49 protein-coding genes and 1 pseudogene (2 of these 50 cut by a window edge) are annotated in these 57,671 nt (G+C 62.4%); 31 read left to right on the top strand and 19 right to left on the bottom strand.

Annotated features, from left to right (window positions below; translation table 11 throughout):
* Positions 1-493, bottom strand: a pseudogene (locus J3P88_RS15240) (PDC sensor domain-containing protein); its annotated part reaches 701 nt to the left of the window's first position; the annotation flags it as partial.
* Positions 494-965: 472 nt separating this feature from the next.
* Between J3P88_RS15240 and J3P88_RS15245 the strand changes: the two are divergent.
* The 4 genes from J3P88_RS15245 (at position 966) to J3P88_RS15260 (ending at position 6,691) form a co-directional block, all read left to right on the top strand.
* On the top strand, positions 966-2,414 hold the full coding sequence (locus J3P88_RS15245; protein ID WP_434576252.1) for an APC family permease: 1,449 nt from the start codon (positions 966-968) through the stop codon (positions 2,412-2,414).
* 85 nt (positions 2,415-2,499) lie between these two features.
* The gene (locus tag J3P88_RS15250; protein WP_434576254.1) at positions 2,500-3,921 is read left to right on the top strand and encodes an aldehyde dehydrogenase family protein; all 1,422 of its coding nucleotides are present in this window, start codon (positions 2,500-2,502) and stop codon (positions 3,919-3,921) included.
* Positions 3,922-3,932: 11 nt separating this feature from the next.
* Positions 3,933-5,282 (top strand): aminotransferase class III-fold pyridoxal phosphate-dependent enzyme, encoded by a 1,350-nt coding sequence (locus tag J3P88_RS15255; protein WP_434576255.1) that lies wholly within the window; start codon positions 3,933-3,935, stop codon positions 5,280-5,282.
* Between the two features lie 83 nt (positions 5,283-5,365).
* On the top strand, positions 5,366-6,691 hold the full coding sequence (locus tag J3P88_RS15260) for a hypothetical protein (RefSeq protein ID WP_434576257.1): 1,326 nt from the start codon (positions 5,366-5,368) through the stop codon (positions 6,689-6,691).
* Positions 6,692-6,847: 156 nt separating this feature from the next.
* On the opposite strand, the gene J3P88_RS15265 is transcribed toward J3P88_RS15260, so the two are convergent.
* The gene (locus J3P88_RS15265; RefSeq protein ID WP_434576259.1) at positions 6,848-7,600 is read right to left on the bottom strand and encodes an IclR family transcriptional regulator; all 753 of its coding nucleotides are present in this window, start codon (positions 7,598-7,600) and stop codon (positions 6,848-6,850) included.
* A 272-nt stretch (positions 7,601-7,872) separates the two neighbouring features.
* Between J3P88_RS15265 and J3P88_RS15270 the strand changes: the two genes are divergently transcribed.
* From J3P88_RS15270 to J3P88_RS15340, 15 genes are all read left to right on the top strand, one after another.
* On the top strand, positions 7,873-9,414 hold the full coding sequence (locus J3P88_RS15270; protein WP_434576260.1) for an acetolactate synthase large subunit: 1,542 nt from the start codon (positions 7,873-7,875) through the stop codon (positions 9,412-9,414).
* A 10-nt stretch (positions 9,415-9,424) separates the two neighbouring features.
* Positions 9,425-10,915, top strand: coding sequence for an aldehyde dehydrogenase family protein (locus J3P88_RS15275; protein WP_434576262.1), 1,491 nt, complete (start codon positions 9,425-9,427; stop codon positions 10,913-10,915).
* A 26-nt stretch (positions 10,916-10,941) separates the two neighbouring features.
* Positions 10,942-11,736, top strand: a complete 795-nt coding sequence (locus J3P88_RS15280; protein ID WP_186705869.1) for an SDR family NAD(P)-dependent oxidoreductase — start codon at positions 10,942-10,944, stop codon at positions 11,734-11,736.
* Positions 11,737-11,748: 12 nt separating this feature from the next.
* On the top strand, positions 11,749-12,789 hold the full coding sequence (locus J3P88_RS15285) for a VPS10 domain-containing protein (protein WP_434576264.1): 1,041 nt from the start codon (positions 11,749-11,751) through the stop codon (positions 12,787-12,789).
* 11 nt (positions 12,790-12,800) lie between these two features.
* A complete protein-coding gene (locus tag J3P88_RS15290; RefSeq protein WP_053122009.1) occupies positions 12,801-13,250 on the top strand; it encodes a VOC family protein in 450 nt (149 codons plus the stop codon).
* 14 nt (positions 13,251-13,264) lie between these two features.
* Entirely contained in the window at positions 13,265-13,867 is a 603-nt protein-coding gene (locus J3P88_RS15295; RefSeq protein WP_434576266.1) for an amino acid synthesis family protein, read from the top strand.
* A 27-nt stretch (positions 13,868-13,894) separates the two neighbouring features.
* A complete protein-coding gene (locus J3P88_RS15300; protein ID WP_434576268.1) occupies positions 13,895-14,758 on the top strand; it encodes an alpha/beta fold hydrolase in 864 nt (287 codons plus the stop codon).
* Between the two features lie 2 nt (positions 14,759-14,760).
* Positions 14,761-16,368: a bifunctional 3-(3-hydroxy-phenyl)propionate/3-hydroxycinnamic acid hydroxylase gene (locus J3P88_RS15305; RefSeq protein WP_434576270.1), complete on the top strand. Its 1,608-nt coding sequence runs from the start codon at positions 14,761-14,763 to the stop codon at positions 16,366-16,368.
* Entirely contained in the window at positions 16,365-17,126 is a 762-nt protein-coding gene (locus J3P88_RS15310) for a 2-keto-4-pentenoate hydratase (protein WP_434576271.1), read from the top strand. The genes J3P88_RS15305 and J3P88_RS15310 overlap by 4 nt, the downstream gene beginning before the upstream one ends.
* A gap of 208 nt (positions 17,127-17,334) precedes the next feature.
* A complete protein-coding gene (locus J3P88_RS15315) occupies positions 17,335-18,276 on the top strand; it encodes a helix-turn-helix domain-containing protein (protein WP_434576273.1) in 942 nt (313 codons plus the stop codon).
* 227 nt (positions 18,277-18,503) lie between these two features.
* On the top strand, positions 18,504-19,172 hold the full coding sequence (locus J3P88_RS15320; RefSeq protein WP_434576275.1) for a GntR family transcriptional regulator: 669 nt from the start codon (positions 18,504-18,506) through the stop codon (positions 19,170-19,172).
* Positions 19,173-19,251: 79 nt separating this feature from the next.
* A complete protein-coding gene (locus tag J3P88_RS15325; RefSeq protein WP_207962209.1) occupies positions 19,252-20,058 on the top strand; it encodes an ABC transporter substrate-binding protein in 807 nt (268 codons plus the stop codon).
* Between the two features lie 12 nt (positions 20,059-20,070).
* Positions 20,071-20,847, top strand: a complete 777-nt coding sequence (locus tag J3P88_RS15330; protein WP_434576277.1) for an amino acid ABC transporter permease — start codon at positions 20,071-20,073, stop codon at positions 20,845-20,847.
* 2 nt (positions 20,848-20,849) lie between these two features.
* The gene (locus J3P88_RS15335; RefSeq protein ID WP_053184086.1) at positions 20,850-21,629 is read left to right on the top strand and encodes an amino acid ABC transporter ATP-binding protein; all 780 of its coding nucleotides are present in this window, start codon (positions 20,850-20,852) and stop codon (positions 21,627-21,629) included.
* Positions 21,630-21,671: 42 nt separating this feature from the next.
* Complete coding sequence (locus J3P88_RS15340; protein WP_434576279.1) at positions 21,672-23,282, top strand: gamma-glutamyltransferase family protein; 1,611 nt, start codon at positions 21,672-21,674, stop codon at positions 23,280-23,282.
* Between the two features lie 20 nt (positions 23,283-23,302).
* Here J3P88_RS15340 and J3P88_RS15345 read toward each other — a convergent pair whose 3' ends face one another.
* From J3P88_RS15345 to J3P88_RS15355, 3 genes are all read right to left on the bottom strand, one after another.
* Positions 23,303-24,319, bottom strand: coding sequence for an NADP-dependent oxidoreductase (locus tag J3P88_RS15345; protein WP_434576281.1), 1,017 nt, complete (start codon positions 24,317-24,319; stop codon positions 23,303-23,305).
* An 89-nt stretch (positions 24,320-24,408) separates the two neighbouring features.
* Entirely contained in the window at positions 24,409-25,197 is a 789-nt protein-coding gene (locus J3P88_RS15350) for an SDR family NAD(P)-dependent oxidoreductase (protein ID WP_434576282.1), read from the bottom strand.
* A 69-nt stretch (positions 25,198-25,266) separates the two neighbouring features.
* Positions 25,267-26,361 carry an alkene reductase gene (locus J3P88_RS15355; RefSeq protein WP_434576284.1) on the bottom strand — a complete coding sequence of 365 codons (1,095 nt, stop codon included), beginning with the start codon at positions 26,359-26,361 and terminating at the stop codon, positions 25,267-25,269.
* 166 nt (positions 26,362-26,527) lie between these two features.
* On the opposite strand from J3P88_RS15355, the gene J3P88_RS15360 reads away from it, so the two are divergent.
* Positions 26,528-27,133, top strand: a complete 606-nt coding sequence (locus J3P88_RS15360; RefSeq protein WP_186705884.1) for a TetR/AcrR family transcriptional regulator — start codon at positions 26,528-26,530, stop codon at positions 27,131-27,133.
* A 179-nt stretch (positions 27,134-27,312) separates the two neighbouring features.
* Here the strand turns inward: J3P88_RS15360 and J3P88_RS15365 are convergent, their stop codons facing one another.
* From J3P88_RS15365 to J3P88_RS15390, 6 genes are all read right to left on the bottom strand, one after another.
* Positions 27,313-28,305, bottom strand: a complete 993-nt coding sequence (locus J3P88_RS15365) for a LacI family DNA-binding transcriptional regulator (RefSeq protein WP_186705885.1) — start codon at positions 28,303-28,305, stop codon at positions 27,313-27,315.
* A gap of 75 nt (positions 28,306-28,380) precedes the next feature.
* Entirely contained in the window at positions 28,381-29,883 is a 1,503-nt protein-coding gene (locus J3P88_RS15370; protein ID WP_434576287.1) for a glycoside hydrolase family 32 protein, read from the bottom strand.
* A complete protein-coding gene (locus tag J3P88_RS15375) occupies positions 29,880-31,019 on the bottom strand; it encodes an ABC transporter ATP-binding protein (RefSeq protein WP_434576288.1) in 1,140 nt (379 codons plus the stop codon). The genes J3P88_RS15370 and J3P88_RS15375 overlap by 4 nt, the downstream gene beginning before the upstream one ends.
* Before the next feature lie 31 nt (positions 31,020-31,050).
* Positions 31,051-31,893 (bottom strand): carbohydrate ABC transporter permease, encoded by an 843-nt coding sequence (locus tag J3P88_RS15380; protein ID WP_186705888.1) that lies wholly within the window; start codon positions 31,891-31,893, stop codon positions 31,051-31,053.
* Entirely contained in the window at positions 31,890-32,852 is a 963-nt protein-coding gene (locus J3P88_RS15385) for a carbohydrate ABC transporter permease (protein WP_434576291.1), read from the bottom strand. The genes J3P88_RS15380 and J3P88_RS15385 overlap by 4 nt, the downstream gene beginning before the upstream one ends.
* A 21-nt stretch (positions 32,853-32,873) precedes the next feature.
* The gene (locus J3P88_RS15390; RefSeq protein WP_434576293.1) at positions 32,874-34,148 is read right to left on the bottom strand and encodes an ABC transporter substrate-binding protein; all 1,275 of its coding nucleotides are present in this window, start codon (positions 34,146-34,148) and stop codon (positions 32,874-32,876) included.
* 170 nt (positions 34,149-34,318) lie between these two features.
* On the opposite strand from J3P88_RS15390, the gene J3P88_RS15395 reads away from it, so the two are divergent.
* On the top strand, positions 34,319-35,866 hold the full coding sequence (locus J3P88_RS15395; RefSeq protein WP_186705891.1) for a carbohydrate porin: 1,548 nt from the start codon (positions 34,319-34,321) through the stop codon (positions 35,864-35,866).
* 1,415 nt (positions 35,867-37,281) lie between these two features.
* Here the strand turns inward: J3P88_RS15395 and kdgR are convergent.
* Positions 37,282-38,064, bottom strand: coding sequence for a DNA-binding transcriptional regulator KdgR (gene kdgR, locus J3P88_RS15400; protein ID WP_434576295.1), 783 nt, complete (start codon positions 38,062-38,064; stop codon positions 37,282-37,284).
* A 154-nt stretch (positions 38,065-38,218) separates the two neighbouring features.
* Here kdgR and J3P88_RS15405 point away from each other — a divergent pair, with 154 nt between their 5' ends.
* The 6 genes from J3P88_RS15405 to uxuA all read left to right on the top strand — a co-directional run bounded on the left by J3P88_RS15405 (position 38,219) and on the right by uxuA (position 45,573).
* The gene (locus J3P88_RS15405) at positions 38,219-39,220 is read left to right on the top strand and encodes a sugar kinase (RefSeq protein WP_434576297.1); all 1,002 of its coding nucleotides are present in this window, start codon (positions 38,219-38,221) and stop codon (positions 39,218-39,220) included.
* 3 nt (positions 39,221-39,223) lie between these two features.
* Complete coding sequence (gene manD, locus J3P88_RS15410) at positions 39,224-40,435, top strand: D-mannonate dehydratase ManD (protein ID WP_434576299.1); 1,212 nt, start codon at positions 39,224-39,226, stop codon at positions 40,433-40,435.
* Positions 40,436-40,491: 56 nt separating this feature from the next.
* Positions 40,492-41,523 (top strand): Zn-dependent oxidoreductase, encoded by a 1,032-nt coding sequence (locus tag J3P88_RS15415; RefSeq protein WP_186705895.1) that lies wholly within the window; start codon positions 40,492-40,494, stop codon positions 41,521-41,523.
* Positions 41,524-41,601: 78 nt separating this feature from the next.
* Positions 41,602-42,894 (top strand): MFS transporter, encoded by a 1,293-nt coding sequence (locus tag J3P88_RS15420; RefSeq protein WP_186705896.1) that lies wholly within the window; start codon positions 41,602-41,604, stop codon positions 42,892-42,894.
* A gap of 17 nt (positions 42,895-42,911) precedes the next feature.
* The gene (locus J3P88_RS15425; RefSeq protein ID WP_434576301.1) at positions 42,912-44,369 is read left to right on the top strand and encodes a mannitol dehydrogenase family protein; all 1,458 of its coding nucleotides are present in this window, start codon (positions 42,912-42,914) and stop codon (positions 44,367-44,369) included.
* Between the two features lie 16 nt (positions 44,370-44,385).
* A complete protein-coding gene (gene uxuA / locus J3P88_RS15430; RefSeq protein ID WP_434576303.1) occupies positions 44,386-45,573 on the top strand; it encodes a mannonate dehydratase in 1,188 nt (395 codons plus the stop codon).
* Positions 45,574-45,847: 274 nt separating this feature from the next.
* On the opposite strand, the gene J3P88_RS15435 is transcribed toward uxuA, so the two are convergent.
* Both J3P88_RS15435 and J3P88_RS15440 read right to left on the bottom strand, forming a co-directional pair.
* A complete protein-coding gene (locus tag J3P88_RS15435) occupies positions 45,848-46,129 on the bottom strand; it encodes a fructose-bisphosphate aldolase (protein ID WP_434576304.1) in 282 nt (93 codons plus the stop codon).
* A gap of 617 nt (positions 46,130-46,746) precedes the next feature.
* The gene (locus J3P88_RS15440) at positions 46,747-47,652 is read right to left on the bottom strand and encodes a LysR substrate-binding domain-containing protein (protein WP_434576306.1); all 906 of its coding nucleotides are present in this window, start codon (positions 47,650-47,652) and stop codon (positions 46,747-46,749) included.
* 106 nt (positions 47,653-47,758) lie between these two features.
* On the opposite strand from J3P88_RS15440, the gene J3P88_RS15445 reads away from it, so the two are divergent.
* Positions 47,759-48,367: a LysE family translocator gene (locus J3P88_RS15445; RefSeq protein WP_434576308.1), complete on the top strand. Its 609-nt coding sequence runs from the start codon at positions 47,759-47,761 to the stop codon at positions 48,365-48,367.
* Between the two features lie 9 nt (positions 48,368-48,376).
* Here J3P88_RS15445 and J3P88_RS15450 read toward each other — a convergent pair whose 3' ends face one another.
* The 4 genes from J3P88_RS15450 to xylA all read right to left on the bottom strand — a co-directional run bounded on the left by J3P88_RS15450 (position 48,377) and on the right by xylA (position 53,729).
* Positions 48,377-49,513 carry a sugar ABC transporter permease gene (locus tag J3P88_RS15450; protein ID WP_186705902.1) on the bottom strand — a complete coding sequence of 379 codons (1,137 nt, stop codon included), beginning with the start codon at positions 49,511-49,513 and terminating at the stop codon, positions 48,377-48,379.
* Positions 49,514-51,070, bottom strand: coding sequence for a D-xylose ABC transporter ATP-binding protein (gene xylG / locus J3P88_RS15455; protein WP_186705903.1), 1,557 nt, complete (start codon positions 51,068-51,070; stop codon positions 49,514-49,516). It abuts the gene before it with no gap.
* A 194-nt stretch (positions 51,071-51,264) separates the two neighbouring features.
* Positions 51,265-52,266 (bottom strand): D-xylose ABC transporter substrate-binding protein, encoded by a 1,002-nt coding sequence (gene xylF / locus J3P88_RS15460; RefSeq protein WP_053119915.1) that lies wholly within the window; start codon positions 52,264-52,266, stop codon positions 51,265-51,267.
* A gap of 146 nt (positions 52,267-52,412) precedes the next feature.
* Positions 52,413-53,729: a xylose isomerase gene (gene xylA, locus J3P88_RS15465; protein ID WP_434576311.1), complete on the bottom strand. Its 1,317-nt coding sequence runs from the start codon at positions 53,727-53,729 to the stop codon at positions 52,413-52,415.
* Between the two features lie 155 nt (positions 53,730-53,884).
* Between xylA and J3P88_RS15470 the strand changes: the two genes are divergently transcribed.
* The 3 genes from J3P88_RS15470 to J3P88_RS15480 all read left to right on the top strand — a co-directional run bounded on the left by J3P88_RS15470 (position 53,885) and on the right by J3P88_RS15480 (position 57,663).
* A complete protein-coding gene (locus J3P88_RS15470; RefSeq protein ID WP_434576312.1) occupies positions 53,885-55,072 on the top strand; it encodes a XylR family transcriptional regulator in 1,188 nt (395 codons plus the stop codon).
* Between the two features lie 965 nt (positions 55,073-56,037).
* The gene (locus tag J3P88_RS15475; protein ID WP_434576314.1) at positions 56,038-57,165 is read left to right on the top strand and encodes a saccharopine dehydrogenase NADP-binding domain-containing protein; all 1,128 of its coding nucleotides are present in this window, start codon (positions 56,038-56,040) and stop codon (positions 57,163-57,165) included.
* A gap of 3 nt (positions 57,166-57,168) precedes the next feature.
* Positions 57,169-57,663: a DUF2269 family protein gene (locus tag J3P88_RS15480; RefSeq protein WP_434576315.1), complete on the top strand. Its 495-nt coding sequence runs from the start codon at positions 57,169-57,171 to the stop codon at positions 57,661-57,663.
* On the opposite strand, the gene J3P88_RS15485 is transcribed toward J3P88_RS15480, so the two are convergent.
* Positions 57,660-57,671, bottom strand: partial view of a thiol-disulfide oxidoreductase DCC family protein gene (locus J3P88_RS15485; RefSeq protein WP_434576317.1) — the 3' end only. 474 nt of this gene lie beyond the right edge of the window; 12 of the gene's 486 nt are visible here — the last part of the coding sequence; the start codon falls outside the window, past its right edge — the gene reads right to left on this strand; its stop codon occupies positions 57,660-57,662. The two genes, J3P88_RS15480 and J3P88_RS15485, sit on opposite strands and share 4 nt — an antisense overlap.

The raw sequence follows: 57,671 nt of genomic DNA on the forward strand, positions 1-57,671 counted from the left end.
CGGGTTGGCTTTGCGACCAGTACAGGGCAAAGCGACCTATTTCATTGCCGGCCAGATCCCGTTGGCCGGTGAAGCCGGCATCTTCACCGACCAGCGCGTCGGGAAGCAGCACCACGTAGAAGCCCAGCACTTTTTCGCGGTTCTGGAGAGCCTGGCGGGTCGCGGCGATCAAGTCCCGACGCAGTTGCCCCGGTGTCAGTCGCCCGTTCCACGCCTGGGCGCGCAGTTGCAGGACTTGCTGGGCAAAACCTTCCCCATAGATCGCCGTTTCGCTGAAAAACCGTTCCACCCGCTGACCGTGTGCCAAGCCCTGTGCCTGCAAACCTTCCAGGGCCGAGCGCCCCAGCAGTTGACTGCTTTGCTGCTTGAGCAACGTTGCGCTTTGCTGGCTCTGATACAGCGAGGCAGCGGTCAGTGCGCCGACGACGGCCAGCAGGCACAGGCCGCTCAGGAGCGTGATCCGCCATTGGATAGAGAGACGAGTGAAGGACATGCTGAGGTTTTCCTGCGCGGGGGATTTTTATTGTTCTGTGCCCAGCACGGTTTGAGCGGTGGGCGAGGTTATCTTGCGGCAGGAGGCACTTTCCCGTTATCCCGAATCGGCAGCGGTTGTGCGCCGGCAAAGGGCAATGCGACTCCGCCAAGAAAACACAAAACCTGTGGCGAGGGAGCTTGCTCCCGCTGGACTGCGCAGCAGGCCCAGAAAAGACGGGCCGCTTCGTGACCCAGCGGGAGCAAGCTCCCTCGCCACAGGGATGTCGTTGGTCCTAAGTGAATAGGGTTACAGCTGGGTTGACCTGTTTTGGGGCAGCGCTTCGGATGCTGCCGTTTTGGGATAGCGAAGGGTTTTGGTCAGGGCCTAGCATCGAATCCAGCGTGCAAGCAGAGCAATCAGCTTTTGGAAGTCGGCGAAGCTGGCGTCTGCGATCCAGCAACAACTGCCTCATACAATAAGGTCAAGAACAATGAGCGTATCTTTCCCGATCAGCAGCTCGACGGAGTTGAAACGCGGTGCCCTGGGTGTCGGCTTCATCATCTTCTTCGTGATTTCGGCGGCGAGCCCCTTGAGTGTCATCGCTGGTGGCTTCCCCATTGGCATCATGCTAGGCAACGGCGCCGGCACACCGGCGTTGCTGCTCCTGGCGCTGTTGGTGTTGTTGGCATTTTCGGCGGGCTACACCGCCATGTCCCGGCACATGACCAATGCCGGTGGTTTTTATGCGTTCACCTCTCGCGGCCTGGGGGGCTTGGCCGGAGGCGCGGCAGGGGTGCTGGCGATGTTTGCCTATAACATCCTGCAGATCGGCCTGTACGGCATGTTCGGCGGCGTGGTCAGCGGCACGATGGCCAGCGTCTTTGGCCTGGACTTGCCGTGGTGGACCTATTCGCTCCTGGCGATGGCGAGCATTGCGATTCTCGGCTATCGCAAGATCGACCTGTCGGCCCGGGTGCTGTCGGTGGTGGTCATTGCCGAATACCTGGCGATCCTGACGCTGGATTTCGCCATCCTCAAGACCGGTGGCGACAGCGGCATCAACCTCGATTCGTTCGATCGCAGCCATGTGTTCAGCGGTACGCCATCCATCGGCTTGCTGTTCTGCTTCGCGGCGTTCATTGGCTTCGAGGCCACCACCATCTACGGCGAGGAGGCCAGGAATCCGCACCGTACGATTCCCATCGCCACCTATAGCTCGGTGCTGTTGATCGGTGGTTTCTATGCCTTGTCGGTCTGGGCCATGGTGATTGGCGTAGGGGCGGACAAGATCGTGCCGACCCTGCAAGCGCTGCAGGATCCCACCACGTTCATCTACGGCATGTCCGACCACTTTGTCGGTCCGCACCTGACCCAGGTCATCCGCGTGCTGTTCATGGTCAGCATCTACGCCGGGCTGCTGGCGTTCCACAATGCCGCGGCCCGTTACTTCTATGCCATCGGGCGTGACGGTTTGCTGCACAGCCGCTTGGGCACCACCCATCGCGTGCATCAAAGCCCGCACATGGGCTCGGTCCTGCAAAGCCTGATCGCCGCGGTGGTGGTGCTGATCTTCGCCGCGCTGGATGCCGATCCGATCCTGCAACTGTTCGCCTGGTTTTCCAACCTGGCCACGCTGTGCGTGATCCTGCTCATGGCCCTGACCTCGGCGGCGGTATTGGTTTATTTCCGCGCGCACCCGGAGTTGAAGCTGGGGCTCTGGCGCGGTCGGATTCTTCCGGGCTTCTCGTGCCTGGCCTTGTTGGCGGTCCTGGCCCTTGCGGTGATTCATTTCGACGTGCTCACCGGCGCCAGCCAGCTTTTGTCCTACGGACTTTGTGCGGTGATTCCCGTCGCGCTGATCGTCGGCGTGTACCTCGCCGCCCGATTGCGCAAGGCCTCGCCCGAGCGGTTCATGGCGTTGGGCAGCCACAAGCTCTAGGGCACCGCGCGACCCCATCAATCTATCCAGACAATAAATCCGCTGCCGTTCGGGACGGTCCGGCAGCGCGCGAAAGGAAGGTGTCATGCACGATTATCAAATGCTCATCGATGGAACTCGGGTCGACGGCGAGAACGGCCACTTCGATGTGCTCAATCCAGCCACCGCCACGGTGTTCGCCCAGTGTCCGGCCGGTTCCCTGACCCAACTGGACCTTGCCGTCGAGGCGGCGCAAGCGGCCTTTGTCGAGTGGCGCCACAGCACCCATGAAGATCGCCGCCAACGCCTGTTGGACATCGCCGCAGACATCGAGCAGGACGCCGAGTCGTTGGCCCGGCTGATTGTCCTGGAGCAGGGAAAACCGCTGGAGCTGGCGTTTTCTGAAGTGATGGGGGCGGTGGCCTGGACGCGCTACGCCGCCGAGCAGCAGATCCCTGTGGAATTGGTGGAAGAAACCCCGAGCCAGCGCATTGAGCTGCACCGCAAGCCGTTGGGCGTCGTCGCGTCGATCACGCCCTGGAACTGGCCGTTCATGATCGCCGTCTGGCACATCATGCCAGCGTTGCGGGCCGGCAACTGTGTGATCAGCAAACCGTCAAGCCTGACGCCCCTGAGCACCCTGCGCTTGGTGGAGATCATCGCGCGCCATGTGCCTCGCGGCGTGATCAATAGCGTGACCGGCGAACAAGGTTTTGGCAGCGCGATCACGGCCCATGCCGGTATCCAGAAAATCGTCTTCACCGGTTCGACCGCCACCGGCCAAAGCGTGATGCGCGGTGCCGCCGGCAACCTCAAGCGCCTGACCCTGGAACTGGGCGGTAACGACGCGGCCATCGTGCTGCCCGGAACCCCGGTGGAGGCGGTGGCCGAAGACATTTTCCAGGCGGCCTTCCTGAACATGGGCCAGACCTGCGCGGCCCTCAAGCGTTTGTACATCCACCAATCCCAGTACGAAGCCTTTGCCCAGGCCCTGGCCCGGATCGCCCAGCGTCAGGTGGTGGGTGACGGCTTGGCGCCTGGGGTCACGTTTGGCCCGGTGCAGAACCTCGAACAGTTGAAGCTGGTTGAGGAGCTGGTGGCCGATGCCCGCGCCCATGGAGCGCGGGTGTTGTGCGGCGGTGCCCGTCTGGACCGCCCGGGCTTTTTCTACCCGCCGACGTTGGTCGCCGATGTGACCGACGGGCAGCGCCTGGTGGACGAGGAACAGTTCGGCCCGGTGTTGCCGCTGATCGCCTACCAGGATGTCGAGGACGTCCTGCGTCGCGCCAATGCCGGCGACATGGGCCTGGGTGGATCGGTCTGGGGCCGCGACAGCGAGCAGGCCCAGGCACTGGCCAGTCGCCTGGAATGCGGCATGGCCTGGGTCAACTGCCATGCGCAGATCCAGCCGAATACGCCGTTTGGCGGCAGCAAGATGTCCGGGTTCGGCGTCGAGTTCGGCCTTGAAGGGTTGCTGGAGTTTACCGGCCAGCAACTGCTGTACGTACGCAAGCGTGAAACAGAATGAGGACTGCAACCATGTACGAGCACTACAAGACAGCACAGAAGAAGTTCTGGCACCCGATGAGTTCTTCGGCGCCCGCCAACCGCTCCAAGACGTTGATCATCGCCCGGGGCGACGGCAACTACATCACCGATATCGAGGGGCATCGCATGCTCGACGGTGTCGGCGGCCTGTGGAACGTCAACGTGGGCCATAACCGGCCTTCGGTGAAGGCGGCCATCGCCGCGCAGATGGACGAACTGGCTTATTACCAGACCTTCGACGGCATTGCCCATCCACGGGTGTTCGACCTGGCCGAGCGGCTGACGTCGATGTTCGCCCAGGAAAACATGGCGCGGGTGCTGTTCAGTTCCGGTGGTTCCGATGCGGTCGAGACGGCCCTGAAAATGGCCCGCCAATACTGGATCGCCAGCGGCGAGCCAGGGCGCACGCGTTTCCTGTCGTTGCGCAATGGCTACCATGGCGTGCACATGGGCGGCACCTCAGTGGGTGGCAACGGCGTGTATCACTACAACCATGGGCCGCTGTTGGCCGGCTGTCATCTGCTCGATACGCCGTGGTTGTACCGCAACCCCTGGGACTGCCGCGATCCAGAGGAGTTGACCACTCACTGCATTCGCCAGTTGGAAGACCAGATCGCGCTGCTCGGCCCGCAGACCATTGCCGCGTTGATTGCCGAACCGGTGCAAGGCGCCGGTGGCGTGATCGTGCCGCCGGCGCATTACTGGAAGCGGCTGCGGGAAGTCTGCGACCGCCACGGCATCCTGTTGATCGCCGATGAGGTGGTCACCGGGTTCGGCCGCACCGGCTGCATGCTCGGCAGCCGGGGCTGGGGCGTCGCGCCCGACGTGCTGTGCCTGGCCAAGGGCATCACCGCCGGTTACATCCCCATGGGCGCCACGGTCTTCAACCAGCGCATCGTCGATGCCATCGAAAACGGTCCTGGTTTCAGCAACGTGATCATGCACGGCTACACCTACAGCGGACACCCGACGGCGTGTGCGGCGGCCCTGGCGGTGCTGGACATCGTCGAGGCCGAGGACTTGCCGGGCAACGCCGGGAAAGTCGGTGCCCAGTTGCTGGAGCAATTGCAGCCGCTGACCGAACGTTACGCGGTGGTGGGCGAAGTGCGCGGCAAGGGCTTGATGATCGCCGTGGACCTGGTGGCGGACAAGGTCACCCGCGAGCCGCTTGACCCCGCTAACGGCCTGGCCTCGCGCATCGCCGAGCAAGCGCGTCGGGCCGGCGTATTGGTGCGCCCGATTGGCAACAAGATCGTGATGTCGCCGCCGCTGACCCTCACCAGCGACGAGGCCGCCCTGATGGTCGGTGCGTTGGACGGTGCGCTCGCCGACTGCCGCTGATCTGTAAGCCGGCGCGGTATGCCGTGCCGGCTCCCTGAATATAAAAACAGCCTTCAAAAGGCGCAGCACAAGGAGCTCCAGCCATGCGGAACCTATCGCGTATGGAAATTTTCGGCAGTGGCCTGGCCTGTACGCTGGCGCTTTGCGCCGGGAATCAGGTCCAGGCCTATGAGTTGTATGCCGATGACGACACGCATTTCAACGCCGACCTGCTGGCAGTGTTCGGCCATTTCAACAGTCGCAAGAACTACGACGGCAGGCCCGGCGGTTCAACCTGGCGCGAAGGTTTCATCAAGTATGGCGTCAGCGGCGACCAGGGCCTGGCCGGCCATGGCACCGCCTACGGTGCGTTCAGCCTGGTCAGTTCCGCCACCTGGGGCGATGGCGACGCGGCCGGCAATTCGCTGGGCAGCGAACGCACGACGAAGATCGAAGACGCGTACCTGGGGTGGCGCTCCGCCGACCTGTTCCCCGTGCTGGGGCAGGACGGTGTCGATATCTCCGGCGGGCGGCAGGTGGTCAAGCTGGGCAGGGGCTTTTTGATCAACGATGACGGGCCGAACCTGGGCAAAGGGCCTGCCGACGGTCGCTTGAATCGCGGTGGCGCCTATTACCTGGCGGCCCGGCACGCGTTCGATCAGACTGCCGTGTTGCGCCTGGGCGGGCAGGAGGGGCTGCATGGCAGCGTGGTGTGGCTCAAGTCCGACAACCGCGCCCAGGCCGAAACCGAACTGGCCGCCGGCACGCTGGACTACACCGCCAAGGCCGGGACCTTGGGGTTGACCTGGATCCACGGCCTGGATATGAACGACCGGTGGGCCAGCGATTTCCAGCGGCAACGCAAGGGCATGGACGTCTACAGTATTCGCGGTGAAGGCGACGCCGGCATTGAAAATGCGAGCCTGGCGTTCGAATACGCTTGGCAAGACAAGGACGCCGGCCCGCAGAACGCCTGGTACGCCGAGGCCGGCTACACCTTTGCCGATCTCGCCTGGGCCCCCAAGCTGACGTACCGCTACACCCGCTATTCACAGAAGTGGGATTCGCTGTTCACCGGGCAGAGCACCGGTTATGGCACCTGGTTCCAGGGCGAAGTCGCGGGTAATTATGCCGGGCCCTTCAACAGCAACACGGGCATTCATCATGTCGGCCTGACAGCCAAGCCGTTGGAGAACCTGACCCTCGGTGCGCTGTACTTCGACTACAACACCGTGCGTAAAGACAACGCGCTGAACCTGGATGCCCGCGAGTTGGACCTGTACGTCGAATGGGCGGTGAACGAGCATTTGATCGTCACGCCGCTGATCGGCCTCTACAAGCCGGATCGGGACGCAACGACGGGGGGCAATCAAGTGAGCGGCAATGGCACCAACGTCTACAGCCAGGTGACGGTGGCTGTGCCGTTCTGAGGCCAGGGCTGTTCGATAAACCCTGTGGCGAGGGAGCTTGCTCCCGCTGGGTCGCGCAGCGGCCCCTCTCTTTTGGGCCTGCTGCGCAGTCCAGCGGGAGCAAGCTCCCTCGCCACAGGGACAGTGTTTCTCTTGAATGAGCAGTGCCCCTGCTTTCTAGCAGATGGCAGGCGGATTCTGCATCCGCTCGGCAATTCGCCGGGTCGTGTCCATCACCATTTCAATCACGGTTTCCTGGCGCAGCAGCTTGAAGCTGTCGGTGCTGCCGACGGCCGACAGGCTGCCCACCACGTCGTCGAGTTCGGGGTTGACGATCGGCGCCGCGATACCGGTGAGCCCCAGGTTGAGTTCGTCGTGGGTCATGCAATAGCCGTCCTTGCGGATCTTTTTCGCGGCCTTGGAAAAGCTTGCCCAGTCATAGCTGCCGTGGGGGTCGTTGGCCAGGTGCTCTTCGAACAGGCGTTGCAGGCGTCGACCCTTCTGGAAAGCGATCAACACCTTGGATTGCGCACCGCGAAAGAACGGCAGCGGCTGGCCGCGGCCGAATGAGAACTGGTAGGTGTCGCTGGGTTCGGCGATGTAGGTGTTGATGATGCGGCCGTCGTAGAAAACGCTGGCAAACACCGCCAGGCCAGTGGCATCGGACAGCTCGTGCATCAACTCGCGGCCGGCCACGAGGATCGGGTCGTACTGCCGCATCATCCAGTCCAGCTCAATGATGCGTGGCCCCAGGCCGTAGCTGCCGGCATCCACCCGAACCAGCAGGCCGGCATCGCACAAATCCTTGACGTAGCGGTACACGGTCGCTCGTGACAGGCCCATGCGCTCGGCGATGGTATCGGGGTCGATCTTCAGCGTGGCCGGGCCGAAAAGGTCCAGCACGCTCAGCATTTTGCTCAGACTGCTCATTTCGCTCCTAAAGGGGAATGGCGCGTAGGGGGGCGTTGGGTGAGCACTATAGGTAGCCGCGGCGGTGATGAAAAGCCCGCGCATGCCCTCAGGAGCGCGTTGTGACGATAACCGAATGCGTGAGAAATGCAAGCTTATTCACGGTCGTTTGCTCTTCAATAATACGCAGTTATCTCAATATATGATTTAAATGCAGAAAAACAGCTTGTTTTGTCGATTTGTCTGTGTGATAAATCTCAGCCACTGCAAACGCTCGATGAAGAGGGCTGGAAATGAATGGTGCGCAACTGATAGTGAAGGCGGCGGTGGCAAGCGGAATCGAATACTGCTTCGCCAACCCCGGAACGACTGAAATCCCCCTGGTGGCAGCCATGGCCAGCGCGCCAGCCCTCAAGCCGGTACTGTCCTTGTTCGAAGGGGTATGCACCGGTGCAGCGGACGGCTACGGCCGGATTGCCGGCAAGCCGGCGATGACTTTGACGCACCTCGGTCCCGGCTTTGCCAATGGCATCGCCAACCTGCACAACGCCCGTCGCGCCAACACCCCGATCGTCAACGTCATCGGCGATCACGCGTCCTGGCACGTCAATTACGATCCGCCGTTGGCCAGTGATATCCAAGCCTTGGCCGGCAGCGTTTCCACGTGGGTACGTACCTCGCGCACGGCATCGGGCGTTGGTGAAGATCTCCAGGAGGCGGTGCGTGCCGCCTGGCAAGCCAACGGCCAGATCGCCAGCCTGATCCTGCCGATGGACCTGCAAGCCAACACGGTGCAGCACGAGAAAGCCTTCACCGCATTGCAGGCCCCGGTTCGGCGTTTTGCCGGTGACCGGATCGAGGCGGTCGCCCAGGCACTGCGCGATGGCCGGCGCCTGGTGTTTATCGTCGGCGACCAAGGCTTGTCCGTCGCCGGACTCGAAGCGGCAGGGCGCCTGGCCCGGCTGCCGGGCGTGCGCCTGTTCGCCGAAACCTTTCCCCGCGTGAGTTATCGCGGTGGTGGCCTGCCGGACCTGGATCGCCTGCCTTACTTCCCTGAAGTGGCCATCGAGATCCTGGATCAATATGACGCGGTGGTCTGCGCCGGCGTCCCCGAACCCATCAGCTATTTCGGCTACGAAGGCATTGCCTCGCGGCTGGCAGAGCGCGAACGCCTGCTGTGCCTGGCTGAGGTGGGGGACGACGTTGCCGGGGCGCTCACTGCGCTGGCCGATGCCCTTGAAGCACCGGCTTATGTGCCCACGCCAAGCGGTATCGAACTGCCGCCCAGCGAAGCCACGTTGACGCCCCAATCCGTGGGCCAGGTGTTGGCCGCGTCGCTGCCGGACGACTGCATCGTGTCGGTGGAAGGCGGGACGTGCGGCTATCCGTTCTTCACCGCCTCGGCCCATGCCGCACGGCATCGGGTCTTGACCAATACCGGTGGGGCCATCGGCCAGGGCATCCCGGTGGGCTTTGGCGCCGCCATGGCCGAGCGTGGCAACAAGGTGTTCTGCCTGCAATCGGACGGCAGTGCCCAGTACACGATCCAGACCTTGTGGAGCATCGCCCGGGAGCAATTGCCGGTGGTGATCCTGATCGCGGCCAACCATCGCTACGCCATCCTGCAAAACGAACTGCGCCGCTTCGGCATGACCGAGCTGGGCCCCGAGGCCCTGAGCCTGACGGTACTGGACCGTCCTCGCATCGATTGGAAGGCCCTGGCCAAGGGATACGGCTTGCCGGCCAGCACCGTGCACACCAACGGCGAGTTGCAGCGCGCCCTGGCCAACGCCAAGGCCGATGGCGGCCCTTGCCTGATTGAAATGGCGCTGTGAAGGAGGGGATATGAACCAGATTCAATTGTTACCCGCGGTCGAGAAGTTCCTGTCGTTACCCGGGCGCCTGTTTATCGGCGGCACCTGGCAGGACGCCGCCGATGGTCGCCGGTTTGCCGTGGAAAACCCGGCCACTGAACACACCCTGGCCGAAGTCGCCGAAGGCGGCGAACGGGACGTGGATGCCGCCGTCGCTGCCGCCCGCGCGGCCTTCACCGGAGCTTGGGCGCAGCAGTCGCCGGCCCAGCGCGGGTTGCTGCTGTTTCGCCTGGCGGAACTGCTCGACCAGCATCGCGAAGAGCTGGCGCAATTGATCACCCTGGAAAACGGCAAGCCGATCGCAGCGGCTCGGGGCGAAGCGGCCAGCGCCGCGAATATCATTCGTTACTTCGCCGGTTGGCCAACCAAGATCGAAGGCAGCACGCTGCCGGTGTCGCCCGCCAGTGGCGCGCCGATGCTCAACTACACCTTGCGCGAGCCGGTGGGCGTCTGCGCGTTGATCGTGCCGTGGAATTTCCCGCTGACCATGTGCGTGTGGAAGCTCGGCCCGGTGCTGGCGACCGGTTGTGTTGCGGTGCTCAAGCCCGCCGAACAGACGCCCCTGGTTGCCATTCGCCTGGTGCAATTGATCGAGGCCGCCGGTTTCCCGGCCGGGGTGGTCAACCTGCTCACCGGCCTCGGCGCGCGCACTGGCGCACCGCTGGCCCAGCACCCGGACGTGGACAAGATCGCCTTCACCGGTTCGACCCAAGTGGGCCGGCTGATCGCCCAGGCGGCCACCGGCAACATGAAGAAGGTCTCCCTGGAGCTGGGTGGCAAGTCCCCCAACATCATCCTGCCGGACGCCGACATCGTCCGGGCCGCCAAAGGCGCCGCCGATGGCATTTTCTACAACCAGGGCCAGGTCTGCACCGCCGGTTCGCGTCTGTACGTGCACGCCAGTGTCCTCGACCAGGTGCTCGAAGAACTCCAGCGCCACGCCGCCGCCCATGTGTTGGGGCCAGGCCTGGATCCGGCCAACAGCATGGGCCCGCTGGTCTCGGCCCGGCAATTGGGCACGGTGCGTGGCTACCTGCAACGGGGCCAGGAAGAAGGCGCCGAGCTGATCTGCGGCGGTGATCGTCCCGACCATTTGGAGCGCGGCCACTTCATCCGCCCCAGCGTGTTTCTCGACCGCGCCGAGCGCGCCTGTGTCGCCCGGGAAGAAATCTTCGGCCCGGTGCTGACCGTCATGAGCTGGACCGAAATCGACGAGCTGGTGCTGCGCGCCAACGACTCGCCTTATGGCCTGGCGGCCGGACTGTGGACCCGTGACTTGCGCTCAGCCCATCGCGTGGCGGCGCAGTTGAAGGCCGGCTCGGTGTGGATCAACTGCTGGAACGTCGTCGACCCGGCCTCGCCCTTTGGTGGCTACAAGCAATCCGGCTGGGGTCGGGAAATGAGCAAGAACGTGATCGATGCCTACACCGAAACCAAAAGTGTCTTCGTCGATCTGGCCTGAGCCGAATAATCACAAGAGGAACTGCTATGGATCTGGAATTGCAAGGCCGCGTGGCGATCGTCACCGGCGGTGGCATGGGCATCGGCAAGGAAGTCGCGCGCTTTCTGTCCCAGGAAGGCTGCAAGGTGGTGATCTGCGCGCGGCGCATGGAATACCTCCAGCAGGCCGCCGAGGAAATCAGCGCAGAGACCGGCAACGAAGTGCTGCCACTGTTCTGTGACACCAACCAGATGTCGGCGGTGTCCGACATGGTCGAAGCGGCCCACAAGCACTTTGGCCGCATCGATATCCTGGTCAACGGCGCGGCGGCCCCGTCCGGCGTGGTGCGCAACGACATCGAACATGCCGGCGACGATGAACTGCTCTCGGACCTCAACACCAAGGTGATCGGCTATTTCCGTTGCGCCAAGGCCGTGACCCCGCACATGAAGGCCGGCGGTTTCGGTCGCATCATCAACATCGGTGGCCTGACCGGGCGTGGCAGCAAGGTGCTCTCGGGCATGCGCAACCTGGCCATCGCCCACATGACCAAGACCCTCTCCGACCAACTCGGCCCGTCCGGCATCACGGTCAACCTGATCCACCCCGGCGTGGTCGACACCCCGCACATCCAGGAGCTGTACGAGCGTGAAGGGGTCAAGCAGGGCAAGACGCCCGAGCAGGTGGAGCAGGGCTACATCGACGCGACGCCGATCCGACGCACCCTGGCCCCCATCGAAATGGGCTGGCTGATCGGTTTCCTCGCGTCCCCCAAGGCCGGTGCGGTGACCGGGGAATCGATTGGCATCGACGGCGGCTTGACCCGTGGCATCTTCATTTGAGGAGCAGCAGTGATGAGTAACGGAACCCTTTTGGTCGCCACCGTCGGGCAAGCGCTGATCCGCAGCGCCGACGATGGCCGTACCTGGCATCGCCTGGGCCTGGGCCAGGACCTGGAATTCGATGCGATCACCCGGTCCCTGAGTTTTCATCCGGGCACGCCCGAGGTGATCTACGCCGGCACCGAAGTTGGCCTGTGCGTCAGCCGTGACACTGGCGGCCACTGGCAGCGGGTGGATTCGCCGTTCAATGGGCAGACGGTCTGGAAGGTCGCGGTGGATCCCCAGGATGCGCAGCGGATTTTCGTCGGCACCGGCGCGCCGTCACGCGCCGTGCTGTGGCGCACCCTCGATGGTGGCCAGAGCTGGGATCGGGCCCCGGTGGAAATCCCGGAATTCTGCGACGGCGTCAGTCGTCCACGCTTGCTGGCCTTCGCCTACGACCCGACAGATCGCAACCAGCTCTGGTTCGGCCTGGAAGAGGGCGGGTTGTTCCACAGCCGTGACGGTGGCGACAGCTGGACCCGCGTCGACGATCGCTTGCTGTGGGACTACAACTCGGACGTGCACAACATCGTGGTCCTGCCCAATCACGGGCAAAAGGTCATCGTCGTGGTGTGCGTCAACGCCGTGTACCGCAGCCTCGACGAAGGGCAGACCTGGACTGGCATCGTCGCCCGGGAAACCTTCGGCCTGTACTACGTGCGCGCCATGAATGCGGCGTTGGGCAGCGAGGATACGCTGTACCTGAGCATCTCCGACGGCACCCCAGGCACCACCAGCAAGGTGCTGGTCTCCCGGGATGCCGCCGTCAGTTGGGAAGTGCTGCCACTGCCGCAACAACCCAACTCCTGTGTCTGGGCGATTGCCTTGAACCCTGCCGACCCTCGCCAGATCGTCGCCGGTACCAAGTACGGGCACCTGTTCACCTCCGAGAATGGCGGTGACGGCTGGCAGAAGCAGTGGCGCGAGTTCAGTGAAATCGCTGATGTGCTCTGGACGCCCGCCGTGGCGCAAATCAAGTCCGGGCATCAATCCATCATCAAGAAAAACTGAGGGACCGTGCGATGAAAGTCGAAGTCGTTCGTACTCACCTGTCGTTGTTCGTGCGCGACCCGGAAGTGTCGGCACGCTGGTACGCCGACGTGCTGGGCATGCATGAAAGCGCCCGGGGTGAAAGCTGGATCATGATGGCGTTTGGTGCCAAGCATCACGACATCGCGTTGCTCCGCGCCGAGCCCGGGGCCCACCAGGGCGGCCTGGGATTGCAGCACTACGGGCTGGAGATCGCGGGCGACATGACCACCCTGCGCAAGCTCTACGGCATGTTGCTGAACAAGGGCGTCGAGGTGGTGAAGATCACCGACCACGAGATCGGCAACGGCGTGTATTTCAACGACCCCGATGGCAATCGCATGGAATTTTTCCTCGAGTCCGAACACGACGACGCGCTCGGCAAGGCCCGCTTCAAGGCCGCTGGCGCCCCCAGCCGGCATTTCGATCTCGACCCACTTTGAATGAGACTGCTCTTATGAAAACCGCGAATTTCGCCAGTTATCACATCCGCAAATGGTACAGCTTCGTCGAGGAAACCCTGGCCAACGAAACCGGCCAGTTGGCCGATGGCGAGCCGTTGTTCAAGTACGCCATTGGCGCGGTGATCGCCAACCCTTACGCCGGCCGTTTCAGTGAAAGCCTGGCGGAGTTGATAGAACCGTCGCCCTTGCTGGGCCAGGAGTTTGGTCGGCGCATTCGCGTACTGGCGGGCCAGCGTGAGATCGTCAGTTATGGCAAGGCCTGCCTGGTAGGCAGCCAGGGCGAGTACGAGCACGGCAATGCGTTGCTGACCAACCCGGCGGCGGATCCGATCCGTGTCGCGTTGGGCGGCGGCAAGTCCTGGGTGCCTTCCACCGGCAAGCGCGGCGGGCCTGGCGTGACCATCGACGTGCCGCTGGCCCACAAGGACGCGCTGTATGTCCGTTCCCACTACGACAGCATTTCCCTGTCGTTCGGCGATGGTCCGTCGGCCGACGAGTTGATCATCATCTGGGCCTTCGCCACGCGCGGGCGTTTGCATGCACGCCTGGGTGGTCTGCAGGCGGCTGACGTCAAGGGCAATGACGGCCTGTATTGAGGGGCGCTGATCGTGGGAAGCCAACGAATGTCTGCAAACAGCCAGTTCTTCACCAATCGTTCGAGGATGCGCCTGCACTATCTGTCATGGGGCGATGCGTCAGGCATTCCCGTGCTGCTGCTCCATGGGCTGCGCTCCTATGCCCAGACCTGGGATGGCCTGGCCAATGCGTTGGGCGAGCGGTACTGCTGCTATGCCCTTGACCAGCGCGGTCGCGGCTACAGTGACTGGGCGGATACCTCCAGTTACCGGACCGAGGTCTATGTCAACGATCTTGAAGACCTGGTGGCGCATTTGGGGCTGCAGCGTTTCGTCCTGGTGGGGCATTCTCTGGGCGGCACCAATGCACTGGAGTATGCGCGGCTCCATCCGGGACGACTGCAAGCGTTGGTGATCGAGGACATCGGCCCGGGTTCTTCGGTCAGCGGTGACGGCGCCGCGCGGATTCGGCGCGAGATGAGCCAGACACCGCTGTTGTTTCCTGACTGGGAGAGCGCCGCCCAGTTCTGGCTGCAAGCGCGACCTGGTCTCTCTGAGGAGGGACTGGCCTCCAGGTTGATGTATTCGATGAAGGAAACCCTGGCTGGAATCGAATGGCGTCACGACCAGCAAGGCATTGCCCAGGCGCGCCTGAGCATTACCCCGACCGATCTGTGGCCGGCGGTGCGGGCGCTGGATTGCCCGACGCTGTTCATTCGTGGCGCCCGTTCCGACTTCCTGCCCCTGGCGACCCTCGAGTCGATAAAGCAGGCCAACAAGTGGGTGAACACAGAGGAAATCGCCGACGCCAGCCATTACGTTCATGATGACCAGAGCGCAATGTTCAACCTTGTCGTCATGGACTATTTGTACGACCAATGCCTAAAACCACAACAACAAAGCGGTGAATAGCGATGAAGCAGGAGAAAACCCAGGTAGTCATCGTGGGCGGTGGCCCGAACGGGATCACGGCCGCTCATTACATGGGGCTGTACGGCATCGACTGCATCGTCCTCGAGTTGGCTGACGGCGTCCTGCCGTATCCCCGTGCGGTGGGCATGGATGACGAGGCGCTGCGGGTGTTGCAGGGCATCGGCATCGCTGAGCTGGCCGCGCGCGACATGATCTGCAACGTGCCCCTGCGTTACTACAATGCGCGGGGCGTGTGTTTTGCCGAGGTCAAGCCGAGCACGGCGAACTATGGCTGGCCGATGCGCAACATCTTCATGCAGCAGTTGCTGGAAACGACGCTGCGCGAGCAGTTGGGCAAACACGCCAGTGTCGAGTTGCGCCAGGGCCATGAAATGCTCGATCTGGAGCAGGACGCCGAGGGCGTGACCTTGCAGGTGCGCGATGCCCAAGGGGAGCTGTATCAGTTGCAGGCGCAGTACGTGATCGGTGCCGATGGCGGACGTTCCAGCGTGCGCAAGAAACTCGGCATCGAACTGCTGGGGCTGACCCATCCGCGCAAATGGGTGGTGATCGACACGGCCAACGACTCCCTGGATGCACCGTACACCGCCCTGCATGCCGACCCTCAGCGACCCTTTGTCTGCATCTACCTGCCGTATCAGCAGCGGCGCTGGGAGTTCATGCTCCTGGAGGGCGAAGACGAGGGCAAGATGTGCGAAGAGGCGACGATTCGGGACTTGATCCGCGGGCATATCGGCGAGGCGGTCGATCAACTGGAGATCATCCGGATCCGCGCCTATACCCATAATTCCCGGGTCGCGGCGCGCTTTGTCCAGGGCCGTGTGGCACTGGTGGGGGATGCGGCGCATATTTCCCCGCCCTGGGCCGGGCAGGGGCTCAATTCGGGCCTGCGTGATGTCGCCAACGTCAGCTGGAAGCTCGCCGCGATTCTCCAGGGGCGGGCGGCGCCGGCGATTCTGGCCAGTTACGACCAGGAGCGCCGCGGGCACGCGACCGATCTCATCGCGTTGGCCGACAACATGGGCGCGGTCCTGGGGCTGACCAACCCGTTGATGGCCGGGGTGCGGGACTGGTTGTTCCAGGCAGTCAACAGCGTCGACAACCTGCGTTCGCATTTGCTGGAATTCAAGTTCAAACCCAAGGCGACCATCACCAAAGGCCTGGTGTATCACGAGCGTGCCGAGCTACATGAGGATGATCTGGTTGGACAGCTGTTCATCCAACCGTCCATCGAAGATGCCCAAGGCCAGCGTCGGCGCCTGGACGAGGTCCTGGGGCATTCCTATGCGGTGCTGGGGTATCGGGTCAATCCGAGCGAACAACTCAGCGAGCAGACCGCTGCTTATTGGGCGCGCTGGGACACGCGTTTCATCCAGATCAATCGCTCGCGCAGTGGCGTGGGGCGCAATCAACCCTTGTCGGCCAGCGGTGCCATTTGCGTCGAAGACGTCGATAACCGCCTGGGGGAATGGTTTGCCAAGGTGCGAGATTGCGTCGTGGTGGTGCGGCCGGATCGGTTCGTTGCGGCGATCACCACCCCCGAGCGACTCGAAGGCGTATTGCGCAAACTGGCGGAGCAACTGTCATGAGGCGCGAAGAGGATCTGCTGGTCCGGCTTCACGATGCCGGGCAGGCCATACACGCCTTGCCTTCGTTGGAACCCGAGGCCGTCGATTTGCCGACGGGCTACACCTTGCAGCGCGAGGCACTGCGTCGGCGCCAGGTCGGCGGTGAGCGGCTGACCGGATGGAAAGTGGCCTTCGCCGGCCGCGCCGCCCAGGATCGTTTCGGTATCGATGAGCCGGTGTTGGGGGCGCTGACCGATGCCATGGTCGTGGAACCTGGACGTACGGTATCCCTCGCACGGCTGATCCAGCCGAAGTTGGAAATCGAGCTGGCGTTTGTCCTGGGGCGCACGCTGGTGCCCGGTTTCTATAGCGACGAGGACATTCTCGCCGCCATTTCCGAGGTCGCGCCGGCGTTCGAGATCGCCGATTGCCGTTGGCAAGGCTGGCGTTTCGGCGTCGGCGCGTTTCTGGCCGACAATGCTGCCGCGGCGCTGTATTGCCTGGGGTCGCGGGTCAGGTTTCATCCGGGGCAACTGGCCCACGTGAACTATCGCCTGGAATGTGACGGGGTGCCCTGTGGCGAGGGCAATGCCCAGGCGTGGGAGGACACGCCCCAGGCCAACCTGTGCTGGCTGGTCCGGCGCTTGCTGGCCGATGGGCAGTGTGTCGAAGCGGGGCAGGTGGTGCTGTCCGGGGCTTTGTTGGCGCCTCTGGACATCAAGGCTGCCGAGTACCGGTTGCACATGCTTGGCATGGAACTGGCTTTGGATTTCCGGTAGTCAGCACTGTTCACCCAAATGAAATGATGAACCCGTGGCGAGGGAGCTTGCTCCCGCTGGGCTGCGCAGCAGACCCATTTTTGTGAGCGCTTCGCGCTGGAGCGCCAGCTCCGGTCAAGCGGGAGCAAGCTCCCTCGCCACGGGGCTACCGACTTGCTTGCATAACCGTACCAGGCAGTAAGCACAGCGCCACCGAGGAACAATGATCATGTTCGCCGAAGTCCGTACCTTCAATGATCCTCAGCAACACGCCGGCTCGATCCTGGGTTGGCAACAAGTCTATGACCAGCTCGGGCGCGGTTGCCTGTCCAGCGAGCTGCGGCAGGTGTGCGCCGAGCGTTTCCAGATTTTCCAGGAGGTGCTGGATAAACGCGTCGTGCAGCGCGGTTGCGCGCCAAAAGGACGCTTGTGCATTGCCATGTCCTTGGGTGGTGCGCCGGTGGTGCAGGGGCACCAGGTGGGCGCCCACAGCGTCGTGCTGTTGCGCGATGGAGAAGATTTCGTCCTGCACGCCCCGGAAGGCACGCATTTCTTCGCGGCCAATGTCGACACGGTGCGGTTTGCCAAGCTCGCGGCCTACGAACTGTCGAGCGAACAGCTCAAACGCTTGAAAAGCGTGTCCCAGGTCAGCGTGGATGAGGCGGTACTGCGCCGGGTGCAACAGCGGATCCACCCACTGTTTCGTCACCTTTTGGAACAGACCGATGCGGTCAATCCCGCCGCGGAGAAAATCCTCGAAGACGTTTTGCTCAACGCCTTCCTCGACCTGTTCAGCCACGCCACGGACGAGGTGCGCGGCCGGCGCGGCAATTTTGCCGTCAGCGCCTACCTGGTCAAGCGTTGCCAGGAACTGGTCGTGGCCAGCGCCGATGTGCCCTTGAGCATCCTCGATTTGTGCGAGCAATTGCGGGTCAGCCGCAGGACCCTGCAGAACAGTTTCCAGGCCGTCACCGGCATGCGTCCGGTGGAGTACCTGCGTAACCTGCGGCTCAATGCGGTGCGCCGCCGATTGATCACGACCCGTGCGGCCGCGCTGAACGTCAGTGAAATCGCGGTGGCGATGGGGTTTTTCCACCTGAGCCATTTTGCCGTCCATTACCGGGCGCTGTTTGGCGAGTCACCCTCGGACACACCCAGGGCATCGGCGTGATGAGTGGCCTCCTGCGGTGTTACCGAAGCGCCTTCCTGCACCGATAAAAGGCAGCCGCTGAGCTGTTTGGTAGCACACCCGTACCACCCTGGGCCAGAGACGGGCAGTCGTTCTCCTCGGCAACTTCCTTTAAATCAAACCCTTGCACGATAACGCGTGTGGTTGGCATACATTCTGCTTTTATGAATCCATGGATAATTGGATACAAAAATGCAGAAGGTGCTGCCATGCAATTTGCTCCGACGTACGCTGAACGCCCGCCCATGACGGCCGAGGAGGAGGCCTACAACTTCCTGCTCGATGCCATTTGTGGCGGTCGGTTACGCAAGGGCGAGCGGCTGATTGCCGAGGACATCGCCAACGAGATCGGCATGAGCCGCATGCCGGTGCGCGAAGCCTTTCGCCGTCTGGATGCCCAGGGCCTGGTGACCTTGCGGCCCAATCGCGGGGCGGTGGTCAGCGGCCTAGACATCGATGAGTTGCACGAAGTCTTCGAAATGCGCAGCGCCCTCGAAGGCCTGGCGGTGCGTGTCGCGACGGCGAAGATTGGTGAGCGCCAGCTGGCCGCCCTGGAGCGCTTGCTGGACGAGATGGACGATTACCGCGAGGAAAGCGCCGAGTGGGTCAGCCGCCATCGCGCCTTCCATGAATACCTGTGCAGCCTCAGCGGTCGCCCGCGATTGCTCAAGCAGATCAGCGCGCTTTACTCCCTGATCGAAGCGCCCATGCGCCTGTGGCTGCAGCATGTGGAAAAGCCCCTGAGTGCGCGTCAGGAGCACATGCTGATCCTCGACGCCCTGCGTGCGGGCGATGCCGAGAAGGCCGAGGCGGTGGTGCGTGCGCACATCGAAGGCACCGTCCCTGAATTGATCGAGTTCCTGCAATCGAAAAAATAACGAGAGCGGGTCACTTAGAGCCTGCCCCGTGTTTTGACTTTGAGTACTGCCCGTCATTAATGAACTGGAGTGTCTGGTCATGCATAAGCCTCGCCTGTTGGTTGCCGCTTTATCCTTGGGTTTCTGTGCGCAATGGGCGGTTGCCGCGCCCGTTGTCCCGGAGCGTTTGCTCAAGGCCGATAAACTCGTCTACTGCTCAGGCATGGATTCGCCGCCGCTGGTGTCCTTCGATGAGGCGCAGAAACCCAAGGGATTGACCGTGGACCTGGGGCTGGAAATCGCCAAGCGCCTGGGTGACAAAAAGGTGGAGTGGCGGGTGATCCCGTTTTCCGGATTGCTCCCGGCGCTGTTGGCCCAACAGTGCGACATGATCGTCGACCAGCTGTTCGACAAGCCCGAGCGCCGCGAGGTGATCGACATCGTCAACTACATGTATTCCAGCCAGGCGGTGGTGGTGCCCAAGGGCAATCCAAAGGGCCTCAAGACACTGCCGGATCTCTCTGGTCACAAGGTCGCGGTGCTCAACGGCTCCACCATCAAGACCCTGCTCGACGCCGAGAACGCAACCCTGGCCAAGGCCGGCAAGCCGCCCATGAAACTGGTGGTCTACAACTCCGACACCGATGCCTTCCAGGCCCTGCGCATCAGCCAGGTCGACGCCTACGGCACCACCGTGGAAACCGCCGGTTACTACGCCACCATGGCCCCCGACCTGTTCGAGGAAGGCGTGCCGGCCTTCAGCCGGATTCTCACCGGCCTGGGTATTCGCAAGGACGATCCGCAGCTGACCGCCGCCGTGCAGCAGGTGATCGGCGATATGCGCAGCGATGGCAGCTACAGCCAACTGCTCGGCAAATGGCATGTCTCCAGTGACACCCTTGATTGAGGTGAACCGTCGATGAATTTCAATTGGGATGTGTTCTGGCAGTACCTGCTCCAGCCCAGTGGCGTGTACCTCACCGGGCTCTGGCTGACCTGCCTGATCAGTGTGCTGGCGATGTTGCTGGGCTGCATGCTGGGGCTGGCCGCCGCGCTATTGCGGTTGTCGAAGAACCCGTTGCTGCATGTGCCGGTGCGCTTTTACGTGTGGCTGATGCGCGGCACGCCGTTGCTGGTGCAGATCGTCTTTCTCTACACCGCGCTGGCTGCCGGCGGGATTTTCCGCTTCGAAGACATCGACCTGTTTGGGCTGGTGATTCCCGGCAATATCCAGGCGGCGATCATCGCCCTGGGCCTCAACGAGGGCGCCTACATGGCCGAGATCATCCGCGCCGGCATCGGTGCGGTGGACAAGGGCCAATACGAGGCCGGACGTTCCCTGGGCATGACCTTCGCCAAACTGATGCGGCGCATTGTCCTGCCCCAGGCGTTCCGGGTCATCGTTCCGCCGTTGGGCAACGAGTTCAACGTGATGCTCAAGAACACCACGCTGGTCAGCGTGATCGGCGTCCAGGAATTGTTGCTCAGTACCCAGATGGTCACGTCGGCGACGTTCCGAGTATTCGAGTTGTACCTGGTGGTGGCGATCTATTTCCTGTTGCTGACCACGCTGTGGGGCTTTTTCCAGCGCTGGCTGGAGACTCGCTTCGGCCAATCGGACCGGCCCTCGTCGCCACCGCCGGCGTCGACGCGGATGTTCGGTCGCAGCACCCTGAACCTGCTGAGGGCACGTTGACCATGGCGCATAAAAGCGAAGAGTTGATCATCGAGGCGCTGGACGTTCACAAGTCCTTCGGCGAGTTGCAGATTCTCAAGGGCATCTCGTTGCAAGTGCGGCGCGGCGAAGTGGTGGTGCTGATCGGTGCGTCGGGCTCGGGCAAGACCACGTTCATCCGTTGCATCAATCTGCTGGAAGACATCCAGGGCGGACGCATCCGCGTCAATGGCCAGCCCATGGGCTATCGCGAACGGGCCGATGGCAGCCTGGTTCGTGAGTCGGAGCGCAACATCGCCCGGCAGCGGCGGGACATAGGCATGGTGTTCCAGCGCTTCAACCTGTTTCCCCACATGACCGCCCTGGAAAACATCATCGAGGCGCCAATCCAGGTGCTCGGTGTGACTCGCGCCGCCGCGTTGGAACAGGCCCGCGGGTTGCTGGAGCGGGTCGGCCTGGCGGACAAGGCCGATCACTACCCATCGATGCTCTCCGGCGGCCAGCAACAGCGGGTGGCGATTGCCCGGGCCCTGGCCATGAAGCCCCAGGCCATGCTGTTCGATGAACCCACCAGCGCCCTCGACCCGGAAACCGTCGGCGAGGTGCTGCAAGTGATGAAGGAATTGGCCGAGGAGGGCATGACCATGGTCGTAGTGACCCACGAAATGGGCTTCGCCCGGGAAGTGGCGGACCGTGTGGTGGTGCTCGACCAGGGCGAGCTGATCGAGCAAGGGCCGCCGGAGCAGATTTTCTGTCATCCGATTCATCCGCGCACCCGGGCTTTTCTCAGCCGCGTGCTGTGACGTTTCCCGGCCACCGAATTCCTGTCTTGAAGAGTTTTTGCCATGCTTAAATTTTCTGCCCACGAGTACCCTTATCCGTCGCAGCGCCAGAGCGTCTTCGCCCGCCGGGGCATGGTCGCCGCGTCCCAGCCCCTGGCGGCCCAGGCGGGCATCGAGATCATGCAAAAAGGCGGCAATGCCATCGACGCTGCCATCGCCACGGCGGCCGCGCTGACGGTGGTGGAGCCCACGGGCTGCGGGATCGGCGGTGACGCCTTCGCGCTGGTCTGGTCCAAGGGCCAACTGCATGGCCTCAACGGCAACGGCCATGCGCCGGCGGCCTTGAGCATCGAGGCGGTCAAGGCTGCCGGCCATGAAAAAATGCCGATCTATGGCTGGACACCGGTGACGGTCCCGGGCTGCCCATCGGCCTGGGCCGAGCTGTCCCGACGCTTTGGCAAGCTGCCTTTCGCCGAGCTGCTGCAGCCGGCCATCAGCCTGGCCCGGGACGGCTTTGCGCTGTCGCCGGTGGTTGCCCATCAATGGCAGATCGCCGTGGACGAGTTCGCACCCCATCGCGATGCCGTCCTGGAGGCCTGGTTCGAGACGTTCCTGATCGACGGCCGGGCGCCACGGGCCGGGGAGATCTTTCGCAACCCGGCCCAGGCGCGCACGCTCCAGGAACTGGCCGACACCGCCTGCGAAAGCCTTTATCGCGGTGCCCTGGCTGAGCGCCTGGACGCTCACTCCCGGGCCAGCGGCGGCTACCTGCGCGCCTCGGACCTCAAGGATTATCGCGCCCAGTGGGTCGACCCTATTCACGTCAACTACCGAGGCGTGGATGTCTGGGAAATCCCGCCGAGCGGGCAGGGCCTGGTGGCCTTGATGGCCCTGAAGATTCTGGAAGGCTTCGACTTCGATCACCGTGACAGCCAACAGACCTGGCATCGCCAACTGGAAGCGATGAAGTTGGCCTACAGCGACGGCCTGCACTACATCACCGATCCTTTGCACATGCGCGTGGCGGTGGCTGACCTGCTCAGCGATGACTACAGTGCCCACCGTCGTCGGCAGATCGGCGAACAGGCCCAACCGCCCGCGCCCGGCGACCCCCACGCCAGCGGCACGGTGTACCTGGCGACCGCGGATGGGGAGGGCAACATGGTCTCGTTTATCCAGAGCAACTACCACGGGTTTGGCTCTGGCGTGGTGCTGCCCAACAGCGGTATTGCCTTGCAGAATCGAGGGCAGGAATTCAGCCTCGATTCGACCCACGCCAACTGCCTGGCCCCAGGCAAGAAGACCTTCCATACCATCATTCCCGGTTTCCTCACCCGCAATGGCGAGGCCCTCGGCCCCTTCGGGGTGATGGGCGGCTACATGCAGCCCCAGGGGCATGTGCAGATGGTCATGAACCTGGTGGATTTCGGCCTGAACCCGCAAGCGGCACTGGATGCACCGCGCTGGCAATGGCTGGGCGACATGAAGGTCGGGATCGAGCACGGGGCCTCACGGGACCTGGCCAATGCCCTGGCGCGACGGGGACATGAGGTCCAGATCGCCAGCGACCTGACCGACTATGGTCGCGGCCAGATCATCCTGCGCGACCCGGTCAGCGGCGTGCTATGCGGCGGGACCGAACCCCGGGCGGATTCGCACATTGCGGTGTGGTGATGAACGTAGGCTAACGGGTTTCACTCATCGGTCATTCCTGAGTGAATCCTGATGACGACCTTGCCTTTCGAACGACTTTGTTCGACATAACCCAAGGCATCGGCCGTCGCGTCGAAAGGGAAGGAACGGTCAATCACCGGCTTGAGGTTGCCGGCCTCGACGAGCGTGGTGATCTCGCGCAGTTGAGGACCACTGGCGCGCATGAACACGAAGGCGTAGCTCACGCCCTGTCGGCGGGCCTTGCGGCGGATGCCGCTGCTCAACAGGCCCATGATCAGCCGCAGCGGCCAGGAAAATCCCTGGGCCTGGGCGAACTGCGGGGAGGGTGGTCCGGAGATGGAGATGAGCTGGCCGCCGGGCTTTAGGATCTTCAGCGACTTCTCCAGTTCATCGGCGCCCAGGCTGTTCAACACGACGTCATAGTCCTGCAGGACGCTGGAGAAATCCTGCTGCTTGTAATCGATGACAACGTCGGCCCCCAGCGCTTTGACCCAAGGCACATTGGGGGTGCTGGTGGTGGTCGCAACGAAGGCGCCGAGGTGTTTGGCAAGCTGGATGGCGAGGGTGCCGACGCCCCCTGAACCGGCCTGGATAAAGACCTTTTGCCCTTTCTTCAATCCCGCGGTTTCCACCAATACCTGCCAGGCCGTCAGGGCGACCAAGGGCAGGGCGGCTGCGTGTTCCATGTTGAGGTTTGCCGGTTTCAGGGCCAGGGCATTTTCGTTCACTGCAATTTGCTCGGCAAAGGTGCCGATGTGCCCATCCGGGGCGCGGGCATAGACTTCATCGCCCGGCTTGAACTGTTGGACACGGGACCCCACCCGCATTACGACCCCGGCTACGTCATGCCCCAATGTCAACGGAAACGAGTAGGGCAGGATCAGTTTGAATTCGCCTTTGCGGATCTTCGAATCCAGGAGGTTGACGCTGGCGGCGTGGACGCGGACCAGAACGTCGTGGTCAGCCACTTCAGGGGCCGGTACCTCGCCGATACGGCCACTGTGCTTGCCGTAGCGGTCGATTAGAAATGCCTTCATGGTGCTTGGTTCTCATAAGGGGGCAGCAGGCTGGGCAGGCGTCGAGCCATCCGGCGCGTTCCTTCGCGCCGGCGCCCGCTAGACGTCGATCACGCCAGGTCTTGATAGCGCTCGGCAACCTGGGACTGCTTGATTTGCCCGAGCAGGCCCTGGCGCGCCGCCTGCAAGGCATCCCAGCGCGCCTCTTCCTGCAAGGGTGGAATGGTTACCGGCTCGCGACGATCGAAGCCGACCAGCGCGGCATCGACCAAGTCAGCGACTTCCATGATTTCGCTCAAGGTGTTGATGTCGATGCCCGCGCGCTCCCAGATTTCGGTGCGAGTGGCCGCTGGCAGGACAGCTTGAACGTAGACGCCTTTCGGGGAGAGTTCCAGGCTGAGGCCCTGGGAGAGAAACAACACGAACGCCTTGGTCGCGCCGTAGACCGACATGCCGAACTCCGGTGCCAGGCCAACGACGGAGCCGATGTTGATGATCGCCCCGTCACCCGCCTGGACCAGGCGTGGGGCGATGGCGCTGGCCAGCCGGACCAGCGCGGTGGTGTTGAGCGACACGAGGTGCGCGACGCTGTCGGTCGACTGTTCGATGAAGCTGCCGGACTGGGCGGCACCGGCGTTATTGATCAGGATGCCGATGCTGGCGTCGTCCCGTAGGCGGGCTTCGACGGTGGTCAGGTCGCTGATCTGGGTGAGGTCGGCCTGGAGAATGTCGATGGCAACGTTGTGTTCGCTGCGCAGCTTGACGGCCAGCGCTTCAAGGCGAGTGCTGTCGCGGGCCACCAGGACCAGATTGTGCCCGCGTTGGGCAAAGCGCTGGGCATAGACAGCGCCGATGCCGGTGGAGGCGCCAGTGATGAGAACGGTTGTGCGAGTGTTCATGGGTGATTCTCTTTTTCAGGGAACGTTAGCGCGCTGTTTTCCAGGTGCGCCGATGGGTTCTGGTCAGGATTACCGCGCGCAGGATTCGGCGAGCGTCGGGTAGTCGATGTAGCCTGCCGCACCGCCGCCGTAGAGCGTGGCGGGATTGAAGGCCGACAATGGCGAGCCGGTCTTGAGCCGTTCGACCAGGTCCGGATTGCCAATGAACGGTCGGCCGAAAGCGATCAGGTCAGCCTGGTCTTCGACGAGCCGCGCGGTGGCCAGGTCCAGGTCGTAGCCGTTGTTGGCGATGTAGGTGTTCCTGAAGCGCTGGCGCAATGAGCCGAAGTCGAAGGGCGCAACGTCGCGCGGCCCGCCCGTCGCGCCTTCGACCACGTGCAGGTAAACGATGTCCAAGGCATTGAGCTGATCGACCAGGTAGTCGAACTGGGCCTGGGGCGCGCTGCTGGACACGCCATTGGCCGGCGAGACGGGCGAGATGCGCAGGCCGGTGCGTTCGGCCCCGATTTCTTCCACGACGGCCGCGGTCACTTCCAGCAGCAGGCGAGCGCGATTTTCAATCGAGCCGCCGTAGGCATCGGTGCGCACATTGGCGCCGTCCTTGAGGAACTGGTCCAGCAGATAGCCGTTCGCGCCGTGGATCTCTACGCCATCAAATCCCGCCGCGATGGCGTTCGCCGCCGCCTGGCGAAAATCGTTGACGATCCCCGGCAACTCGTCGATGTCCAGCGCTCGCGGTTCGCAAACGTCCTCGAAACGGTTGTTGACGAACACCTTGGTCGCCGGACGCAAAGCGGAGGGGGCCACAGGGGCGGCGCCGTTTTCTTGCAGGTCGACGTGGGAAACCCGACCGACATGCCACAGTTGCAGGAATATCCGCCCACCTTCGGCATGCACGGCCTCGGTGACTTTGCGCCAGCCGTCGATCTGCGCCGGCGTGTAGATCCCGGGCGTGTCCTGATAACCCTGGCCCTGCCGGGAAATCTGTGACGCCTCGGAGATCAGCAGGCCGGCGGACGATCGCTGGCTGTAGTAAGTGGCCGCGAACTCGCTCGGTACAAAACCTTGCCCCGCACGGTTACGTGTCAGCGGTGCCAGGACCACTCGGTTGGACAGTGTGAGGTTACCCAGCGTGTAGGGCGTGAACAGGTTCTGGTCGGTCATGGTGTCTTGTTTCCGTATGTTTGGATAAACGTTGCGCACAGCCTGCCGACGTGAGCGGGCTTTTCATTAGGATGATGACCGAAATCTAAACTGTCAACGAATTTGATTATGCTCGACATCTATGTATGATGTGAGCATGATTTTGAGCAGCACGAGGGAGTGAAAAATGCGCGTAACCAAGGCCCAGGCCCAGGCCAATCGGGAGCACATCGTCGAGACGGCCTCTGTCTTGTTTCGTGAGCGAGGCTTTGACGGCGTGGGTGTGGCGGATCTGATGGCGGCCGCCGGGTTCACCCATGGCGGTTTCTACAAACATTTCGGCTCCAAGGCCGACCTGATGGCCGAAGCGGCCGCGAACGGCCTGGCGCAATCGCTGACCAACAATGTCGGTATCGGCGTGCCTGAGTTCGTCAATGTCTACGTGTCCAGGGAGCACCGTGACGCCCCTGGCGGCGGTTGCACCATGGCGGCGCTGTGCGGGGATGCTGCCCGTCAACCGCCCGAGCTGAAGGCGACCTTCGCCAACGGCATCGAAAACACGCTGGCGGCGCTCGAAAGCCAGTACGACACCGGGCAAGAGGCGCCGCAGCAAGAGGTGAGGGCGAAGATGCTCGACATGTTGGCCCATGCCGTCGGCGCGATCATGTTGTCGCGGTCCTGCCCGGACGATTCCGCCCTGGCGGATGAAATCCTCGAGGTGTGCCGCGCCCGGATCATCGCGTCGTTGCCGCCAGCACCCGCGCAGCAGCCTGCCGTGGACACCGAATCATAAGCACCCGAGATCAATGTGGGAGCCGAGCTTGCTCGCGATGACGGCGGCACATACAACTTCAATGCAGCCTGACCCACCGCTATCGCGAGCAAGCTCAGCTCCCACAGGATTGGAGTGATCATGATGCTGTTCACTTAAGCAAAAAAAGGTGCATCTCTGGCCACAGGTTGCAGGCGGTCTTATAGCGATGCCCTGACCACTAGCGGGCAATCCACCGGTTGAGGGCCCGATACCTCAAGGGTCTCGATCAGGTGCCGGGCCGCCTGGCGACCGATTTCGTAGTAAGGCAGTTGCACCGTGGTCAATGGCGGCATGAACAGTTCGGCGATGCCGATCATGTTGTCATAGCCGAGCACCGCGACATCGCCGGGAATTTTCAAACCGCGGCCCAACAGCCATTGATAGGCACAAAAGGCGATGCGGTCGTTGCCGCAGACCAGGATGTCGAATTGCGGACGGCCGTCGACGATATGCCGGTCGAGAATGGCGGCGGTTTCACCGTAGGCATCGTGATCGGAAAGGTCGTATTGCAGGAGCGCATCCGGCGCCAGCCCGAAGGCCTGGCAGGCGCGTTGCAGGCCTTGCTGACGCAGGCGCCAGGCCACACTTTTCCTGGGCAGATTGATGCACAGCGGGCGCCGATAGCCTTGGCTCAACGCATGGTGCACGGCGCGATACTGCCCGGCTTCATCATCCGGCACATAGCTGACCAACTGGTGGTCATCGGCCAGGCAATTGGCGAGCACCAGCGGTTTGCGCTTGAGTCGCTCGGGAATGCTCACCTGGCGCAAGCCCATGGCACTGAAGATCAATCCATCGGGACGGTGCGACAGCATCAGGTCGATGTTCTGGTCGGTGGGCGGGTTGCTCAGCAGGTTGAGGATGAACACATTCCAGCCCGCCTGCTGCGCGGTCTGCTCGATGGACAGCAGCAACTCGACGGCGAACGGCGTGGTCGCGGTGTCCAGTGCGAACACCCCGATGGTGCGTGCTTGCAGGTTGTCGCCGCGCATCCGGCGCGCCGACAGGCTCGGTACGAATTGCAGTTCATCGATGGCGCGACGGACCCGCTCGAGGGTTTCGGGGCTCAGTTTTTCCGGCGTGTTGAGCGCTCGCGAAACCGTCATCAGGGATACGCCGGCCAGCTGTGCAACGTCTTTCACGGAAGTCATGCGAAGTGCGGCCAGTCAGGTTGACGCCGAATCATGCCACAGCGCCCGCGCTTCTCGCGACTCGGATGACGTGACTCATAGCCAACCCGAGCCCAGCGGCCAGGCGTTGGCAATGGCGACGCGCCCGCCAGTGCCGTTGGCCAACAGTTTCACCCCGAGGCTGTCGGGCCGGGGATAGAGGCGACTGCTGAGGCTGAAACGGCCATTGTCCTCGAACACCTCGATGGACGAGCGATCGAGAAACACCCGTAGGTGCAGTTGCGTTTGCGCCTGATCGATCGACACGCTGCGCTGACCGCTCACTTGCGCACCCGAGCGGCTGCGATCGAGCACCAAGCGTTGCAGGGTCGCGTCGTAGTAAAGCAGCGTCTGTTCCCGCTCATCGGCACTGCAGCGCAAGGCGATGCCCAGTTGGCCTTCGCTGCAACCGAGCAGATCCAGGTGCACATGGATTTCCAACCGGTCGCCTGTCACCTGCGGCACCCAGCGGCTGCCGGACTCAGCCCATGGCGCGACGCTCGGCAACGGCGCCTGGCGCAGCGCCGTCAGCTCTCGGGCCGGAAACACGCCAAGGCGATCGCCCTGCAATTCCAGCTCGCGGGGCAAACCGAGCATGCCGCACCAGTGATGGGCCTGGCTCGGCATCGGGCTTTCCCACATGTCCAGCCAGGCCCACACCAGGCGCCGACCATCGGCGGCCACCAGCGTTTGCGCGGCGTAGAAGTCGTGACCGTTATCCAGCTCGATGAACGGCCCGCCGCTGAAGTGCCAGTCGCTGTCGAGCTGGCCAATGCGATAACCGGTCTGGTACTTGTTGAGCCGTTCATAACCTTCGGGCTTCATGCCTTGCGGGGAATACAGCAGCACATCCCGTCCGTCCAGGCGAAACAGATCCGGGCATTCCCACATATAGCCATCGCCCTCATTGCCGCTGGACACGTAGTCGAGAAATTCCCAGGTGTGCAGATCGGCGGAGCGGTACAGCGGCAGCAGCGGCGTGTCGTCCAGGCGTGCGCCGGCAATCAGGTACCAGTAGCCGTCTTCCTGCCAGACCTTGGGGTCGCGAAAGTGCATGATTGCCGCTTGCGGTGCGTGCTCGATGACGGCGCCATGCTTGACGAACCGGACGCCGTCGACACTGGTGGCCAGGCACTGGACCTGGCGGATGAAGCGTTCGTCACCGACGTCTCCCAACCAGGTGTGCCCGGTATAGATCAGCGCCAAGGTGTCGCCACACACCACCGCGCTACCGGAAAAACAGCCGTCGCGGTCGAAGTCGTCGCCGGGTGCCAGGGCAATGGGCAGGTGCTGCCAATGGATCAGGTCGGCACTCTTGGCATGACCCCAGTACATCGGGCCCCATTTGGCGTCGAAGGGGTGGTGTTGGTAGAACACGTGGTACTCGCCACGAAAGAACACCACCCCGTTAGGGTCGTTCATCCAACCCGTTGGCGGGGCCAGGTGATAGTCGGGTCGATAGTCATGGATCAGGTGAGGCAGGTTATCGATCAGGGCCTGCTGGGCCCTTTCGAGAGAGGCTGGCATTAGGTTGTTCATGTTCTTCAAGGACAAGGTCATAGGGCGCCCGCAGATGCCGGGCGTGGAGCCACGCCAGCAGGCAGGCTGTCGATGGCGCGGCGCTTCAACGCCGTGCCGTGGGCGTCGAACACATGCAGGTTGTCGTTATCCAGTTGCAGCTCGACCCAGTCACCCACCCACCATCCGGCGTTGACCTCGCAACGACAGACCATGGGTTCGTCCTGGCCAGTGTCGAGGTGCACATAGGTTTCACTGCCCAGGTATTCGACCGCGCTCACCACGAGGCCGGTCGTTCCCTGTGCCGCCTTGAGGGAGAGATGTTCCGGGCGAATCCCCAGGCTCAGTTGCGTATTCGCCGCCAGGCCCGAGCTGTCGACGGGCAGGGACGTCATGCCCAGCACCAGGCTTTCCACCTGGCTGGTTTCGCCCGGCGTATGCAGGAACGCGGCAATGAAATTCATCCGGGGTGAACCGAGGAATCCGGCGACAAAACGGCTGGCCGGACGCTCATAGAGTTCCCGTGGCGAGCCGACCTGCTCGATGCACCCGCCATTGAGCACGACAATCTTGTCGGCCAGGGTCATCGCTTCGACCTGGTCGTGGGTCACGTAGATCATCGTCGAACCGAGTCGCCCATGCAGGCGAGCGATTTCGTTGCGCATCTGCACGCGCAGGGAGGCGTCGAGGTTGGAGAGTGGCTCATCGAACAACAGAATGTCCGGTTCCCGCGCCATGGCCCGGCCCATGGCCACGCGCTGGCGCTGGCCGCCCGACAGTTCCCGTGGCTTGCGTTGCAGCAGCTTGTCCAACTGCAGGATTTGCGCGGTTTTCAGCACCCGCTCGCGCAGGCTGGTCTTTTCGGTCTTGGCCAACTTGAGGCCAAAGCTGATGTTGTCGTAGACGCTCATGTGCGGGTACAGCGCATAGGACTGGAACACCATGCCGACGCCACGCTCGCGCGGCTCCAGGTCGTTGACCCGGCGACCGTCGATCAGCAGGTCGCCGCCACAGATCGAATCCAGCCCGGCGATCAGGCGCAGCAGGGTCGACTTTCCGCAGCCCGAAGGGCCGACGAAGACCACGAACTCACCGGCCGAGATTTCCAGGCTGACGTCACGAAGAATGCGCGCGCCACCCAATTGTTTGTTCACGTTGTCCAGCTTCAACTTGATCACGATGCGGTTCCTTTCTTATTTGTGTTGGGCCTCAACCCTTTAACGCACCGGCAGTGAGGCCGGAAACGATGCGGCGCTGGAAGATCAGCACCAGAATCACCAAGGGCACCGTGACCAGCACCGACGCCGCCATCAACAGGCCCCAGGGCAACTCATGGGGGCTGCCGCCGGAAATCAGCGCGATGGCCACCGGGACCGTGCGTTGCGAGTCGGTCAGGGTGAAGGTCAGGGCAAACAGGAACTCGTTCCACGCGGCGATGAAGGCCAAGAGGCCAGTGGTGACCAGTGCCGGCCAGAGCAGCGGCAACAGCACGCGGGTCAGGGTGATCCAGGGTGAGGCACCGTCCATGATCGCGGCCTCTTCCAGCTCATGGGGCAGTTGCCCCATGAAGGTGGTCAGCACCCAGACGGTGAAGGGCAGGGTGAAAATCGTGTAGCTCAGGATCAACGCCCAAGAAGTGTTGTACAGGCCCAGGAAACGGATCACCTCGAACAGTCCCGACAGCACCGCGACTTGGGGAAACATCGAAACCCCGAGGACCATCATCAACACCGGACCGCGCCCACGGAACTTCACCCGACCCAAGGCATAAGCGGCGGTCAGGCTGAGGAACAGCGCCAGGGTGACCACGCACAGCGCCACCACCAGCGAATTGCCGATGGCCCGCAGGAACGAGGCCTGGTTGAGCACGGCGGCATAGTTGGAAAAGTCGGGATTGTCGATCCAGTAGCTCACCTGGAACAGGGCACTGGACGGCTTCAGCGACGTCACGATGGCGTAGTAGAACGGGAAGACCGCATACACCAGCAAGATTCCGATCAGGCACCAGAATCCGAGGCGCAACAGGGCTTTTTTCAGCAGGCGCGGGCTCATGAGCGCACCTCCAGCTGACGGCGTCCGAGGTACAGATAAGCCATTGCGATCACCGCGACGACCAGGAACAGCAAGGTCGAGGCGGCGCTGCCGTAACCGACGTCCTGGAATTCCACCAGGTGCTGGCGGGCATACACCGACATGCTCATGGTGCTCGACGAGTTCGAGGTCAACACATAGATAACGTCGAAGACCCGCAGGGAATCGAGGATGCGGAAGATCGCTGCCACCAACAACGCCGGCATCAGCAGCGGCAGGGTGACCCGCCAGAACACCCTGACCGGGTGAATGCCATCGACCCGGGCGGCTTCGTAGCAATCGCTGGGCAGCATTTGCAAGGCCGCCAACATCAGCAGGGTAACGAACGGCACGGTCTTCCAGACGTCGACGATGATCACCGCCCACATCGACAGGTCCGCGTCGGCGGTCCAGGCCAGGGGCGCGTCGATCAGGCCGAGGCCGAGCATCAGGTGATTGATGATGCCGAACTGGTCGTTGAGCATCCATGACCAGATTTTTGCCGAGACGATGGTCGGGATCGCCCAAGGGACCAGGATCAACGCCCGCACCAGGGCGCGTCCGTTGAACTGGACGTTGAGCAGCAGCGCCACGAGCAGCCCCAGGACCATTTCCAATCCCACCGAGACCACGGTGAAATGCAAGGTGTTGCGCACCGCATTCCACCACTGTGGATCGACCAGGATGCCTGACCAGGCGGAACCGCTATAAAACAGGTAGTTGCTCAAGCCGACAAAGGTCGCGTCGCCGGTGTCGGCCAGGCTGGCGTCGGTCAGGCTGAACCAGAATGTGCGCAACAGCGGCCAGGCCGCCACCAGGGCCAGGCACAGCAGCATCGGGGTCAGGAACAGCCAGGCAGCGCGAACGCGACGGCGTTGTACCGGCGTTTCCAGGGTGAGCAGGTACTCGTCGTCAGGGGCGAGTGTGGTGGAGGCAGACATGGTGATTTCCTTCCTTGTGGCTTACCAGTTCCGGCGTTTGATTCGCGTGAGTTCGCTTTCCAGCTCGGCCAGGGCCTGATCCACCGGCCGCTCGCCGGCCAGCACGCCATGCACTTGATCGAAGAACGCGTTGGAGACCCGTGGATAGCGGTCGGCGGTGATCGAGGCGGGGCGCATGACCCCATCGTTGAGAATGCTGTGCAGTTGGCTGTAGTAAGGCATGGCCGCGAGCAACTCGGGATCCTGGTAGAGCGATTCGATCACCGGGTTATAGGCGCCTACCAGGGCGCGGTGTTTCTGCTGTTGGGCGCTGCTCAGGTAGCTCACCAGTTCGGCGGCGAGCTTGGGGTTGGCGCTGTAGCGCGACACCGCCAGGCCCCAGCCGCCGAGGGTGGAGGCGTGGGTGCCCGTCGCGCCGCCGCGGGGCAGGGGCGCGACGCCGACCTTGTCCTTCACGGCGCTGTCCTGGCTCTGCACCAGGGCCCAGACATACGGCCAGTTACGCATGAACAGTGCATTGCCCGACTGGAACACACCGCGTCCTTCTTCCTCGGTGTAATTGAGCACGCCACGGGGGGCGATGTCGCCGACCCAACTTTTGGCCAAGGTCAACGCCGCCCTTGAGGCCTGGCTGTTAACCACGATGTCGCCTTGGGCATTGACCAGGCCGCCTTGCGGTTGGCTGCTGATCCATTCCAGCGCATTACAGGTCAGGCCTTCATAGGCGCGCCCCTGGAACACATAACCCCAGGCGTTGGCGTTCCCGGCATCGCGCTCGGCTTGCTGGACAACCCTGGCGGTGGTGGTCATTTCTTCCCAGGTCTGGGGCACGGGCTTGTTGTATTTCTCGAGCAAGTCCTTGCGGTAATACAGCAGCCCCGAGTCGGTGAACCACGGCATGGTGACCAGGCGCCCGTTCACCGTGGCGTTGTCCACCTGGGCCTGGAAATAACCTTGGGTCGCATTGGCAGGCAGCACTTCGCGCAGGTCCAGCAAGTGTTTGGCCAGCATGCCCGGCCACACCATGTCGATCTGGATGATGTCGATATCGCTGGATTGCGCGCTGAGGATCTGTTGGTAGAACGACAGCCGCTCGGTCGCCGAGTTAGGCGTGGACACTACCTCGACGCTGTTGCCGGTCTGCTTCGACCAGGCCTCGACAGCCTCCTTGCACAGTTGCAATTCCGCGCCCACGGCCCCGCAGGAAATCGTCAGGTTGGCGGCCATCGACAGGGTTGGAAACCCGACGCAAAGGCCGAGCAACGCCGCTGGAAGGAGCGATTTGAGCTGTTTCATAAAGCCCTCTTTATTTTTGTTTTTAGAAAAGTTAACGTTAACATCGCCAAATGTAGCAGTGTATTTGCGCTGAGGCATCCTTTTTTTCCATCGGTTAGACAATTCATGACCTGGGCGAAAAAGGCCGTTCGCGGCAACAGAACAATAAAAACAAAACAGGGAAAATCCACATGCAGAAAGCATCAAGCTGGCTACTCGCAAGCGTGCTCGGCGTCTCGGCGACCACTTCTCAGGCCGCGACGCTGGAAGAGCGCATGGCCGCGTTCGAGGCCCGTGCCAGCGCAGCGGAAAAACGTGCCGCCGCCGCCGAACAGCAAACCCAGGCACTCGCCAGGGAATTGCAGCAGATCAAACTCGCCACGCCACCGGTTGTCGCCGCCGTTGCGACGCCAACGGTCGATGCCCGCCTGGCAAAACTCGAGGCCAGTCAGCAAGGCACGGAAAAGCCGGGCAGTGGCGCACACCTCACCGACGGCTTCAGCTTCAAGGGCTACGCCCGTTCCGGCTTGCTGATCAACGATGGGTTGGGCGGCGGTCGTGGCGGTCCTTACACCACCCCGGCCGGTTCTGTCGGCGGCGCCGTCGGGCGACTCGGTAACGAGGACGACACCTACATGCGCATCGACCTGTCGAAAGAGCTGTACGCGCAGAACGGCACCCGCTCCAAATTCACGGTGTCCATCGCCGATGGCGTGGAGAGTTCCAACGACTGGACCGCCGAGGAAAGCAACCTGAACGTGCGCCAGGTGTTCACCGAACTCGATCACCTGGCGGCATTCAAGGGCAATTCGATGTTCGAAAACGCCACCCTGTGGGCCGGCAAGCGCTTCGACAGGGACAACTTCGACATTCACTGGCTGGACTCGGACGTGGTCTATCTGGCCGGCACTGGCGGCGGCATCTATGACATACAGATGACCAAGGACTGGCGCTCGAACTACTCGTTGATCGGTCGTAACTACGGGGATTTCAGCGAGGGCGGCGTCAATGCCGATGTGGAAAGCTACATCCTGACCTCCAATCAGTTTTTCGACGGCGGGCAGTGGCAGTGGATGTTCAACGCCATCGGCTCGAAGAAAAACGACGTCGGCACCCGCGTCAACGAAGCAGGGCTGACGCCGGCCGATTCCGGCTTGCACAGCATGGTTGCCAATCACCAGAAAAACTTCTTCGGTCGCGAAGGCTTCTTCAAGACGGCGCTGCTCTATGGCCAGGGGTTGGGGGCGGAGGTCAAGAATGTCGGCGCCGACGGCGAACTGATCGACGACGCCCGTGCGTTGCGTCTGGCGCTGTACGGCGAGACGCCGCTGGCGCCCAACTGGCGCATCGGCCCAAGCCTTCTGGCCGAGCAAAGCAAGGACCGCTACGTCAAGGGCGACGACTACCGCTGGATGACCCTGAACGTGCGGTTGGCCAACGAAATCAACAGCAATTTCGAGATGGCCTACGAGATGAGTTGGCAAACCATGCAGCTCGACCCCAAGGGCTACCTGCAACGTAATGCGGTCGACGGCAACTTCTGGAAATTCACGGTCGCTCCGACTTTCAAGCCCGACCTGGGCGATCTGCTCACCCGCCCTGAGCTGCGCCTGTTCGCCAGCGTCATGAACTGGTCGTCGGACCTGGACAGGTACAGCACCACGGACGCCTTCGGCAAGACCGACTTCAACGCCGGCGGCACCTGGCAGTACGGCATCCAGATGGAAACCTGGTTCTGAGGCCCGCCCAGTGAAACCTGCAAGCTGAATGCAAGGCTCATGAGCACCCCACATCCCTGTGGGAGCGAGGCTGCTCGCGAAAGCGGTGGATCAGATTGCAATGATGTTGGATGTGCCGACGCCTTCGCGAGCAAGCCCGCTCCCACAGGTTTTGCGGTACACATGAATTTTGTGCCTGCTGAAGATCCATTGTGGGGCTTGCTCGCGAAAGCAGAGGGTCAGCTTGCAGTGATGTTGGATGTGCCGACGCCTTCGCGAGCAAGCCCGCTCCCACAGGTTTTTGCGGTACACATGAACTTTGAGCCTGGTGAAGATCCATTGTGGGAGCGAGCCTGCTCGCGAAAGCGGAGGGTCAGCTTGCAGTGATGTTGGATGTGCCGACGCCTTCGCGAGCAAGCTCGCTCCCACAGGTTTTGCGGTACATATGAACTTTGAACCTGCTGAAGATCCATTGTGGGAGCGAGCCTGCTCGCGAAAGCGGAGGGTCAGCTTGCAGTGATGTTGGATGTGTCAGACGCCTTCGCGAGCAAGCTCGCTCCCACAGGTTTTGCGGTACATATGAACTTTGAGCCTGGTGAAGATCCATTGTGGGAGCGGGCTTGCTCGCGAAAGCGGAGTGTCAGCTTGCAATGATGTTGGATGTGCCGACGCCTTCGCGAGCAAGCCCGCTCCCACAGGTTTTGCGGTACACATGAATTTTGAACCTGCTGAAGATCCATTGTGGGAGCGGGCTTGCTCGCGAAAGCGGAGTGTCAGCTTGCATTGATGTTGGATGTGCTGACGCCTTCGCGAGCAGGCTCGCTCCCACAGGTTTTGCGGTACACATGAATTTTGAACCTGCTGAAGATCCATTGTGGGGCCTGCTCGCGAAAGCGGGGTGTCAGCTTGCATTGATGTTGGATGTGCTGACGCCTTCGCGAGCAGGCTCGCTCCCACAGGTTTTTGCGGTACACATGAACTTTGAGCCTGGTGAAGATCCATTGTGGGAGCGGGCTTGCTCGCGAAAGCGGAGTGTCAGCTTGCATTGATGTTGGATGTGCTGACGCCTTCGCGAGCAGGCTCGCTCCCACAGGTTTTGCGGTACACATGAACTTTGAGCCTGGTGAAGATCCATTGTGGGAGCGGGCTTGCTCGCGAAAGCGGAGTGTCAGCTTGCATTGATGTTGGATGTGCTGACGCTTTCGCGAGCAGGCTCGCTCCCACAGGTTTTGCGGTACACATGAATTTTGAGCCTGGTGAAGATCCATTGTGGGAGCGGGCTTGCTCGCGAAAGCGGAGTGTCAGCTTGCATTGATGTTGGATGTGCTGACGCCTTCGCGAGCAAGCCCGCTCCCACAGGTATGCGGTTCACTTAAGAACAGCGACGGACCTGTGGCGAGGGAGCAAGCTCCCTCGCCACGGGTTTGCGAGGGCCATCAGTGCCCATGCCAACCCAACTGACTTGAAATCTGTTGGGTGGCCTGCATCAGTTGCTTGACGTAGTCCTGCTTCAACTCTTCCCGGAAGCGAAAGCACGGGAATGAAACGCTCATCCCGCCGATCACATGGCCGAAACGGTCGCGGATTGGCGCGGCCAGGCAACGCATGTTGTCTTCGAACTCTTCATGGTCCTCGGCATAGCCTTGCTGGCGAACGGTCCCCAATTCCAGCAGATACGCCTCGACGCTGGTCAGGGTGTTGGCGGTGCGGCGCTCGAAGCTTTCCAGCGCCAGGTGGGCGAGCAGTTCGTCTTCTTCGAGCCAGGCCATCAGCACCTTGCCGATGCCGGTGCAGTACAGCGGCGCCCGCCGGCCGATCCGCGAGTACATGCGCAGGTTGTACTTGGAGTCGATCTTGTGCACGTAGACGATGCTGCCTTCGTCGAGAATCCCCAGGTGCACGGTCTCGCCCGTCAGCTCGTTAATCCTGCGCATCCCGGGCTCCGCTTCCCGGACGATGTCCAGGTGGGGCAGGGCCTGGGCGCCCAATTCGAACAGCCGGACGCTGAGGCGATAACGGTCCTCGGCGTCCTGCACCACATACCCACGGGCCTTGAGCGACTGGAGGAAGCGATAGACCGTGGCCTTGGACATGTCCAGCTTGGTGGCGATTTCCGACACGCCGCTTTCTTCCGGATGCTCGGCCAGTGCCTCAAGCACGGCCATGGTCCGGCCCACCGCCGACACCAGATCGTTGTTTGGAATGACGCTGTTGTCCATGAAGGCTCCAACGTGAAAGTAAAACCCAAGGATATACGCTAGCAGAACAAAACGCTGTTTCATTTTTCCTTGACGAGGGCGGAAATCTGACTAGACTCGGGCCTTGAGACAAAAATGAAACGCCGTTTTAAAAATAAAGAAAAGGCGCGTAATAATGGATTTGACGCATAACCATGACTCCGAGACCCGCTTCACTCGCCCGCTGAAGGTGGTGCTGGTGGGGGAATGCATGATCGAGATGCGCGGTGAGCCGGGCGCCGCGATCACGCAGACGTTCGGTGGCGATACGCTCAACACCGCGGTCTACCTGGCCCGATTGAATCCTCGTGGCGCTGTGGCCGTGGACTACATGACGGCCGTGGGCAACGATGCGTTCAGCATCGCCATGGGCCGCTCCTGGCTGGCCGAAGGGATCGGTGACGCCCATGTCCGCGTGATCGAAGACGCGCTGCCCGGGCTGTATTTCATCCAGACCGATCCACACGGCGAGCGGCGTTTCCACTACTGGCGCGGGGAAGCAGCGGCGCGACGCATGTTCGAAGGTCCCGAGGCCGACACCATGCTCGAGGCACTGGCCGACTACGACTACGCCTACCTGAGCGGCATCAGCCTGGCGATCCTCACGCCAGCAGGGCGCCAACGCTTGATCGACGCCGTGCACCTGGCCCGCCGGGCCGGCACGCGCATCGTCTTCGACAACAACTACCGTCCCCATCTTTGGCCCGATCCTGAAACCGCCCGGCAGGTCTACCGCGACCTGTTGCACCTGACCGACCTGGCCCTGGTCACCTGGGAAGATGACGTGGCCCTGTTCGGCTATCGCGACCCGGAGGCCTTGTTCAGCGCCTATGCAGAGGTGGGCGTGCGCGAAGTCGCCCTCAAGCGTGGCGCCGCCAGTTGCTTGATCCAGTGCCCGACGGGGCGTTTCGACGTGCCCGCGCAAACCGTTTCCCATGTCGTCGACACCACCGCTGCCGGTGATTCGTTCAGCGCCGCCTACCTGGCCTGCCGCCTGCGCGGCGGCGATCCGGAGCAGGCCGCCCGCTGGGGTCATCGCCTGGCGGCCCAGGTCGTCCAATACCGGGGTGCGCTGATTCCCCACGCAGCGATGCCGAACATGGGCGCGTCCTCACTTCCTTCTGTTGCACAGGTCTGATTTATGAAAATCGTTGAAGCGCGCGTCATCGTCACCTGTCCGGGCCGCAACCTGGTCACTTTGAAGATCGTCACCGATGAAGGCATTTACGGCATCGGCGATGCCACCTTGAATGGCCGCGAACTGGCGGTGGTCGCTTACCTGGAAGAGCACGTCCTGCCCGCGTTGATCGGCCGCGATGCCCACCGCATCGAGGACATCTGGCAGTACCTGTATCGCGGCGCTTACTGGCGTCGGGGGCCGGTGACCATGACCGCTATCGCCGCCGTCGACGTGGCGCTGTGGGACATCAAGGCCAAGGCCGCGAATATGCCCTTGTACCAACTGCTCGGCGGCAAGAGCCGCGAGCGGGTGATGGTCTATGGGCACGCCACCGGCAAGGACATCGAAGGGTGCCTGGACGAAGTCGCCCGTCACGTCGAGCTGGGCTATAAAGCCGTGCGTGTGCAATGCGGCGTGCCCGGCATTGCCACCACCTATGGCGTCGCCAAGCGCAGCGGCGAGCGTTATGAGCCCGCCGACAGCGACCTGCCTGCCGAGCACGTGTGGGACACCGCCAAATACCTCAACTACGTGCCCAAGCTGTTCGCCGCCGTGCGCGAACGCTTTGGTGAAGACCTGCACATTCTTCACGACGTGCACCACCGTCTGACCCCCATCGAGGCCGGGCGCCTGGGCAAGGCCGTGGAACCCTACAACCTGTTCTGGCTGGAAGACTGCACGCCAGCGGAGAACCAGCAGAGCTTCCGGCTGATTCGCCAGCACACCACCACGCCGCTGGCGGTGGGCGAGGTGTTCAATTCCATCCATGACTGCCGCGAGTTGATCCAGGAGCAGTTGATCGACTACATCCGCACGACCCTGGTGCATGCCGGCGGCATTACCCATGTGCGGCGTATTGCCGACTTCGCCGCGCTGTTCCAGGTGCGCACGGGCTTTCACGGCGCCACCGACCTGTCGCCGGTGTGCATGGGCGCGGCCCTGCATTTCGATACCTGGGTGCCGAACTTCGGCATCCAGGAACACATGCCTCATGAAGAACGCATCGATGAAGTGTTCCCCCATGCCTATCGCTTTGAGGACGGCCACTTCACTCCGGGCGAAACACCGGGGCATGGCGTCGACATCGATGAAGACCTTGCCCGCCAGTACCCCTACAAACGCGCCAGCCTGCCGGTCAACCGTCTCGAAGACGGCACGCTCTGGCATTGGTAAAGCAGTTCCAACCCTTTGAGGAAACGGGGCGAAAACGTCCCGCCAGGAGTGACCCGATGAAAGCGTTCCAGGTAAGAGCACCCTTCGAGTTCGGGCTGGCCCAGGTCGACCGACCCGAGGTCGCCCAAGGCGAGGTCCAGGTCGATGTGGCGTATGCCGGCATCTGTGGCTCGGACATGCACATCATTCATGGGCAGAACGCATTCGTGCGTTTCCCCCGGGTCACCGGTCATGAGTTCTCCGGGGTGATCCGGCAAGTCGGTGAAGGCGTCGAACACCTGCAGGTGGGCGACCGGGTGTGCATCGATCCGGTGATCAGTTGCGGCACCTGTTATCCCTGCCGCATTGGCCGGCCCAACGTCTGCACGCGGCTGCAAGTGATCGGCGTGCACCGCGACGGTGGCTTCAGCGAACAGGTCTGCGTACCAGCCGAGAACGCCCATCGCCTGCCCGATTCGATGTCCCTCAGCCACGGCGCCTTGGTCGAACCTTATTCCATTGCCTTGAACGTGCTCGATCGCATGCAGCCGCAACCGGGCGACAGCGTGTTGATCTACGGCGCCGGAGTGATCGGCCTGACCCTGGTGCAGATGGCCAAGGCGTTGGGATTGACCGACATCACCGTCACCGATGTCATCGACAGCCGCCTGGAGACGGCGCGAGCACTCGGCGCCAGTCGGACCCTCAACGGCCAGCAAGTCGATGTCGAAGCGCTGATGCGTGAGCACACTCAAGGCGAAGGCGTGCCGTTGATTGTCGATGCCGCCTGCATACCGGCACTGATGCCGCAGATGGTGCGCCTGGCCTCGCCGGCCGGGCGTATCGGATTGCTGGGCTTCAATGCTACGCCCAGTGATCTGGTGCAGTTGGAAATGATCAAGAAGGAACTGACCCTGGTGGGCTCACGGCTGAACAATCGCAAATTCCCGCGGGTGATCGAACTGATCGCCAGTGGCAAGTTGCAGGTCCAGGACTTGATCAGCCATCGCGTCACCTTCGACGAAATGCCCGGCGCCATCGACCTGATCGAACAGCACCCCGAGCAAACCCGAAAAGTGCTGGTGGAGCTGACGAACGCCCATCACTGAGCCGTCGCTACCACCGGTTTCACCGTGCCTGTCATGGGCACCCTCACCGAATAAACACAACAAGCGGGAGGTTCCACCATGTTTGGTCAAGGACGTAGCTTAATCATCATCATGCTGTTCCTGGCCGGGGTCATCAATTACCTCGACCGGTCGGCATTGTCTGTGGCGGCGCCTTTCATCCAGAAGGACTACGGTCTGAGCACGGGTGAGATGGGCATGATCTTCAGCAGCTTCTTCGTCGGCTATGCCGCCTTCAACTTCATCGGTGGCTGGGCCGCCGACCGTTACGGCGCCAAGACCACGTTGCTGTTGGCCATGGTCTTGTGGTCATTGTTCAGCGGCCTTACGGTGCTGACGGTGGGCTTCGCTTCACTGGTGCTTATCCGGATTTTGTTCGGCATGGGCGAAGGACCGTTGAGCGTCACCACCAGCAAGATGGTGAACAACTGGTACACCCCCAAGCGCAGGGCGCGAGCCATCGGCGCATCGATGTCCGGTACGCCGCTGGGTGGCGCGATTTCCGGTCCGGTGGTGGGTTTTATCGCCGTCACCTACGGCTGGAAGGTGTCGTTCATTATCATCATGCTCGTCGGCCTGATCTGGGCGGCCGTGTGGTACAAGTTCGTCAAGGAGCGGCCAGAAGGCGAGGGCGCCGACGCTATTCTCCAGGCGGAGGGCCAAAGCGAGCTGGCGGCACAACCGGTGTTCCCGCTGCGGTTCTACCTCAAGCAGCCCACGGTGCTGTTCACCTCCCTGGCGTTCTTTTCCTATAACTACACCTTGTTCTTTTTCCTGACCTGGTTCCCCAGCTACCTGACCATGGCCCACGGCCTGAACGTCAAGGATATGAGCATCGCCACGGTCATTCCCTGGGTGCTGGGTTTCCTCGGCCTGGCCCTGGGCGGCTTCATCTCCGACTTCGTGTTCAAGAAAACCGGAAAAATGATGTTCTCCCGCAAAGTGGTGCTGGTGACCTGCCTGCTGGCTTGCGCCGTTTGCATCGCCTGTGCCGGGATGGTCAGTACCTTGTATCCGGCGGTGATTCTGGTCGCCTTGGCCGTGTTCTTCCTGTACCTCACCGGTGCCATCTACTGGGCGATCATCCAGGACACCGTCCCCGCTGCGCGAGTGGGTGGCGTCAGTGGTTTCATGCACTTCCTGGCGAACACCTCCGGCATTGTCGGCCCTACCCTGACGGGCTTCCTGGTGCAGTTCACCGGTTCGTTCACCAGTGCCTTCCTGCTGGCGGGGCTGTTGACCGTGATCGGTGCGGTGTGTGTGGCGCGCTACGTTAAACCGCTGTCGGTGGCGGATACCGGCCACGCGGCGGCGCAAAGCCCGCAACCCGCCTCGGCCCTGGGCCGTTCCTGAACAGAAGGAGTGAGTCGATGCCTGTTGTGAACCGTGTACCTAGCACCGGCACTGCAACGCAGATCGGTATCGTGCACTTGGGCCTGGGGGCGTTTCATCGCGCGCACCAGGCGGTCTACCTGCAACGCCATCTCAATCGCCATGGTGAAAGCGATTGGGGTGTGTGCAGCGCCAACCTGCGCTCCAATCGCAGTTTGGTCGAGCAGTTACGCACACAGGACGGCCGCTATCATGTGGCCGAGTACCGCGACCGCGAGCAGGTGACGCTGCGCGAGATCGGGGTGTTGCGCCAGGCCTTGTTCGTGGGCGAGGGCGGCGAGGAACTGGAGCAGTTGCTGCAGCGCATGGCCGCGCCGCAAACCCGCATTGTCACGCTGACCGTCACCGAAAAAGGCTACTGCCTGAGCCCGTCATCCGGGCAATTGCGCCGCGAAGACCCGACGATTGCCCATGACGTCGCCCATCCACACACGCCGCGCTCGGCCCCCGGCATTGTCCTGGAAGCCCTGCGTCGCCGTCGCGCCGCAGGCGTCCCGGCCTTCACGGTGCTGTGCTGTGACAACATGCCCGACAACGGCCAGCGCACCCGCCAGGCGGTGAGCGCATTGGCGGCGTTGCAGGATGAGGCGCTGGCGCAGTGGATCGAGCAACAAGTGGCCTTTCCCAGTTGCATGGTCGACCGCATCGTGCCGGCCATGGACGACGAATCCTTCCGCCGGCTGGAACAGCAACTCGACTGTCACGACCGTGCGGCAGTCGTTTGCGAGCGCTTCAGCCAGTGGGTGATCGAGGACCACTTTCCCCTCGGCCGCCCGGACTGGGAAGTGGAAGGCGTGCAGATGGTGGACGACGTGGGCCCTTTTGAGACGATGAAGCTGCGCATGCTCAATGGCAGCCATTCGTTGCTGGCCTACGTGGGGCTGCTGGCCGGTCACGAGTCGGTCTTCGAGGCCGTCAACGACGGGAGGCTGGCGCGCCTGATCGAGCGCTACATGGCCGAGGAAGCCACGCCGACCCTGGACATGCCGGCCGGGATCGATCTTTCGGTCTATGCCAACGACCTTCTGGCGCGCTTTGCCAACGACAGCCTGCAACATCGCTTGCGCCAGATCGCCATGGACGGCTCGCAGAAACTGCCGCAACGCTGGCTACTTGGCGCACAGCAATTGCTCGACCAAGGGCGCGGCATCGACTGCACCGCCCTGGGCATCGCGGCCTGGATCCACTACTGCACGCAGCCGTTGCCCGGTCGTCCGGCCCACGTGGTTGACGACCCGCTGAGCGCGACCTTTGCCGACCTTGCGGGACGCCTCGAGGGCGCCTCGCGGGTGAATGCCGTCCTCGATCTGCAGGAAGTCTTCCCGCCGCCGCTCTCGGCTCGCCCAGCATTTCGCGACGCCGTGCACCGCGCCTACGACGCTCTGACGCGCGATGGCGTGGATAGCCTGTTGCACACCCTTGCCGCATCCAACTGATAAAAAGGAGAGAAACATGGAACAGACATGGCGTTGGTTTGGCCCCAAGGACCCGATCTCCCTGGCGGACATTCGCCAGACCGGTGCGACCGGCATCGTCACCGCGCTGCACGAAATCCCCAATGGCCAAGTGTGGCCGGTGGACGCCATCGCGGCGCGCAAGCAGATGATCGAAACGGCCGGCTTGAGCTGGTCGGTGGTGGAAAGCATTCCGGTGCACGAAGACATCAAGCGCGGCTGCGGACGGCGCGACGAATACATCGCCAACTACCAGCAAAGCGTGCGCAACCTGGCGAGCTGCGGCATCGATATCGTCTGCTATAACTTCATGCCGGTGCTGGACTGGACCCGTACCGACTTGTCCTTTGAGCTGGCGGATGGCGGCTGGGCCTTGCGTTTCGATCAAACCGCGTTTGCCGCCTTCGACCTGTTCATCCTCCAACGCCCGGGGGCGCAGGCCGAATACAGCGCCGAGGACACCCAGCAGGCCCAGGACTATTTCGAACAACTGACGCCAGCCCGGCGCGAAACCCTGGTCAACACCCTGATCGCGGGCTTGCCCGGCGCCGAGGAACACTACAGCCTGGACAACTTCCGGGACTTGCTGCGCACCTACGCCGACATCGACGAGGCCACGTTGCGCGAACACCTGGGGTATTTCCTGCGCGCGGTGATCCCGGTTGCCGAGGAGGTGGGCGTGCGCATGGCGATCCACCCGGACGACCCGCCCCGGGCATTGCTCGGCTTGCCGCGCATCCTCTCCACCGCCGAAGACGCCCAATGGCTGCTGGACGCCGCGCCCAGCCCGGCCAATGGCCTGACGTTCTGCACCGGCTCCTATGGCGTGCGTGAAGACAACGACCTGGTGGCGATGGCCAAGCACTTTGCGCCGCGCATTTACTTCACCCACCTGCGTTCAACCCGCCGGGAAAGCGACCCACGCAGCTTCCATGAAGCCCATCACCTGGACGGCGACGTCGACATGGTCGGAGTCATCAGCGCCTTGGTGGCCGAAGAGCGCCGACGCGAACGCGAAGGCGGTCCGCGCTTGCCGTTGCGCCCGGACCATGGGCATCAACTGCTCGACGACCAGCACCGCAAAAGCAACCCCGGCTACTCACTGATCGGCCGCCTCAAGGGCCTGGCGGAAATCCGCGGGGTTGAATTGGCCGTGCGCCGACAACTGGACCGAGTAGCACAGTAATCCTGTGGCGAGGGAGCTTGCTCCCGCTGGGCTGCGCAGCAGCCCTAAAACCCGGCACCTCGGTGCATCAGGTCGATCGCATTCAGGCGGTTTGGGGTCGCTACGCAACCCAGCGGGAGCAAGCTCCCTCGCCACGGGAGGTAAACTCCTGAGAAATGCTCGGGCTAACGCCGTTCCCCTGTGGGAGCGGGCTTGCTCGCGAAGACGGTTTAACATTCAGCAGTTAAGTTGACTGACACTCCGCTTTCGCGAGCAAGCTCGCTCCCACAATGGCTCAGCCTTCGAGCCCGCGCCGCTCGATCACGCCGAACACATCCGCGACATCCTGCACCAGGATCCGCGCGACATTGGTGAGGGTGTTGAGGTCGCTGGCCGCTGAATCACGCAGGCTGCTGCAGGCCACCAAGGTCAGGTAATCGAGCGTGGCGTGCAGGCGCTCGCTGGCACAGGCATGGAGTTCGGGGAGTGGGGCTTGGGTGTCGATCAGCAGGACGGGATGGGTGGTGGCGGTTTGGGTCAGGGGGGTGAAGCGTTGATCCAAAGTATTCTGGCGCATAGTTATTCATTCCTCATATCAAGAAAGATAGCTACTGCAATTCGCTGCGAAACGAACGGGTGGTAGCTGCATGTGGGTTCGCAGACCGAGGATACGAGGAACTCGGCAGACCCGAAGATCTCCCACACACAGCCACCATAAGTGACGTTGAACGCCAAACGCGCCCATTGTTACTTTTATGATGCCTGGTTGCCAGCGTATCTATCGGGCTGCGAAACCCAGCCACCGGCCAAAGCCAGCGACGCCCCAACTATAGAAGCCGATCCCGGCACCCACAACCGACCTGTAGGACGCCCCCGCACCCTGTGGCGAGGGAGCTTGCTCCCGCTCGACTGCGCAGCAGTCGCAAAACCGGTGCCTGCGGTGTACCTGGCGAAAAGAGGCACCTGGTTCGGGGCCGCTTCGCGCCCCAGCGGGAGCAAGCTCCCTCGCCACGGGAAGTAAATTCCTACGAGATTTTCGGACCGCCTCTTGCCGCTACCCCTGAAGTGCGCGGATCTCTGTGGGAGCAAAGCTTGCTCGCGATGCAGGCGCCTCGTTTCCCCGGAAGACCGCGTTATCCTCATCGCGGGCAAGCCTTGCTCCCACAGATCAAAGCGGACACAGGGCTCGCTCAGTCAATGATCGGGTGGGCAAGTGATGGGCTGATGGACCTGATTCAACAACCAATCAACAAAAACCTGCGTCTCAGCCACCGCACTCCCGGAAACGCCGTAGTAATAACGAGCCAGCGGCATGCGCAACGCCGGCAGTGGGCAGGCCAAGCGCCCGTTGGACAAATCCCGACCCAACAGCGAAGCCGGACACAACGCCACGCCCAGGCCATCGACGGCCGCCTGCAGCACGAGGTGCATGTGATCGAATTGCAGGGTCGGCGGGTTGCTCAATGGATCGATCCCGGCGTGTTCCAGCCAATCTTGCCAATCGCTGCCGCGCGTCCTGCCCGTCAACAAGGTGTGCCGGACCAGGTCGTGGATGCCTTCCAATGGCACGCTTTGTAGCAACGACGGGGCGGCGACCAGTAGCAGGTCGTCTTCCAGCAACACGGTGGGCTGTACATCGGCCGACCAGCCAGCGTGCCCACGACGAATGACCACGTCGAACCTTTCCCGTGAGGGCTCCGGGGGCCGGGTGCTGGTGACGACGTCGGGCTTGATGTTCGGATGGCGCGCCATGAAGTCCGGCAGTCGAGGGATGAGCCAGCGCACTGCGAAGGAGGGGCGCACGTTGATGGTCACTTTGCGCTGGGCCGCATTGCGCGTCAGTGCGGTGGCGGCGTTGGCGATTTGCGTCAGGGCTTCGCTGACCTGCTCGTAGAAAACCCGACCCGCCGGGGTGAGCAAGGATTGCCGGGTTCGACGTTCGAACAGCAAAACGCCCAGGCGCTCTTCGAGCAACTTGACGTGACGGCTGACGGCGCTGTGGCTGACGTGCAGCTCTTCGGCGGCGCGACTGAAGCTCTGGTGGCGAGCGGCAGCGGCGAAGGCGCGGACGGCGTTCAACGGGGGGAGGTTGGCGATCATGTGTCTAATTTAGTCACATATGCGGCGCAATTAAAGCGTTTGTCAGTCCCCACGCGCCACGCCACCCTGAAGGCCACAGCAATTTGCCTTCAATGTGGAGTGATGCATGGCCGGTTACGGACTTTTTCTGATCCTGGCGACCCTGACGGTGCTCAGCCCGGGCCCAGGCGTGGTGCTGACGCTATCCAATGCTCTACGCCATGGCTGGCGCGGCGCGCTGCCGGGTATCTTCGGGATCGCGACGGGCGCGTTTATCGTGGCTGCTATTTGCGCCAGCAGCTTGGGGTTGATCCTGGCGGCCTCGGCGACGGCTTTCACGCTGCTCAAATACATCGGGGCGGCATACTTGCTGTTCCTGGGCATCAAGATGTGGCGTACACAGCGCTTTATTCCTGAACTCAAAACTACTTCGCAGCGCCCGTGGCGGCGATTTGGCGAGGCACTGTCGATCCAGTTGCTCAACCCCAAGGCCGGGTTCTTCTTTCTGGCCGTGTTCCCTCAGTTCATCAAGCCGGAGGGCGATTACTACCGCCAGTTTTTCTTGTTGGTGTCGTCCTATAGCGTGCTTGTAGTTCTGGTGCATTCCAGCTATGCGCTGATGGCCAATGGCGCCAGGGGCTGGCTCTCGTCGAGCCAGGGCGCCAGGGTTGTCGGCAAGCTGTCGGGCATCACGTTCCTGGGCTTTGGTGTGTTGATGGCGTCCGCCAGCAAATGACGGAGCCCATCACCGCCGCCCAGTGCGCGTACTCACATCCACCCACACCGCCAGCACCAGAATGCTGCCTTTGACGATCATCTGCCAATAACTGTCGACGTCGAGCATGGACATGCCATTGTCCAGGCTGGTGATCACCAGCGCACCGAGAAGAGCGCCGTAGACCGTGCCGGAACCGCCGCGCATGGAGGTGCCGCCGATGAAACACGCAGCGATGGCGTCGAGTTCGCCCATGTTGCCGGCCGAGGGTGAACCGGCGGCCAGGCGGGCGGTGTTAACCACGCCGGCGAGGGCGCACATCACGCCCATGATGCCGAAGATCCACAGCTTCACCGCTTGCACGTTGATGCCGGACAGGCGCGTGGCTTCCATGTTGCTGCCCACCGAGTAGACGCGGCGGCCGAACACGGTCTGGCTGGTGACGTAGCTGAACACCCCCAGCAGGATCAGCAGGAGCAGTACCGGCACCGGAATGCCGTCGTAACTGTTGAGGGTGTAGACGAAGCCGGCCAGCACCGCGCCGATCAATGCCACGCGCAACCCATCACGCACCAGGGAGTGGGCTGCCAGGCCATGGAGGGCGCGGTTGCGCCGCTGTTTCCAGGTGAGGAACAGGGTCAGGGCGAACAGCAGGATGCCGAGCCCGGTCCCGACCGTATGCGGCAAATAACCCTGGCCGACATAGACCAGCTCCGGTGACACCGGGGCAATGGTGGTGCCGCCCGTCACGCCCAGCAGGATGCCGCGAAACGCGAGCATGCCACCCAGCCCGACAATGAACGACGGGATGCGCAGGTAGGCGGTCATGTAGCCGTTGCCCAAGCCGATCACCAAGCCGCACAGAGCCACCAGGCTCAGGTTCGCCAGCAGCGGGATGTGATAGACCACATCGAGGATCGCCGCCAGCCCACCCAATAGCCCAAGCAACGAGCCCACCGACAAATCGATCTCGCCGCTGATGATCACCAGCACCATGCCGCAGGCCAGGATCCCGGTGATGGACATCTGCCGCAGCAGGTTGGACAGGTTGCGCGGGGTCAGGAACCCACCGTCGGTCTGCCAGCTGAAGAACAGCCAGATCAGCGCCACGGCGATCACCAGCGCGAGCATTTTGTAGCGGGAAAACAGCTGTTTGACCTGATTCATCTACGCGGACTTCCGATCATTATTGTTATGGCCATCGGGGTGGCTGAGCGCGGCGGCGAGCACCTGTTCCTGGGTGAGTTCGTGGTTGATGAAGTCGCCGCGCAACTGGCCTTCGCCGATCACCAGGACGCGGTCGGAAACCCCCAGGACTTCGGCGAGCTCCGAGGACACCATGATGATCGACACGCCTTCGGCTGCCAGCGCGCCCATCAATTTGTAGATCTCGTATTTGGCGCCGACGTCTACGCCGCGGGTGGGCTCATCGAGAATCAGCACCCGGGGTTTGGTCAGCAGCATCTTGGCCAGCACGGCTTTTTGCTGGTTACCGCCGGAGAGGCTGGTGATCGGCAGGAACGGGCTCGCGGTCTTGAGGTGCATGCGCGCGATTTCCTTGTCGATGCTGCCCAGTTCGGCTTCGGCGTCGATGCGGGTCAGTTTTGCGTAGTTGTCCAGCACCGCCAGGGTGATGTTCTGGCCCACCCCCAGGTCAGGAATGATGCCTTGGCGCTTGCGGTCTTCAGGGACCATGCACAGGCCGGCGCGGATCGACTTGAGCGGCGTGCGCGTATCGATGGGTTGGCCGCCCAGCCAGACTTCGCCTTCGTAGCGACCGGGGTAGGCGCCGAACAGCGCGGAAACCAGTTCCGTGCGACCGGCGCCGACCAGCCCGGCGATGCCGAGAATCTCCCCGCGTTTGAGAACGAATGAAATGTCGTCGACCCGCTTGCGCTTGGGGTTATCGACGTCGTAGCAGGTGACGTGGCGCGCCTCGAAAATCACCTCGCCGATGTCATGGGGTTCGGTGGGGTAGAGGTTGCTCATTTCCCGTCCGACCATCTGGGTGATGATCTTGGGAATGTCCATGTCCGCCATGGCGGTGGTGGCGATGTGTTTGCCGTCGCGTATCACCGAGATGGTGTCGCACACGGCGGCCACTTCATCGAGCTTGTGGGAGATGTATACGCAGGCCACGCCCTTGGCCTTGAGGTCGCGGATGATGTCCAGCAGCACCTCGATTTCCGAGCGAGTCAGGGCTGAAGAGGGCTCGTCGAGGATCAGCAGTCGCGCCTGCTTGTTCAGCGCCTTGGCGATTTCCACCAACTGCTGGTAGCCACCGCCGTACTGGGAAACCGGCAGCGAGACGTTCATGTCCGGCACCTTGAGTTCGCGCATCAGGGCCTCGGCGCGGTGGATCATCGCCGGGTAGTTCATGCGCCCGCCGGGCAGCGTCAGCTCGTGGCCCATGAAGATGTTTTCGGCCACCGACAGGTCGGGGACCAGGGTCAGTTCCTGATGAATGATGACGATCCCGGCGGCTTCGGTCTCGCTGATGGACTGCGCCTTGAGCGGCTGGCCGTCCCAAATGATCTCGCCTTCCCAAGTGCCGTAGGGATAGACCGCCGACAGCACTTTCATCAGGGTGGATTTGCCCGCGCCGTTTTCACCGCACAGGCCAACGCATTCCCCGGACCGGACCTTGATGTCGATGCCGTTCAGGGCTTTGACACCGCCAAAGGTTTTGACGATGCCGTTCATTTGCAGCAGGTAGTCGGACATGGCAAGGGCTCATGAAAAAGGGCTTACACATCGGCGGGGAGGAAACAGCCTCACCCTAATGCCAAGGTCAGGCTAAGTCCCTGTGGGAGCGGGCTTGCTCGCGAAGGCGGTATGTCAGGCACCATCAATGTTGACTGGTGCACCGCTTTCGCGAGCAAGCCCGCTCCCACAGGTCTCCCAGGGTTGCACTCAGATCACTGCCCGGCGATCTGCGCCTTGGTGTAGAACCCGTCCTTTTCCAGCAGGTCGATGTTGTCCTTGGTCAACGGCGTCGGGGTGAGCAGGATGGTGTCGACTTTCTTGCTGCCATTGTCGTACTGCGAGCTGAAGGTCGGTTTCTCGTTGCGGGCCAGTTGCACCGAGAGCTTGGCGGCTTCGGAGGCGATCAGCTTCAGCGGCTTGTAGACGGTCATGGTCTGGGTGCCATCGATCACGCGCTTGACCGCCGCGAGATCGGCGTCCTGGCCCGAGATCGGCACCTTGCCGGCCATTTTCTGCGCGGCCAGGGCCTGGATGGCGCCGCCGGCGGTGGCGTCGTTGGAAGCAACGATGCCATCGATCTTGTTGTTGTTCCGGGTCAGGGCGTTTTCCACGATGCTCAAGGCTTCGGTGGGGTTCCATTCCTTCACCCACTGCTGGCCGACAATCTTGATGTCACCCTTGTCGATGGCCGGTTGCAGCACTTTCATCTGGCCTTCGCGCAGGACCTTGGCGTTGTTGTCCGTGGGCGCGCCACCGAGCAGGAAGTAGTTGCCCTTGGGCGCGGCTTTCAGCACGCCGCTGGCCTGCATCTCGCCGACCTTTTCGTTATCGAAGGAAATGTAGGCGTCGATATCGGCGTTGAGGATCAGTCGGTCGTAGGAGACGACCTTGATCCCGGCCTTCTTGGCTTCGGCGACGGCGTTGGTCAGCACGGTGGCGTTGAACGGCACGATGACGATCACATCGACGCCACGGGAGATCAGGTTTTCAATCTGCGAGATCTGCTTCTGCTCGTTGGCATCGGCGGACTGGACGAAGACCTTGGCGTCGAGTTTTTCCGCCGCCGCGACGAAGTAGTCGCGATCCCGCGACCAGCGTTCCAGGCGCAGGTCATCGATGGAGAAACCGATTTTCGGATGGGTCGCATCGGCCATGACCGGAAGCGAGAGCAGGGCGAGGGCGCCGGCGAGCAGGGTACGTTTGAATCTTTTCATGTGGTGCGTCCTTTTATTGTTGTTTGAAAGACACTGCCTGACGATGAGCGTGATACCGGGTAGAACTGTAGAGCGTTGCAGGGCGCCGTGGGCACAGATTTGTCGCGAGAATGTAACAGCCGCTGTGCCCCCACTTTTGCCCGTTGTCAGGAGTAGATAAACCGATTGACCACGTTCTCGAGCATCTCCTGGCGACCGCTGACGGCCTGGGGATTCAGGTCGTTGGTAAAGGCGTGCTCGGCCAGCGATTCCAGGCTGAAGTCGCCGGCTAGGACCGCTTGGCCGAAGGGTTGTTGCCAGCCGGCGTAGCGCTGGTCCTTGAATGTCTGCAACTGATCGTTCTGCACCATGGCCGCCGCGCGTTCCAGGGCGAGGGCGAGCACGTCCATGGCGCCGACGTGGCCGTGGAACAGATCGATTTCGTCCAGGCTCTGGCGTCGGACCTTGGAATCGAAATTGAACCCGCCATTGCCGAAGCCACCGGCCTTGAGGATTTCATAGGTGGCCAGGGTCATTTCCTCGACGCTGTTGGGGAACTGGTCTGTGTCCCAGCCGTTTTGCGGATCGCCGCGGTTGGCGTCGATGCTGCCGAAAATCCCCAGGGAGACGGCCGTGGCGATCTCGTGGTGGAAACTGTGACCGGCCAGGGTCGCGTGGTTGGCTTCGATGTTGACCTTGATCTCGTTTTCCAGGCCGAACTGCTGCAGGAAGCCGAACACCGTGGCGCTGTCGTAATCGTACTGGTGCTTGGTCGGCTCCTGGGGCTTGGGTTCGATCAGCAGGTCGCCCTTGAAGCCGATCTTGTGCTTGTGCTCGACCACCATGCGCATGAAGCGGCCCAGCTGTTCGCGCTCGCGTTTCAAGTCGGTATTGAGCAGTGTTTCGTAGCCTTCACGACCGCCCCATAGCACGTAGTTGGAGCCTTTGAGGCGCTGGGTGGCGTTCATGGCGCTGAACACTTGGGCGGCGGCGCAGGCGAACACTTGCGGGTCCGGGTTGCTGGCGGCGCCGGCGGCAAAACGCGGGTTACTAAAGCAGTTGGCGGTGCCCCATAGCAGCTTGATCCCGGTTTGTTCCTGATGGCGTTCCAGGTGGTCGATCATCTGGGCGAAGTGGTTGCGGTACTCCTTGAGCGAATTGCCTTCCGGAGCGACATCGGTGTCGTGGAAGCAGTAGTAGTCGATGCCCAGCTTGGAGAAGAACTCGAAAGCCGCTTCGGCTTTGCCGATGGCCACTTCCATGGGATCCCCAGCGTGCTGCCACGGACGCTTGAACGTGCCGGCACCAAACACATCCGACCCGGGCCAGACGAAGGTGTGCCAGTAGCAGACCGCCATGCGCAGGTGCTCGCGCATGGGTTTGCCGAGCACCAGTTTGTTGGCGTCGTAGTGACGGAAGGCCAACGGCGAATCGCTGGCGGGGCCCTCGTAGCGAATCGTGTCGACACCGGGGAAGTAGGGCATGTGCAGGTTTCCTTTTTATTCTTGGCGGTGTCCCGATACTAACGCCGGCCCCGTGGCTGCTGATTATGAAAATCACCAACGGGCAGTTCGATTTTGAGTATTGAGATTCGCCGTGTGCGCGCCTAGTCTGTGTCGATCGGCACAGGGTTAAACCAATGAAAACCGTTCCGCCCGTTCACCGCATTGCGTTGCTGTTCAATGGCAGCAAGATCTACGACCGCGGCATCATCAGCGGCATCGGCAACTACCTGAGCAGCACGCGTGCGTCCTGGGACTTGTTTCTCGAGGAGGATTTTCTCTGCCGCTTGAAAGGCATCGAGCGCTGGCAGGGCGACGGCATCATTGCCGACTTCGACGATCCGCTGATCGGCGAGGCGCTGGCCGGGATCAAGCTGCCGGTGGTGGCGGTGGGCGGTTCCTATCAGGATGAGCGCGCCTACCCGAAGGGCATTCCCTACGTCGCCACTGACAATGATGCGTTGATGAGGTTGGCCTACGAGCACCTGATCGAAGCCGGGCTGACCCGCTTCGCCTGTTTCAGCCTGCCCGAGGCACAAGCCAATCGCTGGGCCCAGGAGCGGGAGAAGGCCTTCCGCCGGCTGCTGCAGCGCGATGGCCTGCACGCCGAGGTCTATCGCGGCATGGGCACCAGCGCACCGCTCTGGGACAGCGCCGTCGAACAGCAGATCGCCTGGCTGCAAAGCCTGCCCAAACCCATCGGTATCATCGCCGTCAGCGACGCCCGCGCCCGGCAACTGCTGCAAGCCTGCCTGACCGCCGGCATCGCCGTGCCGGAGCAAGTGGCGTTGATCGGCATCGACAACGACCCGCTCACCCGCAGCCTGACACGGGTGCCGCTGAGTTCGGTGATCCAGGGCACCGAAACCATGGGCCGCACCGCCGCGCGGCTGCTCCACCAGATGCTGCACGGCATGCCGTCCACGGGCACGCAAATCCTGGTCCCGCCTGATGCGATCAACGTACAGGTATCGAGCCTGCATCAACCGTTGGGCAATCCTTATGTCATGCAAGCCCTGCTCTTCATCCGCCAATACGCCTGCCAGGGCATCAAGACCGCCCAAGTGGCGGCTTATGTCGGGATATCGCGCTCATCGCTGGAAGCGCATTTTCGCAAGGAACGGGCCTGCAGCGTCCACGACGAAATCCTGCGCTTCAAACTCACCGCTGCCGCCAGCGGACTGGAAAACACCGACGCGCCGATTGCCGACATCGCCCAGAGCTGTGGCTTCAAATCGGCGCAATACCTGCACACCGTGTTCCGCCGCGAATTCGGCTGCACGCCACGGGAGTATCAGCAGGGGACAAATGCGACCACCCACTGACCCTCTGCCGAACCGCTCTTGATGAACTGACCCACCACCGAACCGCTCTTGTGGCGAGGGAGCTTGCTCCCGCTGGGGCGCGCAGCGGCCCCCAAAACCTGACACCCTGGTGTGCCAGGCTAATTGAATTGACGACATGGGTCTGCTGCGCAGCCCAGCGGGAGCAAGCTCCCTCGCCACAAAGGCAACAGCCTGCACCTGTTGAACTGCCCCACCACCGAACCGCTCTTGTGGTGAGGGACAGCCTGCACCTGTTGAACTGACCCACCACCGAATCGCTCTTGTGGCGAGGGAGCTTGCTCCCGCTGGGGCGCGAAGCGGCCCTGAAACCAGGCACCCTGGTGTGCCAGGCTAATTGAATTGACGACATGGGTCTGCTGCGCAGCCCAGCGGGAGCAAGCTCCCTCGCCACAAAGGCAACATCCTGCGCCTGTTGAACTGCCCCACCACCGAACCGCTCTTGTGGTGAGGGACAGCCTGCACCTGTTGAACTGACCCACCACCGAATCGCTCTTGTGGCGAGGGAGCTTGCTCCCGCTGGGGCGCGAAGCGGCCCTGAAACCAGGCACCCTGGTGTGTCAGGCTAATTGAGTTGACGACATGGGTCTGCTGCGCAGCCCAGCGGGAGCAAGCTCCCTCGCCACAAAGGCAACATCCTGCGCCTGTTGAACTGCCCCACCACCGAACCGCTCTTGTGGTGAGGGACAGCCTGCACCTGTTGAACTGACCCACCACCGAACCGCTCTTGTGGCGAGGGAGCTTGCTCCCGCTGGGGCGCGAAGCGGCCCTGAAACCAGGCACCCTGGTGTGTCAGGCTAATTGAGTTGACGACATGGGTCTGCTGCGCAGCCAGCGGGAGCAAGCGCCCTCGCCACAAAGGGACAGTGACCCACCGCTGGGGGTACACCACCGAGTCTTTCTTGTGGCAAGGTGCTTGCCTCATCGAATATTTAGGGACGGATGGAATGACGCTCAGGGTCATGGTGGTCGGTGGGTATGGGAATTTCGGCAGTATCGTTTCCAGGCATCTGGTGGTGATGCCAGGCGTGCAATTGGTTATTTCCGGGCGTGACGCCCAAAAACTGCAGCGCAAAGTCGATGAGTTGAACACTCAATCGAACTCGGTGTGTGAAAGTTGGTGCGGCGACGCCATGGGGCCGGGCTTCAAATCCGTCCTTGGCTCGATGAACATCCAATGGGTCATTCATACCGGCGGCCCCTTTCAAGGGCAATCCTATGCAGTCGCCGAGAGCTGCATCGACGCGGGCGTGAGCTATTGTGACCTGTCCGATTCCAGAGCCTTTGTCACCGGCATTGGCGCACTCGACGCCCGGGCAAAACAGGCAGGCGTGGCGATCCTCAGTGGTTGCAGCTCAGTGCCGACGCTCTCGGCCGCCCTTATCGATCAGCAGCGGTATCGATTTAAACGCATCGACACCATCGAACATGGCATTTCCTCTTCGGCCAAGATGCCGGGGTTGTCCACCGTCGAAGGCGTCCTCGCCTATGCGGGCAAGCCGATCAAGCAACTCAGGAATGGCCGGGTGCATGAGGTCCTGGGATGGCAGGATCTGACGCTTCGCAGATTGCAGCACATGGGGACCCGGGTATTGGCCAATGTCGACGTGCCGGACATGGATATCTTCGCCAGCCGCTATGGTGCCCGGAACCTGAGCTTCAAGGCCGGCGCAGGCCTGAAGCTAGGCGGCATCGCCAACTATCTGCTGGCCCAGGCAATGCGGATGGGGCTGGTGCGTGATCATGTTACTTGGGCCGCCAGGCTACATCGGTGGGGGCTCTGGTTCGAACGATTTGGCGATGGCAAAAGCGCAATGTACATCGACGTCCATGGCATGGGGGCCAATGGCGAACCGTTGTCGATGAACGTGCAACTCACCGCCATGAACGACAAGGGCCCGGAGATTCCCAGCTGTGCAGCCGTTGCGTTGGCGGCAAAAGTCGCCCAAGGGTATCTGCCCGAACCCGGTGCTAGGGCCTGCGTGGGTGAAATCAGTGTCGACGAATACATGGCCGCCATCAACGACCCCGAAAACTTGAGCCTGTCTGTACACTTCTCTGACGAGCAGGGCTGACAGATGCTCTATCTTTGCCTGAAGTACCTCCACATCATTGCTGCCGTTTTTCTCTTCGGCTTCGGCATGGGGTCCTATCTCTACCTGATCGCGGCCAGCCGCACCGCCAACCCTCAGGTCATTGCCCACGTGGCCAGGACGGTCGTTCAGTTCGACACTTGGATTACCACGCCCGCGGGCTTTATTCAGATAGGGACGGGCTACCTGCTGCTGAGGCTGGCCGGACTTCCCCCTACCACTGAATGGGTCATGACGTCGCTGATCATCTTTTTTTGCGTGGGCGCGCTCTGGCTTCCGGTACTGGTGCTTCAGAAGCGGCTACATGTGATGGCTTCGAACGCGGTTGGGGACGGGCGGGCGCTCGATGATCGATACTCATCCGTGTATCAAAAGTGGTTCTGGATGGGTGTTTTTGGATTTTTGGGAATGTTTGTCATTGTGCTGATCATGGTGACGAAGATGGCGCCACGTCAGTGGATCGAGCTATTGACGGGCTAAGTACCGAT

The sequence above is a fragment of the Pseudomonas sp. Z3-6 genome (assembly GCF_051131985.1).
In the GTDB taxonomy this organism is placed as follows: Bacteria; Pseudomonadota; Gammaproteobacteria; order Pseudomonadales; family Pseudomonadaceae; genus Aquipseudomonas; species Aquipseudomonas zanjanensis.

Bases quoted from the DNA above. Each gene is read 5' to 3' on its own strand.
- J3P88_RS15245 (WP_434576252.1), top strand. From the start codon at position 966: ATGAGCGTATCTTTCCCGATCAGCAGCTCGACGGAGTTGAAACGCGGT.
- J3P88_RS15250 (WP_434576254.1), top strand. From the start codon at position 2,500: ATGCACGATTATCAAATGCTCATCGATGGAACTCGGGTCGACGGCGAG.
- J3P88_RS15255 (WP_434576255.1), top strand. From the start codon at position 3,933: ATGTACGAGCACTACAAGACAGCACAGAAGAAGTTCTGGCACCCGATG.
- J3P88_RS15260 (WP_434576257.1), top strand. From the start codon at position 5,366: ATGCGGAACCTATCGCGTATGGAAATTTTCGGCAGTGGCCTGGCCTGT.
- J3P88_RS15265 (WP_434576259.1), bottom strand. From the start codon at position 7,600: ATGAGCAGTCTGAGCAAAATGCTGAGCGTGCTGGACCTTTTCGGCCCG.
- J3P88_RS15270 (WP_434576260.1), top strand. From the start codon at position 7,873: ATGAATGGTGCGCAACTGATAGTGAAGGCGGCGGTGGCAAGCGGAATC.
- J3P88_RS15275 (WP_434576262.1), top strand. From the start codon at position 9,425: ATGAACCAGATTCAATTGTTACCCGCGGTCGAGAAGTTCCTGTCGTTA.
- J3P88_RS15280 (WP_186705869.1), top strand. From the start codon at position 10,942: ATGGATCTGGAATTGCAAGGCCGCGTGGCGATCGTCACCGGCGGTGGC.
- J3P88_RS15285 (WP_434576264.1), top strand. From the start codon at position 11,749: ATGAGTAACGGAACCCTTTTGGTCGCCACCGTCGGGCAAGCGCTGATC.
- J3P88_RS15290 (WP_053122009.1), top strand. From the start codon at position 12,801: ATGAAAGTCGAAGTCGTTCGTACTCACCTGTCGTTGTTCGTGCGCGAC.
- J3P88_RS15295 (WP_434576266.1), top strand. From the start codon at position 13,265: ATGAAAACCGCGAATTTCGCCAGTTATCACATCCGCAAATGGTACAGC.
- J3P88_RS15300 (WP_434576268.1), top strand. From the start codon at position 13,895: ATGTCTGCAAACAGCCAGTTCTTCACCAATCGTTCGAGGATGCGCCTG.
- J3P88_RS15305 (WP_434576270.1), top strand. From the start codon at position 14,761: ATGAAGCAGGAGAAAACCCAGGTAGTCATCGTGGGCGGTGGCCCGAAC.
- J3P88_RS15310 (WP_434576271.1), top strand. From the start codon at position 16,365: ATGAGGCGCGAAGAGGATCTGCTGGTCCGGCTTCACGATGCCGGGCAG.
- J3P88_RS15315 (WP_434576273.1), top strand. From the start codon at position 17,335: ATGTTCGCCGAAGTCCGTACCTTCAATGATCCTCAGCAACACGCCGGC.
- J3P88_RS15320 (WP_434576275.1), top strand. From the start codon at position 18,504: ATGCAATTTGCTCCGACGTACGCTGAACGCCCGCCCATGACGGCCGAG.
- J3P88_RS15325 (WP_207962209.1), top strand. From the start codon at position 19,252: ATGCATAAGCCTCGCCTGTTGGTTGCCGCTTTATCCTTGGGTTTCTGT.
- J3P88_RS15330 (WP_434576277.1), top strand. From the start codon at position 20,071: ATGAATTTCAATTGGGATGTGTTCTGGCAGTACCTGCTCCAGCCCAGT.
- J3P88_RS15335 (WP_053184086.1), top strand. From the start codon at position 20,850: ATGGCGCATAAAAGCGAAGAGTTGATCATCGAGGCGCTGGACGTTCAC.
- J3P88_RS15340 (WP_434576279.1), top strand. From the start codon at position 21,672: ATGCTTAAATTTTCTGCCCACGAGTACCCTTATCCGTCGCAGCGCCAG.
- J3P88_RS15345 (WP_434576281.1), bottom strand. From the start codon at position 24,319: ATGAAGGCATTTCTAATCGACCGCTACGGCAAGCACAGTGGCCGTATC.
- J3P88_RS15350 (WP_434576282.1), bottom strand. From the start codon at position 25,197: ATGAACACTCGCACAACCGTTCTCATCACTGGCGCCTCCACCGGCATC.
- J3P88_RS15355 (WP_434576284.1), bottom strand. From the start codon at position 26,361: ATGACCGACCAGAACCTGTTCACGCCCTACACGCTGGGTAACCTCACA.
- J3P88_RS15360 (WP_186705884.1), top strand. From the start codon at position 26,528: ATGCGCGTAACCAAGGCCCAGGCCCAGGCCAATCGGGAGCACATCGTC.
- J3P88_RS15365 (WP_186705885.1), bottom strand. From the start codon at position 28,305: ATGACTTCCGTGAAAGACGTTGCACAGCTGGCCGGCGTATCCCTGATG.
- J3P88_RS15370 (WP_434576287.1), bottom strand. From the start codon at position 29,883: ATGACCTTGTCCTTGAAGAACATGAACAACCTAATGCCAGCCTCTCTC.
- J3P88_RS15380 (WP_186705888.1), bottom strand. From the start codon at position 31,893: ATGAGCCCGCGCCTGCTGAAAAAAGCCCTGTTGCGCCTCGGATTCTGG.
- J3P88_RS15385 (WP_434576291.1), bottom strand. From the start codon at position 32,852: ATGTCTGCCTCCACCACACTCGCCCCTGACGACGAGTACCTGCTCACC.
- J3P88_RS15390 (WP_434576293.1), bottom strand. From the start codon at position 34,148: ATGAAACAGCTCAAATCGCTCCTTCCAGCGGCGTTGCTCGGCCTTTGC.
- J3P88_RS15395 (WP_186705891.1), top strand. From the start codon at position 34,319: ATGCAGAAAGCATCAAGCTGGCTACTCGCAAGCGTGCTCGGCGTCTCG.
- kdgR (WP_434576295.1), bottom strand. From the start codon at position 38,064: ATGGACAACAGCGTCATTCCAAACAACGATCTGGTGTCGGCGGTGGGC.
- J3P88_RS15405 (WP_434576297.1), top strand. From the start codon at position 38,219: ATGGATTTGACGCATAACCATGACTCCGAGACCCGCTTCACTCGCCCG.
- manD (WP_434576299.1), top strand. From the start codon at position 39,224: ATGAAAATCGTTGAAGCGCGCGTCATCGTCACCTGTCCGGGCCGCAAC.
- J3P88_RS15415 (WP_186705895.1), top strand. From the start codon at position 40,492: ATGAAAGCGTTCCAGGTAAGAGCACCCTTCGAGTTCGGGCTGGCCCAG.
- J3P88_RS15420 (WP_186705896.1), top strand. From the start codon at position 41,602: ATGTTTGGTCAAGGACGTAGCTTAATCATCATCATGCTGTTCCTGGCC.
- J3P88_RS15425 (WP_434576301.1), top strand. From the start codon at position 42,912: ATGCCTGTTGTGAACCGTGTACCTAGCACCGGCACTGCAACGCAGATC.
- uxuA (WP_434576303.1), top strand. From the start codon at position 44,386: ATGGAACAGACATGGCGTTGGTTTGGCCCCAAGGACCCGATCTCCCTG.
- J3P88_RS15435 (WP_434576304.1), bottom strand. From the start codon at position 46,129: ATGCGCCAGAATACTTTGGATCAACGCTTCACCCCCCTGACCCAAACC.
- J3P88_RS15440 (WP_434576306.1), bottom strand. From the start codon at position 47,652: ATGATCGCCAACCTCCCCCCGTTGAACGCCGTCCGCGCCTTCGCCGCT.
- J3P88_RS15445 (WP_434576308.1), top strand. From the start codon at position 47,759: ATGGCCGGTTACGGACTTTTTCTGATCCTGGCGACCCTGACGGTGCTC.
- J3P88_RS15450 (WP_186705902.1), bottom strand. From the start codon at position 49,513: ATGAATCAGGTCAAACAGCTGTTTTCCCGCTACAAAATGCTCGCGCTG.
- xylG (WP_186705903.1), bottom strand. From the start codon at position 51,070: ATGTCCGACTACCTGCTGCAAATGAACGGCATCGTCAAAACCTTTGGC.
- xylF (WP_053119915.1), bottom strand. From the start codon at position 52,266: ATGAAAAGATTCAAACGTACCCTGCTCGCCGGCGCCCTCGCCCTGCTC.
- xylA (WP_434576311.1), bottom strand. From the start codon at position 53,729: ATGCCCTACTTCCCCGGTGTCGACACGATTCGCTACGAGGGCCCCGCC.
- J3P88_RS15470 (WP_434576312.1), top strand. From the start codon at position 53,885: ATGAAAACCGTTCCGCCCGTTCACCGCATTGCGTTGCTGTTCAATGGC.
- J3P88_RS15475 (WP_434576314.1), top strand. From the start codon at position 56,038: ATGACGCTCAGGGTCATGGTGGTCGGTGGGTATGGGAATTTCGGCAGT.
- J3P88_RS15480 (WP_434576315.1), top strand. From the start codon at position 57,169: ATGCTCTATCTTTGCCTGAAGTACCTCCACATCATTGCTGCCGTTTTT.